The following is a 42,836-nucleotide window of genomic DNA, read 5'->3' as shown; positions in this document are numbered from 1 at the left end:
CGCGGGGCCGGCGGGCAGGTCCAGCTCGGAGGCCGCGGCGGCGGCCTCGACGGCCTCCGCGGTATCGGCCGTGGACGTCGTCGTGGCCGGCAGCCTGGTGGCCTTGGCGACCGCGGGCTTCACCGGCGCCTTGCGGGCAGCGGGGGTGCGCGTCACCGTGACGCGCGCCGGCGCCGTTGCGGGTTCGGCGGCGGCCGGGGACACGGGCGTCGTCGTCGGTACCGACACGTCCTCCGCCAGCGCGGCGGCGGCCGGCTTCTTCTTGGCCGGAGCGCGGGGCGTCGACGTGGCTCGCGGAGTCGCAGGGGTGCGCGGTGCGCGGGTCGAGCTGCGCGCAGGCTTCACCGGGGTTGTCGAGCCGTCGGCGGTTGCTGTGTCGGCTGAAACCGATGTGTCGGCGTCGGATGCGGCGGGCGCGTTCGACGCCCCACCGGCCGAGGACGTCGTGGTTCGGGGGGTGCGGCGCACCGGAGGCTTGCGGGGCGGCAGCGCGCCGGTGGTCGGTGCTGTCGTTGAAAGGGAATCGGGCTCAGGGGCTCGGTTCGCAGGGGCGTTGTGTTCGATGGCACTACCCTCGCGTTCCGGCTCCGTATCGGGAACGGGCAAGACCGGAGTCCGCTCGTCAGGCTCGGAGTTCGGAGGCACTGGAGTCACCTCGCTAACTTACCAAGGACCGTCTGACCTCGCTGGGGCTGGCGGCGGTCGCAGGCGGATTCTCACCAAAACTCGCGCCGGAATCGCAGGTCACAGGGCCGCACGAATCGTCACGATCAGGACACGCCTCTGACCGTCTCTTCCCCCAGAACGGGGTCGTCGGGTAGTCTGAAGGTGGCATAACGGTGTGTCTATACGTGAACTTAGGGGTGAACCGCAGGCAAACTCGGCGAAAACGTCCGACCGCTGCGGGGCCACCCAGATCTTTCTTAGGAGATATTCGTGACCACCCAGGTAGTAATACTTGCAGCAGGAATGGGCAGCCGCCTCGGCCGCTCCCTTCCTAAACCGCTGACCGAACTCAACGACGGCCGCACGATCATGCAGCAGCAGTTCGACAACATCGAGCACGCCTTCGGTAAGAAGACCAAGGTCACCATCGTTGTCGGCTACAAGCTCGAGCACATCATCGAGGCTTTCCCGCAGGCATCCTTCGTCTACAACGAGCAGTACGACGTGACCAACACGTCGAAGAGCCTGTTGCGCGCCCTCCGCGCGTCCGCCAGCGGCGGCGTGCTGTGGATGAACGGCGACGTCGTATTCGATCCCGCTATCCTCGATCGCGCTGCCGCGATGATGAAGCGCGACCAGTCCTTCGTCACGGTCAACACGTCGAAGGTGTCTGACGAGGAAGTCAAGTACACGACGAGCGCCGAGGGCTACATCAAGGAGCTGTCGAAGACCGTGAAGAACGGGCTCGGCGAGGCTGTCGGCATCAACTACGTGTCTGCCGCTGACAAGCCCATGCTCATCCACCACCTCAGCAAGGTCGGCGACCAGGACTACTTCGAGCGCGGCATCGAGCTCGCGATCGAGAAGAACCGCATGCTCGTGGAGCCCGTCGACATTTCCGACTTCTACGCCGTCGAGGTCGACTTCGCCGAAGACCTCGAGCGCGCCAACCTCTTCGTCTGATCAGCCTGGAGCCGTGGGGCGGTCGCGTCGATGGCGCGGCGCCCCGATCCGCTCCCATACGATAGAGCGCGTGAGTAGTTACGCTCAGGTGCGTCCTGAACAGCGCACCCCGTTTGCGCGGTACCGTCATTCCCTCTGGCTGTTGACCCAGCGGGACCTGCGGGTGCGGTACTCCACCTCCGTGCTCGGCTACTTCTGGTCGATCCTCGACCCGCTGGTGATGGCCGGCATCTACTGGTTTGTTTTCACCCAGGTCTTCCAGCGCACCGTCGGCAACGAACCGTACATCGTCTTTTTGCTCGCCGCACTGCTGCCGTGGATGTGGTTCAACGGGGCCGTCTCCGACTGCACCCGGGCATTCCTGCGTGAGGCAAAACTCATCAGGTCCACCCGGATCCCCCGCACCATCTGGGTCAACCGGCTCGTGCTGTCCAAAGGCATCGAGTTCATCGCCGCCATTCCGGTCCTGATCGTCTTTGCGATCTGGTCCGGCGCCGAGGTCAACGTTGATGCGATTTTCTTCCCGCTGGCCATCCTCATCCAAGCCGTGCTCACGGCCGGAGTCGGCCTCATCGTTGCCCCACTGGTCGTGTTCTTCCGCGACCTCGAGCGAGCCGTCAAACTCATCCTGCGCTTTCTGTTCTACGCGTCGCCGATCATCTACGGCACCAGTGACCTGCCGGAGCAGCTGCACTTCTGGGCGGCGTTCAACCCGCTCAGCGGCATCTTCAGCCTCTACAGGGCCGCGTTCTTCCCCGGCGAGCTGGACTGGTTCGTCGTGGCCGTCAGCGCAGCCATGTCGGTGGCATTCCTCGGAATCGGCCTGCTGGTCTTCTCCCGCACCGAGCGTGCCGTGCTGAAGGAGATCTGATGACCGAGACCGTCATCTCCCTGAACGACGTCGGAATCAGGTTCCGCCGGAATCGGCGCAGCCGCCGCAGCTTCAAGGACCTCTTCGCCGGCACCCGCCGCCGCACCAGGTCCGGTGAGTTCTGGGCGCTGCAGAACGTGTCGTTCACCGTTCAACGCGGTGAGGCGATCGGGGTCGTCGGCCGCAACGGCCAGGGCAAGTCCACCCTGCTCAAGCTCGTCACGGGTGTTGTGCTGCCCGACGAGGGCACCGTGAACGTCATCGAGGGTGTCGCCCCGCTGATCGAGATCACCGGCGGCTTCGTCGACGACCTCACCGTGCGCGACAACGTGTACCTCACGGCGGGTCTGCACGGCATGACCCGCAAGCAGATCGATTCCCGCTTCGACGACATCATCGAGTTCGCCGAGATCGCCGACTTCATCGATACCCCGTACAAGCACCTGTCCAGCGGCATGAAGGTGCGTATCGCGTTCGCCGTGATCTCCAGGCTCGAGGAGCCGATCATCCTCGTCGACGAGGTGCTGGCGGTCGGCGACAAGGCGTTCCGCGAGAAGTGCTACCGACGCATCGAAGAGCTGCTGGCCGGCGGACGCACCCTGTTCTTCGTGTCGCACAACGAGCGCGACCTGCGCCGGTTCTGTGCCAGGGGCCTCTACCTCGACAAGGGTGAGCTGGTCCTCGACGCCCCGATCAACGACGTCCTCGACCGGTACAACGCCGAGTACGGCATCAAGAAGGCCTGAGACGTCGCCCGACCGCGATTCGTCACGGCCAACGCGCATCAATCTGGCTGGGAATTACCTCGACGATGCTCAGTTTCGAACCGTAAACTCGTGCTTCTGCACCCGAGGAGGACCGCACCATGGCTAAGAAACCCACACCACTGCTGTCGCCCACCGGCGGGCTGCCGCAGGGCGGCCAGCTGCCATCCGGCGTCGCCACCGGTTTCGACAGGGTCATGGCGATTCATCGCCCCGCTGTGCTCGCCCACATCCGCAGCATTCGCCACCGTCACCCCGATGCCTCGCCGGAACAGCTTGTGCGCATTCTGGAGCGGCGTTATCTCGCCGCTGTCACCAGCGGCGGCGCCGCGGTCGGCGCGACGGCCGTGATCCCCGGCGTCGGCACCGGTATCACGCTCGCTCTGTCCGGCGTCGAGACGGCCGGGTTTCTTGAGGCGACCGCTCTTTTCTCCCAGTCCGTCAGCGAGGTGCACGGGATCACGGTGAGTGATCCTGAGCGCGCGAGGGCGCTCGTGATGACCATGATGCTCGGCCACGAGGGCTCCGACCTGGTGCGTCAGCTGGCCGGTCAGGTCACCGGCGGAGGAGTGGCCCGTACTGCCTACTGGGGAGAGTTGGTAACCACCAGCCTGCCCCGCGCCATCATGGGGCCGCTGACAGACCGCCTCAAGCGCACCTTCATCCGGCAGTTCGCTGCCAAGGGCGGAGCCAGCCTGATCGGCAAGGCCGTGCCGTTCGGCATCGGCGCCGTGATCGGCGGAATGGGCAACCACATTCTCGGCAAGCGGGTCATCGGTTCGTCCAGGCTCGCGTTCGGTCAGGCGCCCGCCGCCTTCCGCCCGGAGCTCGACCCGCGGGCGCACACCATCACCCTGCGCGACGGCGCCGTGATTCCCGGCAACCGGCTCACTCAGCTGGGCCACGGCGCACTCCGGGCACTCCCCCGGCCGCTCCGCCGCCGGCCGACCGGCGGGGACCCGGTCAAGCCGGATGCAGCCGCACCGGCGGAACCCCTCTAAGCAGAGCCCGACCGGCCTGACCCTGCCCGCCTCACCCGATCACTCAGACGTCTTCGGTCTCGCTGACTTCCTCGACGAACTCGGCGAGGCCGTCGTCGTCGCCGGCGTGCACCTGGGCGAACCGGTCCCATTCGGTCATCAGATGTTCGATCGCGGCATGGAACCGCGCCGTCGGCGCACCGGGCGTGGGATCGCCGAAGTACTGCTCGACCCAGACGCGCAGACGTTGGTCGGCGCCGTCGTCGTTCACAAGCTCGTCGAGGGTCTCGACGATACCGGCGGTCTCGCCCGCGTCAAGCCACTCGCAGTCGGACAGGTACCCGCTGGTGTCGATGGCGGCGAGAGGGTTCAGCGGCCGCGTCACCATGAGCGGTTTGCCCGATGCAAGGCGGTCGTAGACCATCGCCGAGATGTCGACGATCGCAACGTCGGCGGCGGAGAGCTGCCAGCCAAGCTCCGCGCCGGTGTCGATGATGTGCTGGGCGCTGGCATCACGGCTGTTCGCCGTGTTCATCGCGGCCATGATCTGCTTGTTCGCCAGACCGTATTCGTGGTCGACCACACCTGATCGCGGATGCGGGCGGTACACCAACCGGTGCCGGGGGCTGCGCAACAGGGCAGTGACCAGGGCCACGCCGTGCGTGGCGATGGAGCCGTACGCGGCGGCGGCGCGGTCGCCCTCCCAGGTGGGCGCGTAGAGCACAACGGTGCGCTCGTCGGGCATGAACGGCAACCGGCCCGAGTAGTGGTCGGCCTGGGGCCGACCGATGGTGATGGCCCGCTTGTCGAAGTCGTAGTCCCAGAGCACCTTGCCGAGCCTGGCGACGGCGGCCTGACCGGCCACGAACGAGTAGTCGTAGGCCTTGAACTGGTTCGTGGTCATGTACATCTTGTCGCTCTCACCATGGTTGATGAAAACGTGCCAGCGGCGCCCGTAGCGCATCATCTGGAAGTTGCGGGAGTTCTGATTGACGTACAGGACGATGCGGATGTCCTGCTCGGCGATCACTCGTTCGAGGTCGGACACCTTGCGCACGTAGGCGACCGGGATCGGGCTCTCTTCGATCAGCTTCATCGTGCCGCCGGCGGTGCGGCTCAGGACGACCACGGGCCAGGTCTCGGCCAGCTTCGCGAGTGGCTTGTACCACTGGCGCATCTGGTAAAGGTTCACCGGGCCATCCGCGAAGTACACGGCGATCTTGAAAGTATTGGCGGGCAGCGGGCCGCGTACGGCGAGGCGCTCGGTGAGTAGGCGCTGAGCCTTGCGGGAACCGAGCACATCCTTCACCAGCTTTGCTGCGAGTCGGACGTCTTTGCTGCTTACCACTGCTCCAGCCTACCCACCGGGCCGGGACCTAGGGCCTACCGCCCCCCGGAAGGGGCGCACCGGTAGCCAATCGTTAGGCCCGCTCAGATGACGGGGGGCCGGCCCGCGCGGGTCATCCGCCAGATGGTGCGGGTCGCCAGCGGACGGCGTTCGCCGGGGTCGGTGACCCACCCCTCCCACCAGCCACGGAACCAGGCCTTGAGGGCAGCCGGGTTGCGGGCTCCGCGGAGCACCTGGATCGCCGTCCAGGACCCCACGTAGAGCGGTATCAGCGGCAGTGGCAGGTTGCGCCGGGCGATCCAGACGCGGTTGCGGGCGTTGAGCCGGTAAAAATCGGCGTGCCGGGTGGGCAGGATCACCGGGTGGTTTGCCACCAGGTTGCCCGCGTACCAGGTGCGCAGGCCCTGGTCCCAGACCCGCCAGGCCAGCTCGATGCCCTCGTGGGCGTAGAAGAACGGTTCGGCCCAGCCGCCGGTGGCGTCGAAGACGGGTCTGGGCAGAAGCACAGCACCCTCCCACACCGAGAACACCGCGCTGGAGTGTGCGGCGTCGCCCTTGCGGATGCGTGGAATCCAGCGGCGTGGCGCGGTGAGGCCGGCCGGGTCGACGACCTGAGGCTGCAGCAGACCGATGCTGGGGTCGGCGCGCAGCACCCCTACGGCGTCGATCAGGAACCGGGGATCCGGCAAGCTGGCGTCGTCATCGAGGAAGAAAAGGTAGTCGCCGCCCACGTGCTCCACGCCGCGATTGCGGCCGGCGGGGATGCCCAGGTTCTCGGGCAGGGCGAGCGCGGCGACGACACTGGGCAGGCCTGTGGGCTGCCAGCCGTTGCCCACGCAGATGATGTCCAGCTGCACGTCTTCCTGGGCGAGCAGGCTGCGAATGCCGCGCTCGAGGTCGTCCGGGCGGCGGCCCTGGGTGAGCAGGACCACACCGATGGTGACGGGCACGCTGTCGCCTGACTTCAGGACCGCACTCGCTTCGAGGCCATGATCGCCAGGAAGTGGCCGATCAGCGCTAGGAAAGCGAGGGGAACGAGGACGGCGAGGAAGACCCGGTCGGTGATCGGCTGACCGAGGACGAGGCCGATGACGGCGGCGACGAAGATCACCATCGTCATTTCCACCGAGTGGTACAGGCGGTGGAAGGGCAGGAACCGGGCCAGGCGGCGCAGGGTCGCGATCAGGCCGGCCTGCGGCACCTTCTCACCCTTGTTGTCGGCCAGCTTGGGCAGGCCGGCGTTGGCGCGGGCAACGTGCACCATGTCGTTGAGGGCCTTGTTGAGCACGATCAGCAGTGCCAGGGCCAGGCCCAGCGTGGTGAACAGGAAGTCGGCGGGTGCTTCGAACGGGTAGGCGGCGGCGCGGATGCCCAGCGCGATGGGGATCAGGGCCTCGGTCGAGTAGTGCCCGACCTTGTCGAGGAACACCCCGGCCGGTGACGACGTCCTACGCCAACGGGCGACCTCGCCGTCGCAGCAGTCGACGAGCATCTGCAGCTGGCCGAGCACCAGGGCCAGCAGGGCACCCCAGATGCCGGGAATGAGCAGCGCCGCGGCCGTGGACCAGCCGACGAGGATCATCAGGCCGGTGACGCCGTTGGCCGAGATGCGCGTCTTCAGCAGCAGCCAGGTGAGGTACGGCGACAGGTCACGCAGGTACAGCGACGCCGTCCAGTGCTCGGCGTTGGCGCGCATCCGCACCTCGGGAGGTTGCGCGACGGCACGAAGCTCGGCGATCGAAGAGGGCCGAGCCGTGTTGGGCGAACCAGACGTCATTGATGTCTTCCCGTGTGTGCCGAGATGTTGGTGGTGAGCTTGAGGTAACCGAGCAGGAAGCCGATACCCCAGCAGAAGTGAATGCACGGCAAGACTACGAGAAACCAGAGCGCGACACGAACGCCGTCGGACCGGGTCGACGCAACGGTGGCCGCCACGACGATGAGCAGGTAGGCCAGCGGGGCCAGGAAACCCAGCAGCAGCCAGCCCGGTCCGCCCAGCAGGACCTGCACCAGGCCGGCGAGGCCGAGCAGGATGCCGATGGTGACGCCGAGCACCATCACGGGCGGGGCGAAGTAGCGCAGGCCGTTGGATTCGGGGAACCGGCGGGCCAGTTCGCCGCGCCACAGTCCGGTGGAGACCATCTGGCGGGCCAGGCGGGACAGGCTGGGCCGCGGCCGGTAGATGACCTTCAGCGCCGGGGTGAACCAGACCGAGCCACCGTGCTCGCGCAGGCGGCGGTTGAGTTCCCAGTCCTGGCCGCGCTTGATGCCCTCGTCGAACATGCCCACCCGCAGCAGGCTGTCACGGCGGAAGCAGCCGAGGTACACGGTCTCGGCTTCGCCCTCGGGGCCGCCGACGTGCAACGGAGTGCCGCCCAGGCCGATGCGGGTGCCGTAGGCGCGGGCGACGGCTTGCTGGAACGGGGCGGTGCCCTGGGCATCCATGATGCCGCCGACGTTGTCGGCGCCGGTGCGTTGAAGCGTCTCGACGGCGATGCGGGCGTAGTCGCGCGGAAGCACCGAGTGGGCGTCGACGCGGATCACGACAGGAAAGGTGGAGGCGCGAATGGCGATATTGAGGCCGGCCGGCGTCGACCCGACTTCATTGGCGACGACGCGGATGCGCGGATCCACCGCGGCCATCTCTTCGACGAGTTCGGTGGTGCCGTCGATGCTCGGCCCCAGGGCCAGGGTGACCTCGAACGGGCCGTCGTAGTCCTGCTCGAGCAGGCTCTGGACCGCCGCTCGTACATGGCTGGCCTCGTTGAGCACGGGCATGATGTACGAGACGCCGATCAGCACTGTGTCTGCGCTCTCGTGCACTGGGCTGGCCATCTTTCCACTCATTCGGGCAATCGCCTGAGCCTAGCAGCCGAGTCTTTTCACTCGGTCCGCGTTACCTGTGGCACGCCTCCGAGCCGGCGGCCGCGGCCCCGGACACAACTGCGCCGCCGGTGCAGGACCGGCGGCGCAGGAAGAAGGAAGGAGCTGATCCGGGCTAGCTGGTGAGCTCGCCGACGGTGACCGACACCGTCACCGATTCGCCTTCACGCACGTAGGTGAGGTCGGCGGTGGCACCGGCTGCGAGGGTACGCACCTGGGCGGTGAGGTCGGTCGCGTCGGTGATGGGAACACCGTTGAAATTGGTGACGACGTCACCGGCCTTCAGGCCGGCCTTCTGGGCGGCTCCGCCGGACGACACCTCGCTGATGAGGGCGCCGACGGTGTCGCTGTCGGTGCTGGTGGCGCCGGTGACGCTGGCGCCGAGCAGGCCGTGCGTGGCAGATCCGGTGTCGATGATCTCATCCGACACCCGCTTGGCCAGGTTGGCCGGGATCGAGAAGCCGACACCGATGCTCCCGGCGGTGGTGGCGGTCGAGCTGCCACCGGCGTTGGCGATGGCGACGTTGATGCCGATCAGTTCGCCCTTGCTGTTGAGCAGGGCTCCGCCGGAGTTGCCGGGGTTGATCGCGGCATCCGTCTGGATCACCGCGAGCGAGATGCTGCTCTGGGCGGCCTGGGTGTCCGGGGTGTCGGGGGTCGAACCGTCCCGGTTGGGCAGGTCGTAGTTGAAGAAGTTGCCGTCACCCTCGTCTGGCGTGGTCTCGTCGGGCGTGGTGGGTGCGGCGGAGGACGCCACGGTGATGCTGCGGTTCAGGGCGCTCACGATGCCGTTGGTGACGGTGCCGGACAGGCCGAGTGGCGCGCCGATTGCGATGGCGGTGTCGCCGACGTTGAGATCACTCGAGTCCGCCCAGGTGATGGGCGTGAGGTCTGACGCGTCGGTGAGCTTGATCACGGCGAGGTCGGAAACCGGGTCGGTGCCGATCAGGGTGGCCGCGTACAGCTTGCCGTCGCTGGCCTTCACCTGGATGGTCGCGTCTGCGGCGGCGCCGTCGAGGGTGACGACGTGGGTGTTGGTCAGGACGTAACCGTCTTCGCTGAGGATGACGCCGGAGCCGGAGCCGCCGGAGTCGCCCGCGGCGACCTCGATGGTGACGACACTGGGCGACGCCTTGGCGGCGACTGCGGTGATCTCGTTCACGCTGTCGGTGTTGTTGACGACCACCGTGCTCGGGCCCTGGGCCTCGCTGGCCGGGGTGCCGTTGCTCTGGCTCGAGTAGACGACAGCGGAAACACCGGCTGCGGAGACCCCGCCGACCAGGGCGGCGATGGCGAGCGCGGCGACGAAGGCCACGTTGCCTTTGCGGCGGTTGGGGTCCTTGGGCGCCTTCGGTGCACCCGACGGTTGCGCGGGGTAGCCGTTCGCGTTGGCGTAGGCCTGCTGCTGCGCCGGGGTGGGGGCGTAAATCGGGGTGGACCCGTCCGGGCCCGGAATCGGGCGGCCGAAGGCATCCGTGGGGTAGGCGGGGGGCGCCTGGGTGTACGGGTGCGTCGGCTGAGCTGCCTGAGCGTGCTGAGCTGCGGCCTGGTGCGCTGCTGCCTGCTGCGCGGCGGCCTGGTGCTCAGCTGCCGTGGGCGCCGGGGCAGCGACCGTGGCGTCTTCCGAACCGAGCACCTCGGTGGGCTGGTTGTCGGCGGCGCGTGGAACTGCGGGCTGTGCTGCGCTGGGCTGTGCTGCGGTGGGTTGTGCTGCGGTGGGTTGTGCTGCGGCTTCACCCGACGAGTTGACCTCGAACGGTGCGTTGTCCTGAGGCTGGTCGGGGGTGGTGCCCGGGTCCTGAGTGTTGTCGGTCATGGTGTGCTCCTTCCAAGCGAAGCTAGCTTCTCGCCTAAAGCTGAACGTTTGATATGCGCAGACTGGGAGCAATCAATGATGAAGCCGTGACCTTGCCCGGCTCGCGGAACGACGTGGTCCTGCAGCGGCCCGATGCCTCTCAGCAGCCGGGGCCGCCGGGGTTGCCGAGGCAGGACTCGGCCACAAGAACCGTGCCGGCGCGGTCGGCGATCGCGGTGATCGGGCGGGTCGGCACCAGCACCAGACCCTGCACGTCGCGCCATTCGGCACCGGCAAAGCGATACTCGGCCGAATATGACACGATCAGCCCGATCGACAGCGTGCCGGTGCTCTCGAACACGTGACTAGTTGAGGTTTCTGAGAACTCGGGAAGGTTCAGGGCCGCCCAGGTCGCCCCGCCCGAAGCCGACGTTCGCGACGTTCCGTCGCCGTAATCCCACCGGAATCCCACCGGGGTGAACCGCACCTCGGCCGAGGCGCCGAGGAGGGTCCCTGACCGGACATGGGCCGACGCCGTGGCGAAGAAATTGGCCGGGACTCCGACGACGAGCCAACCGTTGGGTTCCATCCCCTGAGTGGGCGCGTCGGCCGGGATACTGACCAGGTCACTGACACGCACGACCAGATCCGGATCGCACGGCGTCTGAGGCTGGCACACCGGCACCGCGGGGTCGGCCGGCGCCACTATCGGTTGGCGCCTCGGACCAGTCCCCAGTCCGCCGGATGCGTCGCCCCGGTCGACGGGGACTCCCCCTGGAACCAGGCTGACGCCGTCAGGGAGCCCATCCCACTCGCCGCCTCCCGAGCCGCCACCGCCATCGCCGTCGCGGCCGTTGCCGGAACCAGACCCCTGACGTCCAGGCGTGTTGACCTCCCGGTCTGCGCTGAGGTCGACCCCGCCGTCGCCGACAGATGCGCCAGGGCAGACGCCCGTCTGAGTCGTCAATCGATTGCAGCCTCCGCTGTCGGCCGTCGCAGCGGCGGGAGCTACCAACAAGAACAGGGTCATCACCGTGAGAGTCACCGCCAGGCACCTCATCCGCAGACTCCGTCGCCCTTCCACACCGCGGCGCTGGCCACTACAAGTCGTGGAGTGCTGTTCTCTGTTAGATCAAAAGTAATCTCAAACGGAGTCCTGTCTGGACGGTCGGCCGAAACTACCGACTCGCCGGCTTCGTTGAGTACATCCACGACAGAGACGTCAGAACACACGTACGCCGTCACCACGTCCTTGGTTCCCGGCCCAGGTTCAACTGACTGAATGGTGAAATTCGAGAATGCACTGCCTCCAGTGCTGCGAAGGTTCTGCGCCTGAGCTTCACGATAACCACCGATTTCTGACTTCGCCAGCTCCGTTGAAGTGAATTCTCGTATCCTCTCGGGGTTTTGTCCGCCATCCATGAGGATCTCGTCTGACGCTCTGAGGTATTTCGCGTAGGCCTCGGTGGCCGCGGCGAGCGCCTCCTCGTCGGAAGCGAAGATGGGGGTGATCGTGGGCGTGGGCGACGGAGGCGCGGGCTTCGGCGCCGCCGTACAGCCCGCCGCACCCAACAGCAGACCACCCACACAGGCAGCACTAGCCATCCGTCCGACACCTCGTCGCCCACCACCCACGATCACCATCCCGCCACCGTATGACAGCAGCCCTCCCCCGCGTGCAAGTTATCCACAACCCCGAACCCTGCCGTGGACCTGCATAACTCCGGCAACCCGTCGCTGGTCGCGCATCCGCACCGGTGTTCGCGGGGTGCGGTCTGACACGGAATCAGGAAGAGGAGGAGTTGCGCACACCCGCGGGGAATCTGGCTAGACGGGCGGGTGCGTGAGTTGGGCCGGCGGGATGTCGTAAATTTGGGGTATGCAGCAGGTCACCACATGACGATCGGCGGCGCCTGGCGTCGCACCGCCAGAGGCGCCGGGCTCCTCGCCGCCGACGGCACCGTCTCGGCCAGTATTTTCGCGGAAATGAGCGCGCTCGCCATGCGCACCGGCGCCATCAACCTGGGTCAGGGTTTTCCCGACGAGGACGGTCCTGCCGTCGTGCTCGAAGCCGCTCGTCAGGCCATCCGCGACGGCGTCAACCAGTACCCGCCCGGGCGGGGAGCACCGGTGCTGCTCGAGGCGATTGCGCGCCACCAGCAGCGCTTCTACGGGTTGACCGTCGACCCCGGCACCGAGGTTCTCGTCACCGCCGGCGCCACCGAGGCGCTCTCCGCCACCCTGCTGGCGCTGCTCGAACCGGGCGACGAAGTGGTGACCTTCGAGCCGTTCTACGACGCTTACGGCGGCCTGATCGCCCTGGCCGGCGGCGTGCATCAAACGGTGCGGCTGCACTCCCCCGATTTTCAGCCCGACCTGGATGAGCTGGCGGCTGTCGTGACCGACCGCACCCGGATCATCCTGATCAACAACCCGCACAACCCCACCGGCACGGTCTTCACCCGCGAGACCCTCGAACTGATCGTGGCGCTCGCGCATAAGCACGACGCCCTCATCGTGACCGACGAGGTCTACGAGCACCTCACCTTCGGCGTCGCCCACCTGCCGGTCGCGACCCTGCCCGGTGCCCGTGAGCGCACCGTCACGATCTCATCCGCCGGCAAGACCTTCAGCACGACGGGTTGGAAGATCGGCTGGTTGAGCGCCCCGGCGGCCATCGTCACGGCGATCCTCGCCGTCAAGCAGTTCCTCACCTATGTCAACGGCGCCCCGTTCCAGCCGGCCACGGCGATCGGACTCGATCTGCCCGACGCCTACTACTCCGGCATCGCCTCCGACCTGCAGGCCAAGCGCGATGTGCTGGCCGGCGGGCTCGGCGCGGCTGGGTTCACCCTCGCGGTGCCGCAGGGTTCGTATTTCATCGTGGCGGATGCCGCGCCCCTCGGCCATCCCGACGCCGTCGAGTTCTGCCGCGCGCTGCCCGATCTGGCCGGGGTGGTCGGGATCCCGATCTCGGCGTTCTGCCTGCCCGAGCACAAGGCGCAGTACGCGTCGCTCGTCCGGTTCGCGTTCTGCAAGCGCGTCGACGTGCTCGAGGGCGCCGCCGCGCGTCTCGCCCACCTGTAGTCACCTCTCGGCGCACAAAACGGCCCCCTGCAGCAGGGGGCCGTTCGGTCTCAGCGCGCGGGCGCGCCGCGGGAGAGGCTAGCTCGCGTAGGCCGGGTAATCGGTGTACCCGACGGCATCCGGGCCGTAGAACGTGGCCGGGTTGGGCTCGTTGACCGGCAGGTTCTCCAGCCAGCGGCGCACGAGGTCGGGGTTGGCGATCACGGCACGACCGACGACGACACCGTCGCCGAGACCGTCGTCGAGCAGGGCGATGGCCTCCTCGCGGGTGGTCACGGCGCTGAAACCGGTGTTGACCAGCAGCGGGCCGCCGAACCGGCTGCGCAGCGTGCGCACCAGCTCGCCCGCGGGGTCGCGGTTCAGAACGCTGAGGTAGGCCAGTCCCAGCGGCGCCAGGCCGTCGACCAGCGCACCGTAGGTGGCCAGGACGTCGGCGTCGTCGGTCTCGACGGCATCCTGGATGTTGTGCTGGGGCGAAATGCGGATGCCCACCCTGTCGGCGCCGATCGCCGCGGCGACGGCCGTCACGACCTCGATCACGAACCGGGCCCGGTTCTCGGCGGAGCCGCCATAGATGTCATCGCGCTGATTGGAGGCCGGCGAGAGGAATTCGTGCAGCAGGTACCCGTTGGCGGAGTGGATTTCGACTCCGTCGAGGCCGGCCGCGACAGCGTTGCGGGACGCCTGCACGAAGCCGTCGATGATGCCGGGCAGGTCCTCGCCGGTCAGTGCGCGCGGCACCGGGTAGGGCAGCTTGCCCTTGTAGGTGTGGCTCTCGCCCTGGATGGCGATGGCGCTGGGGGCGACGATCTGGAGCCCTCCGGTGATCTCGGGATGGGAAACCCGACCGGCGTGCATGACCTGGGCCACGATGCGGCCACCGGAGGCGTGCACGGCGTCGGCGACCTTGGCCCAGCCGGCGATCTGTTCCGTGGTGACCAGGCCCGGCTGGCCTGGGAAGCCCTGGCCGGCCTTATCGGGGTAGACACCCTCGGACACGATCAAGCCGAGGGTGGCCCGCTGGCGATAGTGCTCGATGTTGAGCGCACCCGGGATGCCGTCAACCCCTGACCGCATCCGGGTCAACGGTGCCATGACCATTCGGTTGGGCAGTTCGAGGGCGCCGAGGTTCAGCGGGGTGAAAAGACTCACGTGGTGCTCCTTATATCTGTGGGATGGGGACGCAGTGGATGCGGCTGTGCCGCCGTTGTCGAACACGCGTCCCGTTCAGCAAACTCTGCGACCGGGCAGGGTATTCCGGCCGCGGCAAATGATCAGCCGGAACTCAGGCTTGGCCGGCCGCCAATCCGGGTCGCCGGCCGTACCGAACCCCTGTTATGAGCACCGCCACCGCCGTCCCGGCAGGTTTCGACACCGACCTGGGCTACTGCCCGTTTGCGCTGTCACACGACTCCGGCCGGCTGGGCCTGAGCACGAGCCTGATCGACACACCCCTCGGTCCGGTCGCGGTGCGGCATGGTCGGCGAACAGCGACGGGCTCCACCGGCACCGCGACGATCCTGCTGCACGGTGCGGCCGGATCGTGGACCACCTGGACGCCGCTGATCCGCGCTGCGGACCGGTTGCCCGCGCCCCCGCTCGAGAACCTGATCATCCCGGACCTGCCCGGCTGGGGCGACACTCCCCTGGCAATCGACGAAGACGCTGAGACCATTGAGTCCCTCGCCGCGGTCGTAGCCGAGATCGCGCGCGCCCTGGGGTATCGGCGTTGGCGGGTAATCGGGCACTCGCTGGGCGGGTTCGTCGCCCTCGAGCTCGCGGCGAGCAGACCCGGGCAGACGACCTTTGTCGGGCTGGTGTCCGCGACGACGTTCGGTGTCATCGACAGCGTGCGGCATCCGTTGTCCCGGTTCGCCGTGCTGCCCGGCTTCACGGCCCTGCTCGGCGTGATGAGGGTTCTCTCGGCGTGCGGCGCGGCCGGCCGCGGTCTGGCAGCCGGGCTGAATCGGCTGGGCTTGCTGCGCCCCGCGGTGGCTCCGTTGTTCAGCAACGTCCGCCGGGTCGACCGGAGCGTGCTGTCCGCTTTGGCCGCCGAGACGCGGCCACGCTCGTTCACCCTGGCCGCCGGCCGGGCCGGTCGTTACAACGCCGAGGCGTCCTGGGCCCGCATCGAGTGCCCGGTGCGGTCGGTGCACGGCGACCGTGATGTCTTCGTCGGAGACGACGACGACCGGCGCCTGGCCCGAGTGATCGCCGACCTCGAGGTCACGGTACTCACCGGCACCGGCCACTTCGGCCACGTCGAACGTCCGGTCGACACGCTCACGGCTCTGCATTCGCCCGAATTCCTTGCGCTTTGCCGGGCAGCAGAGGAGAGTTGAGGGATCCTCCGGTTCTTCTGTCAGTGCCCCATCATCGCTTTCACCCGTTCCCGGCACCGAGCGTGGCCAATCTGGAAGTGAACGTGAAAACTCATGGGCACCCTGTCCTACGACCGGGTCGTCGTTGAATTCGACGACAGGATCCTGACACATCTGCAAGTCGTGATCGTGCAGAAACTCCGCCGCGGCGAGAGCTTCCTTTTCTCCTGGCGCAACGCCATCGAGGTCGGCGACGGACGCAGTTCGGCATGGATGAATCCGGCGATACCGCTGTACTTCAAGTTCACCGGCGGCCACACCCCGACTCTCAACCCGGAGTGGATCGCACAGTTGACGCGCTCGGCCAACAGCTCGCAAGGGCTGATCGCCACCAGCGAAGAACGCGCCATCGATTCCAATCACGCGGGTGGGATGGATGTGTCGTTCGCGGTGAAGTCGGCCTCCGCGTTGCCGAAGTCGTCGGTGGCCGCGCCGGAATGAGCGCTTAGAGCGGCACCGTGCCGAAACGGCGCAGGGCAACGGCGGGGTTGACCCGTCGCACCTCGGCAAGCCGGGCAGGGGAGATCCAGCCGACGGCCACATCCGTCGTTTCCCCGATCGTGACCAGCTCAACACCCATCGGGTCGACCACCATGCTCGCGCCGACGCCGCTTGGCGGCGCATGGTCGGCCGCCGCGAGATAGACGGTGTTCTCGAGTGCGCGCGCCGTGACCAGAGTGCGCCAGTGCTGCTCCTTGAGCGGTCCGCGCACCCACTCCGCGGGGACGAGCACAAGGTCGGCGCCGGCATCGACAAGACGGCGGGTGACCTCGGGGAATCTGATGTCGTAGCAGGTCTGCAGGCCCACCGTGAGACCGGCAACGACGAAGGTCTCCGGCGCTTCGATGACACCGGCAAGCACCCTGTCGGATTCCCGTGACCCGAACGCGTCGTAGAGGTGCAGCTTGCGGTACCGCGCCACGACCAGCCCGGCGGGGTCGACGGCGACGAGAGTGTTCTGCACCCGGTGGGGGTCGTCGGTGCGCTCGAGCATGCCGGCCACGATGTGCACGCCCAGATCGGCGGCCAGGTGACCTAGCGCGGTCACAAACGGTCCGTCGAGCGCTTCGGCGGCGGCAACGGATGCGTCACCCAACCGGCTCTCGAAAAACGACGAATACTCGGGGAACACCACGATGCCCGCCCCGCGCGCCACGGCGGTACCGGCCAGCGAGCGCATCGCGGCCAGATTCGCCGCCTGATCAGCGCCGGGCGCGAACTGCGCCACGGCCACCCCGAGTTCGTCGCTCGCGCGCGCATCCACCATGTCGTCAGCCTAGCGGCGGCTTCCCAGCTTGCCGTCGGCAGGTCGCGAGCGAAGCGTCACGCAACGTGCCAGCATGAGACCCTGGTGCGAGCGAAGGGTGACGGATGAAGATCTTGGTCGTGGAGGACGATGACCAGATGGGTGCCCTCATCGAACGCGGACTGCAGGCCGAGGGGTACGAGACGGTGCGGGTCTCCACCGGGGTCGACGCACTCATCGCCCTCAATGGGGACGGCTTCGGCCTGGCCGCCATCGATGTGATGCTGCCCCAGATGTCGGGTTTTGAGATCTGCCGCCGCATCCGCGAGTCGGGCAACACCATGCCCGTGCTGCTGCTGACCGCACGCGACACCGTCGACGACAGGGTTTTCGGCCTGGACAGCGGAGCCGACGATTACCTCACCAAGCCGTTTGCGTTCGCCGAGCTCTCCGCCAGGGTGCGTGCCCTGCTGCGCCGCCGGTCGATGGGCGCCCCGACCACGGTGGAGATCGGCAACATAGTGCTGGACTCCCGCGACCTGCGGGTGACCGTGGCCGGGCGTGCGGTGTCGATGAGCCCCAAAGAGGTGGCGTTGCTTCGACTGCTCTGCAGCAGGGCCGGCACCACGGTCGACCGCACCACCATTCTCGAAGAGATCTGGAACGGCACGAACCACATCGACCCCAACATCGTCGACCAGTACATCAGCTATCTGCGCCGCAAGATCGATACCGATGCCGCGGGCGTGCGCATCGTCACCGTGCGAGGCACCGGTTACGCCGTGGAGCTCGCCGGATGAGGCGGCCCTCCCGGTGAGTGGCCCCCGGGGCATCTGGTTGCCCGCGCTGTCGATCCGCGCGCGGATCACCTTGGGAAGCCTCCTCGTCGCGACCCTGTTGTTCAGCACCGCCGCATTCTTCGTCCGCCTCGAGGTGCAATCGATTCTCACCGATTCGAACGAGACCATGCTGCGCAACGACGCCGAGTCCCTGCTGGGTCAGCTCGCGACGAACCCCGCCGAGGCCATCCAGAGCCCGAGCGAGGGCCAGCTGCTGGCCATCGTCGACCCGACCGGGACGGTACGGAAGTCGTCGCTGCCGCGCAGCCTGGACCGGCAGCTCGACGCCCTGATCGAATTGGGCGCCGAACCGCAGACCGTGACCACCCCCGCCGCCACCTACCTGGTCTCGGCGACGCCGGTGAGCTCGGATTCGGGCGACTGGCTCGTCATAGCCGCCCGCAGCCAGCAGGCCCCCACCCTGCTGCTCGATGAGCTCACCGGGGTGCTCGTGCTGGGCACGGTGATCCTCACCGCCGGGTTCGGACTGGCCTCCTGGCTGCTCACCGGCGCGGCGCTTCGCCCGGTGACCCGCCTGCGTGAGGAAGCCGAGAGTCTGAGCACGACGGGCTCCTCGGCGCAGCTGCGGGTTCCAGCCGGCAAGGACGAGGTGAGCGAGCTCGCCCGAACCCTCAACGACTTCATCAAGCGGCTCCGGCGCGGCGTGGACCGCGAAAAACAGATCGTGTCGGATGCGAGTCACGAACTGCGCACCCCGCTCGCGGTACTTCAGGCGCAGCTCGAGCTGGCCCACCTCGACTCCGGCGATGCCCCTGCTCTCGAGCGCGACATCCGAGACGCATCGGCAACAGCCGGACGCCTGAGCCGGCTGGCAACCAATCTGCTCGAGCTGAGCAAGCTGGAGAGTGTGCAGTCGCCGCCCGAGACGGACTGGACCGGTCTGGTCGACGAGATCACGGCGTCGGTCGACCGGGCGCGGGTGGTGCGGGACGGCCACGAACTCGAGGTCGTCTACCGCATCGACGATGACGACCCGGAGGGTCGCTACGGCGTCTCGGCCACGAATATGGGCCAGCTCCTCGACAACCTCATCTCGAACGCCGTCACGGCGATGGCGGGCCACGGCGGCGTCACCGTGTCACTCTCCCGCTCAGGCTCCGGCGCGCTGATCACCGTGATCGACACCGGCCCCGGCCTGCCGGAGGATTTCATTCCGCTGGCGTTCGACAGATTCTCCAGGCCGGACAACGCCCGGTCAAGCAGCTCCGGCGGATCGGGCCTGGGTCTGGCCATTGTGCACGCCATCGTCGAGCGCGCCAACGGCACGGTCCTGCTGCGCAACACCGGCAGCGGACTCGCAGTCGAGATCCGGCTGCCGCGGCACGTTCCCTAGCGGCACTTTGGGAACCTTCCAGGTCACCGAGGCCCCTCGTCGGTAAACGTTGGAGGGTTCTAGGGTCTGGAGGTGACGACTGTTCTCGCCTCTCCGCTCGTCGAGGCCCCGGAGCCGACGAGACACGGTCGGCGCGGCTTCGCCGCTACCGCGGCCCTGCTCGGCCTGGTCGGCTTCCTGGTGTCGGTGGCCGGGTCCTGGCAGCCGTCCTACTGGGGTGACGAGGCAGCCAGCGTGCTCTCCGCCGAGCGGTCGCTTCAGTCGCTGTTTCGGATGCTCGGCACGGTCGATGCCGTGCACGGTGTCTACTATCTGCTTCTGCACGGCTGGATCGACGTGTTCGGGGCGTCGGAGTTCGCTACCCGACTACTCAGCGCCCTGTCCATCGGCGCCGCGACGGCCGGCACCGCCGTCTTGGCCCGGATGCTCGTCAACCCGCGCGTCGCCCTGTTCGCCGCCCTCGTCTTCGCTGTGCTCCCCCGAGTGACGTATATGGGCGCTGAGGCCCGGTCCACGGCCCTGGCCACCATGATCGCGGTGTGGTGCACAGTGCTCCTCGTGCACATCGTGCAGTCCAGGCCCACCACCGCCACACTGACCCTGGCGCTCTGGGCCGGCTACGCGGTGCTGCTCGCCGCGGGCATCGCCGTGTTCGTTTACATCGCGCTGCTGGTGCCGGTGCACGGGCTCGTGGTGACTCTGCTGACCCGGCACAGCCCACGCGTCACCGTGCTGACGTGGGCCGGCGGGGTGGGCGCCGCGCTGGCGGTGGCCTCACCGATCATCATCCTGGCCCACACCCAGCGTGAACAGATCGCCTTCCTGGCCCGACGCGCACAGGCCAGCCCGCTCGACGCCGCCGTCCAGCAGTGGTTCGACACTCCGGCCCTGGCCGCCCTCGCCTGGCTGTTGATCGCGGTCGGCTGCCTGACCGCGTACGTCCCCCGGTTCCAGGGCGTCGGCGTGAACGCCGGGCCCGGGCGGGTGCCGCGGGCCGAACTGGTCGTCCTGCTGGCCTGGCTGGTCGTGCCGAGTACCACCCTGCTGATCGGCACCCACCTGATCACGCCGATGTACGCCTATCGCTACCTTTCGATCTGCGCGCCGGCGGCCGCCATCCTGATGGCCGTGGGCATCGTGGGGCTTCGGCCGTTCTGGGCTCGGGCGATTGCCCTGCTGCTCGTGGTGACCCTCGCGGCGCCCGGCTATCTCGCGCAACGCTCGGACTTCGCGAAGGACCACGGCAGCGACTGGCGCCAGACGGCCGACATCCTGCGCGCAGAGGCCCGACCACGCGATGCCGTCGTCTTTGACGAGAGCACCAGGCCATCGCGGCGCCCGCGCCTGGCCGGGCACCTCTATCCGGCGGCGTTCGTCGGGCTGAACGACATCGCCCGCGACGAGTCGTTCGAGAACACCGACGGGCTGTGGGACCGCACACTCCCGCTCGAGGTGGCCGCCTTCCGGCTGGCTGCAACCGACAGAGTCTGGCTCCTGCAGAATGTCGGGAGCCGGGGAACGGCGGCCGGAACCGACCTTGCCGTGCTCCGCGAGGCGGGTTTCTCCATCGTGTCGTCCCGCACGATCAACCGCACCATCCTCATCGAAATGACGAGGTTGACGATGCCGTGAGCCCGGGGTGTGACTTCTGGTCACGATGACTATATGATGGACCTCACGTTAGAGTCATATTGACCTTTACTCGAGGGATGCCCGATGACCGATCTACACCCGCCTGTGCTTGCGGTTTCGACGGTCATTTTCGCGCTCCGGCCCGACGTCGAGTCCGGCTTCATGACGCTCTGGCTTCCCCTGGTCCGTCGCACCAGGGACCCGTACCTGGGCCTGTGGGCGCTGCCGGGTGGCTGGCTGCCGCCCGAGGAGGAGCTCTCCACCGCCGCGGCCAGCACCCTGCGGGAAACCACCGGACTCTCCCCCAAGTACCTCGAGCAGCTGTACACCTTCGGCGATCTCAGCCGTTCCCCGGGCAGCCGCGTCGTCTCGATCGTGTACTGGGCTCTGGTGCAGTCCACCGAGGCCGACCTCGCCGCCGTCGATGAGAACGTGCAGTGGTTCCCGGCCGACCGGCTGCCCGAGCTCGCGTTCGACCACAACCACATCGTCGAGTACGCGCTATGGCGTCTGCGCACCAAGGTGGAATACTCCCGCATCGCGCACGCCTTCCTCGGCGAGACATTCACCCTGGCCCAGCTGCGCGACGTACACGAGGCGGTCCTGCGCCGGGCACTCGACCCGGCGAACTTCCGCCGCATGATCGAGTCGACGGGGACCGTCGTCGACACCGGGCTCCGCCTGGCCGGGGTACCGCACCGGCCGCCGCGGCTCTACCGCTACAACGACTCCCACTCCATCGCCGAGGGGCCCCTGGGCTCCACGGTCGGCTGGCCCGAAACTCCCCTCCAAACCACCCCGCACTCCCCGAGGAGCACGACATGACCATCGCATCGGTCGACCGCACCATCCGTCTGATCAGCACGGGCAAGAGCACGGGCAGCACCTGCACCCCCGACCTCGCCGTCGACCCGTGGTACTTCGACGACAAGGCCCCCGGCTACGGGCCCGGCTCCTCGATGGGCGACGTCATCCCCACCGGATCCCCCCGCCAGGGCGAGCTGCCCGCGCGCTACCGCACGGCATCCAACGGCGAACTGAGCGACTGGATCCGCGCCGCCAAGGCCACCCTGGGTGACCGTGTTGTGGTGCTCGGCCACTTCTACCAGCGCGAAGAGGTGCTGCAGCACGCCGACTTCATCGGCGACTCCTTCCAGCTCGCCGTGGCCACCCAGAGCCGGCCGGATGCCGAAGCCATCGTCTTCTGCGGCGTGCACTTCATGGCCGAGACCGCCGACCTGCTCTCCCGCCCCGAGCAGGCCGTGATCCTGCCCAACCTCGCCGCCGGCTGCTCGATGGCCGACATGGCCGACATCGACTCCGTCACCGAGTGCTGGGAACAGCTCGAAGAGCTCTACGGCACCGAACCGGATGCCGACGGGCGCGTCCCGGTGATCCCGGTCACCTACATGAACTCCTCCGCGGCGCTCAAGGGCTTCTGCGGCGAGCACGGCGGTATTGTCTGCACCTCCTCGAACGCCGAGACCGTGCTGAAGTGGGCCTTCGAGCGCGGCCAGCGGGTGCTGTTCTTCCCCGACCAGCACTTGGGCCGCAATACCGCCAAGGCCATGGGCGTTCCCCTCGAGCGGATGCCGATGTGGAACCCGCGCAAGGCCCTCGGCGGCAACACCGAGGCCGAACTCGAGAACTCGCAGGTGATCCTCTGGCACGGCTTCTGCAGCGTGCACCGCCGCTTCACCGTCGAGCAGATCGAGACTGCCCGCGTTGAGCACCCGGGCGTGCGCGTGATCGTGCACCCCGAGTGCCCGATGGCGGTCGTGGATGCGGCAGATGAATACGGTTCCACCGACTACATCGCCAAGGCCATCGCGGCCGCACCGGCCGGGTCGACGTTCGCGATCGGCACCGAGATCAACCTCGTGCAGCGCCTCGCCGCCCAGTACCCGCAGCACACCATCTTCTGCCTCGACCCTGTCGTCTGCCCGTGCTCCACCATGTACCGCATCCACTCCGGCTACCTGGCCTGGGTACTCGAGGCTCTCGTGGGCGGCGACGGCGTGCCGGCGGAGGTGCTCAACCGCATCACGGTCGCCGACGACGTCGCCGGGCACGCCAGGGTGGCGCTCGAACGGATGCTCGCCGCCAAGCCGCCCGCCGCCGGTCCCGTCGCCCCCGTCGTGACCGGAGCCTGACCATGACGCGCGTGCTGGTCGTCGGCAGCGGCCTCGCCGGGCTGATCGCCGCGGTGCGGGCAACCGATGCCGGCCACCGGGTGACCCTGGTGACCAAGGCCGCCCTTTCCGACAGCAACACCCGCTACGCCCAAGGCGGCATCGCCGCGGCGTTGTTCCCCGACGACTCCACCGACGCGCACATCCTCGACACCCTGCGCGCCGGCGCCGGACTCTGCGACCCCGCTGCCGTGCGGGTGCTCTGCGAGGAAGGCCCGGCCCGGGTGCGCGACCTGATCCGGTTCGGCGTCGATTTCGACCGCGACGAATCGGGCATCACCCGTGGGCTCGAGGCCGCGCACTCCAGGTCCAGGGTGTTGCACGCCGGCGGCGACGCCACCGGCGCCGCCATCGAGACCGCCCTGGTGGCCACGGTGCAGGAGCGGGCCAAGCGCGCCCACGCCCTCGGCGGCGACCAGATCACCATCCACGAACACACCATGCTCGTCGACCTGATCGTGACCGACGGCCCCGGCACGGTCCGGGTGACCGGCGCGATGCTGCTCGGGCCGGACGGCACCCAGCACGCGGTCGCCGCCGACGCCGTGATCCTCGCCACCGGAGGTGCGGGAGCGTTGTACCGGCACACGACCAACCCGGCCATCGCTACCGGCGACGGTGTCGCCGCCGCCTGGCGGGCCGGCGCTGCCGTCGCCGACGTCGAGTTCTACCAGTTCCACCCGACCGCGCTCGCGGTGCCCGGCACCCCGCTGGTGTCGGAGGCCGTTCGCGGCGAGGGCGCCGTGCTGCTCACCAGCACCGGTGAACGGTTCATGCCGGCCATCCACCCGGATGCTGAGCTCGCGCCCCGCGACATCGTGGCGCGCAGCATCGCCGCCCAGATGAAAAAGCAGGGCGACGCCCCGGTGCTGCTGGACGCCACCGGGCTCGGCCGTGACCTGCTCGAGAGCCGGTTCCCCACCATCACGGCCGCCTGCCGCGCCGCCGGGCTGGACTGGGCGGTGCAACCGATTCCGGTCGCTCCGGCCGCGCACTACTGGATGGGCGGAGTCGCCACCGACGGCTGGGGCCGCACCTCGCTGGCCGGCCTCTACGCGGTGGGTGAGGTGGCCCGCACCGGAGCGCACGGCGCGAACCGGCTGGCATCCAACTCGTTGCTCGAAGCCGCTGTCTTCGCCGATCGGGCCGTGCGCGCGCTCGACGCTGAGGAGCAGCTACCGCCGCTGTTCGACGACCTCGAGGCAGTTGCCGAACTCGGCAGCGACCCGGATGAGGCCGGCACGCTCGTCGAGCGCAGCACCCTGCAGGAGCTGCTCTGGGAGGCCGCCGGAGTGCACAGGTCCGGCTCTGGCCTGACCCGGGCCGCCGTGACCCTGGCCGGGTGGCGGGCCGTCGACCGGGGCCGGGCCACTGTCGCCGAGCTCGAGACGGGCAACCTGCTCGACCTCGGCCGCCTGATCGTGGCCGCAGCCCTGGCCCGCGAGGAATCCCGCGGCGCCCACCACCGCGCTGACTTCCCAGACAGCCGCCCGGAACTCGCCCGGCCGCGCTTCACCCGGCACCCGGCGTCAACCCGCCCTCTTCTCACAGTTCCATCGCAGCCTTCGGAGGCCATCGCATGCTGACCACACACGCCATCGACGCCGTCGTGCGGGCCGCCCTCGACGAGGACGCCCCGTGGGGCGACCTCACCAGCGAGATGCTGATCCCCGCCGACGCCGTCGCCACCGCCCAGCTGGTGGCCAGGGAAGCCGGCGTGTTCAGCGGCGGGGCCGTGTTCGCTGCGGCGTTCCGACTGGTCGACCCACGCATCGCGGTGCACCTCCACGTCACCGACGGCGCCGCCTTCGCTGCGGGCGACCTGCTCGCCGAGGCGTCCGGCCCGGCCCGCGGCATCCTGCAGGCCGAACGGATCGGACTGAACTTCGTGCAGCGGATGAGCGGCATCGCCGCCCTCACCGCCCAGTACGTGGCCGAGACCGCCGGCACCGCGGCCCGCATCGTCGACACCCGCAAAACCACACCCGGCCTGCGCGCGTTCGAACGCCAGGCCGTGCGCGACGGTGGCGGCCACAACCACCGGTTCAGCCTCTCCGACGCCGTGATGGCCAAGGACAACCACCTTGCTGTGCTGAGCGCCGGCGGCATCGGCCTCACCGAGGCGCTGCTGGCCGTACGCGCCAAGCTCTCGCACACCACCCACTTCGAGGTCGAGGTGGACACCCTCGAGCAGATCGAACCCGTGCTCGCGGCCGGCATCGATACCATCATGCTCGACAATTTCGACGCCGACAGCCTCCGCGAGGGCGTGCGCCTGGTCGCCGGCCGGGCCATCGTGGAGGCCAGCGGCGGCGTCTCGCTCGACACCGTCAGACGCATCGCGGAGTCCGGCGTCGACGTCATCTCGGTCGGCGCCCTCACCCACAGCGTTCGCTCGCTCGACCTGGGCTTGGACGTGGTGATCCTCACCGAGGATTGACCACCCCTTCCCCGAACCCGGAGCAGCCATGATCTACCTGGACAACGCCGCGACGACGCCGCTGCGCCGCGAGGTCGCCGAAGCCATCTGGCCGGTCATGACCCGCGGCTTCGGCAACCCGTCCAGCCACCACCGGGTGGGTGAGGCCGCGGCCGCCACGCTGAAGGCCGCCCGCGCCCGCATCGCCGGGGTGCTCGGCTGCCGGCCCGGCGAGATCACCCTCACCGGCGGCGGCACCGAGGCCGCCAACCTCGCGGTGAAGGGCCTCGCCCTGGGCTCCCCGCGCGGCCGGCACATCGTTAGCACCGCCCTCGAGCACGAGGCCGTGCTCGAGTCCTGCGACTATCTGCGCCGGCTGCACGGCTTCGAGATCACCCTGCTGACCACGGATACCTCCGGCCGGGTCGATCCCGCCGAGCTCGCCAGGGTTCTTCGGCCCGACTCCACCCTCGTCACCGTGCACTACGCCAACAACGAGATCGGCACCGTGCAGCCCATCCGGGAACTCGCCGCCATCGCCCGCGCGGCCGGTGTACCGTTCCACACCGACGCCGTGCAGGCCGCCGGCTGGCTGGAGCTGAACGTCGTCGACCTCGGCGTCGACGCGCTGAGCATCTCCGGACACAAGCTCGGCGCGCCCCAGGGCGTCGGCGCGCTGTACCTGCGCGGTCGCCTGCAGGTCGAACCGGTGCTGCACGGCGGCGGCCAGGAGCGCGGCCGGCGCAGCGGCACCGAGAACGTGGCCGGGGCCGTGGGGCTCGCCGTGGCCCTCGACCTGGCCGAGGCCGAACGGCGGGAGCTCGCGCCCGCCCTGACCGTGCTCCGCGACGGTTTCGTCGCGGCGGTCCTGGAGAGCACCCCCGGCGCGGCGCTGACCGGGGACCCGCTGCACCGGCTGCCCGGCCATGCTTCGTTCACCTTCGCAGGCACCGGCGGCGAGGCCGTGCTGCTCGAGCTCGAACGCCACGATATCGTCTGCTCGAGCGGGTCGGCCTGTGCCGCCGGCAGCGACGAGGCGTCACACGTGCTCACGGCCCTGGGCATTCCCGCCGATCTCGCCCAGACCGCTGTGCGGTTCACCCTGTCGGCCACCACCACCGCCGCGGAGCTGACCGAGGCAGCCACCCGGGTGCGCGAGGCCGTCGCCGCCGTGCGCGGCCTGGCCGGCTGACCAGCGCCCCGGCCGCCCCCTCGCTCGCAACTGTTCCCGAACCGGACAACTGCGTCCGGCGCACCGGGCGCAATTGTCCGAACGGGGCACAGTTGCGGTGCAGGGCGAACGGATGCTGAACGGGCGCCGAAAGGCAGTGCACGTGGGACCTTTGGCCCGTGTTTTGGGCGTTCCGGCAGCCTATGTTTGAACCAGAGACAAAGATCCCAGATCGGGTTGTCCAGGAGGAAAACTATGACGATCACAGACCAACCAGTCGCCACTCCCATAGCTACGAAGATCGACACCCTGGTTGCCGCCGGCAACGTCGCGCTGAAGGACTACGCGGACTTCACCCAGGAACAGATCGACTACATCGTCAAGAAGGCCTCCGTCGCCGCGCTTTCCCAGCACGCCACGCTCGCCGTGCACGCCGTCGCTGAGACCGGCCGTGGAGTCTTCGAAGACAAGGCCGTGAAGAACCTCTTCGCGTGCGAGCACGTCACCAACAGCATGCAGAACCTCAAGACCGTGGGCATCATCAGCCGCGACGAGCTCACCGGCATCACCGAGATCGCCGAGCCCGTCGGCGTCATCTGTGGCATCACCCCGGTCACGAACTGTACGTCCACCGCGATCTTCAAGTCGCTCATCGCGCTCAAGACCCGCAACCCCATCATCTTCGGCTTCCACCCCGCCGCGCAGGAGTCCTCCGCAGCCGCCGCCCGCGTCGTCCGCGACGCCGCCATCGCAGCAGGCGCACCCGCCAACTGCATCCAGTGGATCGAACAGCCGTCCCTCGAGGCCTCCACCCTGCTGATGAACCACCCCGGTGTGGCACTCATCCTCGCGACCGGTGGAAACGCCATGGTCCGCGCCGCGTACTCCTGCGGCAAGCCCGCCCTGGGCGTCGGCGCCGGCAACGTGCCCGCCTTCATCGAGAAGAGCGCCAAGCTCAAGCGTGCCGTCAACGACGTCGTGCTCTCGAAGGCCTTCGACTACGGCATGATCTGCGCTTCCGAGCAGGCCGTCATCATCGAAGAGCCCCTCTACAACGAGGCCATGGCCGAGTTCAAGATCCTGCACGCCTACCGCACCAACGCAGAAGAGAAGGCCCTCCTCGAAGAGTTCATCTTCGGCGTGCAGGCCAACTCGGAGAACTGCGCCGGCGCCAAGCTGAACCCGAACGTCGTCGGCAAGTCGCCGGTGTGGATCGCACAGCAGGCCGGCTTCAGCGTCCCCGAAGAAACGTCGATCATCCTGGTCGAGGTGTCCGGAGTCGGACCGCACGAGCCGATGACCCGCGAAAAGCTGGCACCGGTGCTCGCCGTCATGCACGCCAAGGACGCCGAAGAGGGCATCTCGCTCTCCGAGCAGATGGTGGAATTCGACGGACTGGGCCACTCGGGCTCGATCCACAGCGAAAACCCCGCGATCATCGAAGAATTCGGCAAGCGCGTCAAGGCTGTCCGCATCATCACCAACGCCCCCAGCTCGCTCGGTGGCATCGGTGACATTTACAACGCGTTCATCCCCTCGCTCACGCTCGGCTGTGGTTCGTACGGACACAACTCCGTCTCGAACAACGTCTCGGCGATCAACCTGATCAACATCAAGCGCATCGGCCGGAGGAACAACAACTTGCAGTGGTTCAAGATCCCCGCGAAGACCTACTTCGAGCCGAACGCCATCCGTTACCTGGCCGACATGCGCGACGTCACCCGGGTCACCATCGTCACCGACTCGACCATGACCCGCCTGGGCTTCGTCGACAAGATCCTCGACGTGCTCAACCGCCGTGAGGGCCGCGTTGCCCTGCAGATCATCGACAACGTGCTCCCCGAGCCCACCGTTGCCGCCGTCGAGAAGGGCGCAGAGGAAATGCGCGCCTTCAAGCCGGACACCATCATCGCCCTCGGTGGCGGTTCGCCGATGGACGCCGCCAAGGTCATGTGGCTGCTGTACGAACACCCCGAAATCGACTTCGCCGACATGAAGGAAAAGTTCTTCGACGTGCGCAAGCGCGCGTTCAAGTTCCCCGACCTCGGTGAGCTCGCCAAGCTGGTCTGCATCCCGACCACCTCGGGCACCGGTAGCGAGATGACCCCGTTCGCCGTCATCACCGACGACGTCACCGGCGTCAAGTACCCGCTGGCCGACTACGCGCTGATCCCGTCCGTCGCGATCATCGACCCCGTGCTCACGGCCATGATGCCGTCGTTCCTCGCCGCAGACTCCGGCTTCGACGCCCTGACCCACGCCACTGAGGCGTATGTCTCGGTGTACGCGAACGACTTCACCGACGGCCTCTGCCTGCACGCGATCAAGCTGATCTTCGAGAACATCGAGACCAGCGTCAAGGGCACCATCGGCAGCACCGATGACGCCGTGATCAAGGCTCGCGAGAAGATGCACAACGCCGCATCGATCTCCGGTATGGCATTCGGTAACGCCTTCCTGGGCATAGTCCACGCCATGGCTCACGTCACCGGCGCGCAGCTGCACCTGATCCACGGCCGGGTCAACGCGACCTACCTGCCGCACGTGATCCGGTACAACGGCACCGTACCGACCAAGCTGACCAGCTGGCCCAAGTACGAGCACTACATCGCCCCGGAGCGCTTCCAGGAAATCGCGAAGCACCTCGGCCTCCCGGCCTCCACCCCGGCCGAGGGCGTCGAGTCCTACGCCAAGGCCGTCGAGAAGCTGCGCGACCAGGTCGGCATCAAGCCGTCCTTCCAGGCACAGGGTGTGCCGGAAGAGGACTTCATCAGCCGCCTCGACTCGCTCGCCATGGGCGCCTACGGCGACCAGTGCGCACCCGCCAACCCGCGGATGCCGATGCTCGAGGACATGAAGACCCTCATGGAAGCCGCGTACTACGGCACGTCGTTCGCCGAGGTTCGCGCCGGACGCGCAGCCGTGGTTGACGCCGCGCACGAGACCGGTGCAGTGGTTGCCGCTCCGACCGAGGACGCCAAGAAGCCCGCCCGCAAGGCCGGCAAGTAGGCTCCACGCGTCACAGCAACAACCGTTCGACCTGCACCACCACAACGGCCCCGCACTCTCGTGCGGGGCCGTTCTGTGTTGCGAGAACGGTGCCGGCGGTCGCGGTCGCCCGTCGCTCCTCACCACCCATTGGTGTTAGATGGACACTGTGGGCAACCCAACTGACACTCCGCACGGCAACGCTGACGCTGCTGGACCCGATTCAGCCCGCATCCCTCAGGACGATCAGGACGAGCAGGACGAGGCTCGAACCTCCAGCCAAGCCGCCCAGGATCAGAAGATCGAAAAGATCCTGGTGGACGCACACCGACGGGACGATGAGGCCGACATCCGCGATGTCGAGTCTGACAAGCGTGCCGAAGCCGCCGACCTCGAGGCCTTTTTGGACACCAGCGAAATATATTCAGGCCACGGAGAACGGCGAGCAGCAGCGCTGGACCGCTCCCACGCCAAGAGCGATCGTCAGTCCTCCGCCGACGATCGAGCCGAACTCACGAAGCACAAAGACACCCCGAACGCGGACTAGCCGAATTCCTGGCGCCACGACGAGGCGGCTGTGCTGCGAGCCGGGTCTGATCAGGCCGGGAGGGAGTGGGGTTCCACACCGACACTGGTCAGCAGCGTGACGACGTGGGCGCGGATGTCGTCCCGGATGTCCCGCACGGCTTCCAGCGATTGTCCGGCCGGGTCGGCCAGCTCCCAGTCCTGGTAGCGCTTGCCCGGGTAGACCGGGCAGGCGTCGCCGCAACCCATGGTCACCACGACGTCGGCGGCCTGCACCACGTCGTCGGTGAGGGGCTTGGGAAACTCTTCGCCCAGGTCCAGGCCGATTTCAGCCATGGCGGCGATCACGGTGGCGTGGATCTCACCGGAGGGCATCGAGCCGGCGCTGCGTACGTGAACGCGCCCGCCGGAGAGGTGCGCGGTGAGTACGGCGGCCATCTGGGACCGGCCCGCATTCTGCTCGCAGACGAAGAGCACCTCGGGGACGTCCCGGGCAATCGCGCCCTTGGCCTGGGCGAGCGCGGTGAGCCGGTCCGTGGCGAACCGAACCGTGCGAGCGGCGACGTGTGCGCGCACCGTCGATCCGCGCAGGAGGCTGGTGTACGACTCGAGCACGTATCGTTCCACGGTCTCGAGGCCGAAGATACCGGAGAACTTGAGCGAGAGCTCGTCGGAAAGACGGTGCAGGTACGCCTCCGGGAAGGTGAGACCGGGAAGGGGGCGACGGTCCGAAACATCCATTTTCTTCACCTTGTCGAGTGTCGGGTGGTCAGGCGGTGACGGGAAGGATCTCGGCGAGCAGCTTCTCGATGCGAGCCTTGATGTCGTCACGGATCGGGCGCACCGATTCGATGCCCTGACCGGCCGGGTCGGCCAGCTCCCAGTCCTCATAGCGCTTGCCGGGGAAGATCGGGCAGGCATCGCCGCAGCCCATGGTGATCACGACGTCGGAGTCTTTGACGGCCTCGGTCGTGAGAATTTTGGGCACGTTGTGTGCAATGTCGATGCCGTCTTCAGCCATGGCCTCGATGGCGACGGGGTTGATCTGGTCCTTCGGCTCGGAACCGGCCGAGAGCACCTCGACGCGACCTCCGGAGAGCGCCGTCAGGTATCCGGCGGCCATCTGCGACCGGCCGGCATTGTGCACGCAGACGAACAGAACTGTGGGCTTGGCGGCGGACGTACCTGCGCTGAGGTCAGACATGGGGATTCCTTCGGCTGGTGATTGATCGACATCTGTCAATATAGACGATTCACGCCGGCTGCGGCACCAGTGCAGAAATTGTCTTGAGCCGCTCACGCGCCATTCACCTCCCGTTCACCCACTCCCGGCGCCGGTCGGCAATGGTGTAAATCGATGCACGTCGATATGCTGGGATGGCCGGATGCGCTCGACACCGTGTCGCATCGCCCGGCGGATACCGAGGCCTCCCATGACGTCCATCCAGATCTTCGAACCCGGCCTGTGCTGCGGCACCGGCATTTGTGGTGTCGACGTCGACCAGCAGCTCGTGACGGTGTCGGCCGACATCGACTGGGCGACCTCGGCCGGCGGCAGCGTGCGCCGGTTCAACCTCGCCCAGGAGCCCCTGGCGTTCGCCGAGAACGAGACCATGCGCAGTTTCCTGCACACGGTTGGCCAGGAAGGTCTTCCCGTCACGATGGTCGACGGCGCCACCGTGCTCACCGGCCGGTACCCGTCCCGCCCCGAGTTGGCCAAGTGGGCCGGCCTGGGCGCCCCCGCGGCCGAAGACCGGCCGTCGCTGCTCAGTGACGCCCAGCCCGCCGCCTCCGCTGACGGCTGCTGCGGCGGCGGCGGCGGCGGCGGCGGCGGCGGCGGCGAAGGCTGCTGCTGATGACCGTCGGCACCGACATCCTTCTCGACACCGGCACCCGCAGCTCCACCGCCTTCCTGGCGGATGCCCCGCGGTTCCTGTTCTTCACCGGCAAGGGCGGCGTCGGCAAGACCTCGATCGCCTGCGCAAGCGCGATCCGGCTGGCCGAGGGCGGCGCATCCGTGCTGCTGGTCAGCACCGACCCGGCCTCGAACGTGGGCCAGGTGTTCGGCGTCAGCATCGGCAACACCGTGACTCAGATCGACGCCGTGCCCGGGCTTGCCGCGCTGGAGATCGACCCGGAGCAGGCCGTTCAGCAGTACCGCGAACGCATTGTGGGCCCGGTGCGTGGCCTGCTGCCCGCCGCGGAGGTCGCCTCGATCGAGGAGCAGCTCTCCGGCGCCTGCACCACCGAGATCGCCTCGTTCAACGAGTTCACCGACCTGCTCACGGATGCCGCCTGGACCGCCGCGTACGACCACATCGTCTTCGACACCGCACCGACCGGGCACACCATCCGGCTGCTGCAGCTGCCCGGCGACTGGACCGAGTTCCTCACCGCGGGCAAGGGCGACCCGTCGTGTCTGGGCCCGCTGTCCGGCCTGGAGAAGCAACGCGCGGTATACGCGCAGGCCGTGGCGGCACTCGGCGACCCCGAGCGCACCCGTCTGGTGCTCGTCTCCCGCGCCCAGCAGTCCACCCTGGCCGAGGCCGCCCGCACCCACACCGAGCTGGCCGCGATCGGCATGGACCGGCAGTACCTGGTGATCAACGGTGTGCTACCGGGCCCGGATGCCGAGCTGCCCTCACCCGCAACGGGGCCCCCCGCGGCGGTTGACGACCCACTGGCGGCCGCCATCCGCCTGCGGGAACAGCGGGCGCTCAACGCCCGCGACCCCGTGCTGGTCGCGCTGCCCACCGACTACCTGCCGCTGATGGCCACGAACATGGTGGGCCTGCCCGCCCTCCGCGGCCTCCTCCCCCACGACGGCAGCTCTGTGAGCCCCGAGCCCGCCGCCGAGCTGCCCACGTCCGGACAAGTTGCCCCCGCACACCTGGGCAGTTCGTCCGGTGCGGGGCAACTCGGGGATGCCGGCCTTGAGGTTCTGGTGGACCAGATCGCCGCCGACGGCCACGGGCTGGTGATGCTGATGGGCAAGGGCGGCGTGGGAAAGACCACTATGGCGGCTGCCGTCGCCGTCGCCCTGGTCGAACGCGGCTTCGCCGTGCACCTCACCACAACAGACCCCGCCGCGCACCTGACCGACACCCTCGCCGGCGAACTCACCAACCTCGAGGTCTCCCGCATCGACCCGGCCGTGGAGATCGAGCGCTACACCGAGCACGTCCTGACCACCAAGGGCAGCCGCCTCGACGAACAGGGCCTGGCCATGCTGCGCGAAGACCTGCGATCGCCGTGCACCGAAGAGATCGCTGTTTTCCAGGCCTTCTCCAAGGTGACCCGGGAGGCCAAGAACAAATTCGTGGTGCTCGACACCGCCCCGACCGGGCACACCCTGCTACTGCTGGACGCGGCGGGGTCCTATCACCGGGAGATCGCCCGCCAGATGGGCACCTCGATGCAGTTCGTCACCCCGATGATGAAGCTGCAGGATCCGGCCCAGACCAAGGTACTGCTGGTGACCCTGGCCGAGACCACTCCGGTGCTCGAGGCCGCCGGCTTGCAGGAGGACCTGAGGCGTGCCGGCATCGAACCGTGGGCGTGGATCGTGAACAACTCGATCGCGGCGGCGTCACCGACCTCGGCGCTGCTGAAGCGCCGGGCGGCCAACGAGCTGCCCGAGATCGACGCGGTCCGCACCCGGTACGCCGCCCGCACCGCTATCGTGCCGCTTCTGGCGGTGGAGCCGATCGGCATTCCGGCGCTGGCCGGCCTGTCAGGGGGTTAACGCAAAAGTCCCGGTCTCTTTCGAGACCGGGACTTTTGTTTTAGTTGCGGGGGCAGGATTTGAACCTACGACCTCTGGGTTATGAGCCCAGCGAGCTACCGAACTGCTCCACCCCGCGCTACAAGAACTAAGTTACCACAGTTACCCAAGGCCCTCGAATCGGGGACGCCGCCCGGGCGCGTCGCACCCGGCACAGACAAAACGCGGGTGGTGCGACCGGGTTTCCCCGGCGCACCACCCGCGCATGGATGAGGCGGCCAACTACACGCTACTGCTGGTCGAGCAGCACCAGCAGCTCGGCGACCGCATCATTCAGCTTCTTGTCGGCAACCCCATAAGCGGAGAAGTCACCCGACGTCAGGGCCGCCTGCTTCTCGGTCACGGCCAGCTTGGCTTCCGCGAGGAGCGACCTGATCTGAGCATCCGTCGCCGGGTCACCGGTCGTCGTCGACGGGGCTGTGCCTCCGTCGACGGGAGCCTCGCCCGGGGCGGGCGTTTCCACGGCCGGCACGTCGGTGTCGCCGGCGTTGGCCCCGGACTCACCGCCGAAGAGCACGTTGAGTGCGTTATCGAGTGTGTCCTCGAAGGCGATCTGGTCACCGAAGGCCACCAGGACCTTCTGCAGCAGCGGGTAGCTGGTCTCACCGGTGGACTGCACGTAGACGGGCTGCACGTAGAGCAGACCGCCACCGACGGGCAGCGTCAACAGGTTTCCGTTGAGCACGCTGGACTGGCCCTGCTTGAGCAGGTTGAGCTCGGCGGAGATCGTGGGATCACCGTTGAACTTGGCCTGCACCTGGCCGGGACCGGGCACCGTGATGTCGTTCGGCAAGGTCAACAGGCGCAGCTTGCCGTAACCCTCCGCCCGTTCCCCGTCGGTGGCACCCGCATCCGCGTCGGCGGCAAGGTACCCCGTCAGGACGTTCCGGCTGGTTTCACCGGACGCGTTGGGGATGAAGGTCGAGTACAGCGAGTACGACGGCGCATCCTGGCCGGGCATCTGCATCGTCAGGTAGTACGGCGGCTGCAGGGTGGTGTTGGTGCTCGGCGACACGGGGTCGTTCGGTGTGGTCCAGGCATCGTCTTCGGAGTAGAACGAACCGGGGTCGGTCACGTGGTACTTGCCCAGGACCGCGCGCTGCACCTTGAACATGTCGGCCGGGTAACGCACGTGGCTCATCATGTCGCCGGTCATCTCGCTCATCGGCTCGACAGTCGACGGGAAGATCTTCTGCCAGGTCTGCAGCAGCGGGTCTTCTTCATCCCAGGCGTACAGGGTCACGGAGCCGTCGTAGGCATCCACGGTCGCCTTGACGGAGTTGCGCATGTAGTTGATGTTGTCCAGCGCGAACGGCTGTTCGGGCGTCTCGGTGTCGGCGATGGCGTCGCTCAGGCTGACCGCGGTGGAGTACGGGTAGCTGGCCGAGGTCGTGTACGCGTCCACAACCCACTTGATGCGTCCGTCGACGACGGTCGGGTACGGGTCGGAGTCGAGCGTGAGGTACGGGGCGACCTTCTGCACGCGGGTGATCGGGTCGCGGTCGTAGAGGATCTGGGACTCGTCGTTGACGGCGTTGGCCAGGAAGATCTGCTCGGACTGGAACTTGAGTGCGTAGATCAGCTTGTTGAACGGGCCGTTCAGGCTGGGACCGCCGTCACCGGTGAAGGTGGTGTAGGTCTGCTGGGCGCCGTCCTCGCCGGACGGATAGTCCAGTTCGATGGGGTCGGTGCCCTCAGGGGCGCCGACGATCGAGTAGGTCGGTGAGGTCTCGCCGAAGTACACCCGCGGCTCGAACTCGCCGAGCGCTCCCGACGTGGGGATGCCGTTCTCCAGGAACACCGGCTGGCCGTCGGCCGAACGCTGGTTGCCGTAGGCGGCGACGACGCCGTAGCCGTGCGTGTAGACGACCGATGAGTTGACCCAGGTCTCGCTGCTCAGGCCGTTGAGGTTGAGGTCACGAACCGACACCACGGTGTCCTGGGACTTGCCGTCGATCGTGTAGCGGTCCACGTCGAGCTTGGACGGGAACTGGTAGTACTGCTTGAACTGCTCGAGCTGGGCGAACGCGTCGCTGACCAGGGCGGGGTCGAGGATGCGAATGTTGGCAGTGGTCTCCGCGTCCTCGCGCAGGGCGCCTGGCGTGGCCTCGGTGGTGGCGGTGTACGGGATCTCTTCCACATCGGCGACGCCGTAGGCATCGCGGGTGAGGTCGATGTTGCGCTGGATATACGGCGCTTCGAGGGTCTTCGCGCTCGGGTCCACCTGGAAGCGCTGCACGACCCAGGGGTAGAGCGAACCGATCAGCAGGCTGCTCACGATCAGCAACGCGGTGCCGATCACCGGCAGGCGCCAACGACCGATGAAGGCCGTGACGATGAAGAGGATGGCCACGAAGACCGCGATGCCGGCCAGGATTGCACGCCCGGGAATGGTGGCGCTGACGTCGGTGTAACCGGCGCCGGTGATCAGGTCGTTCGACTGGGTGAGGGTGGAGTACTGGTCCAGCCAGATGCTGACACCCTGCAGCAGTAGGTAGACCGCGGCGGTGATGGCGATCTGCACGCGGGCGGCCTTGGCCACGAAGACCTCACGGCCGGTGACGCGGATGGCGCCGTACAGGTAGGAGGTGGCGAGAGCGACCAGCGCGGAGATGAGCACGACGGCGGAGCTGAAGGCCAGCAGCGACTGGTAGAACGGCAGGTCGAAGAGGTAGAACGACACGTCGAAGCCGAACTGCGGGTCGGTGGTGCCCGCCTCGGTGCGGTTGAGCCACATCAGGATCGTCTGCCAGTGGGTCGCGGCGGCGACACCGGCGAAGAGGCCGAGCAGGGCGGGGATGCCGTACATCGCGAGCCGGCGCAGCGGCTCGATGACCTGCTGGTAACGATCGACCTGCGAGTTCAGCTTGGCGTAGACCGGGCGCAGCCTGTAGGCGAGCTGAATGCTCACCCAGACCGGCACGGCCATGCCGAGGAACCCGATGACGAACAGAACCGCGCTGGCGATCCATTGCGTGGTCAGCACGCTGAGGAAGCCGAGCTGGTCGAACCACAACACGTCGGCATAGAGCCCGGCGAAGATGAAGAACAAGATCACCAGCCCCGCAATGATCGCTGCCGTGATGGCGAGCGGGGCACGGCTCCGGCGTGGAGCGCTTCCAGCGGATGATGTGGTCACGAATTGGCCTCTTGCTCTGATAGATCGGGGGTCAGACCCTCATTCTATGCAGCCGCCCTCAGGGCAAACCCCGAGTTCGCTGAGGGCTCACCCAGAAGTGCCCGTGCTATCGGGTTGCCGGACAGGTCGGCAGGTCGCCGGTGTCGGCTCCGGTGCCGATGGCATCCAGCGCAGCGAGGGACTCGTCGAGGGTGCTCACGGCCAGGACCGTCAAGCCATCCGGGATGTGACCGGAGACCTCGTCGCAGTTGGCGGCGGGCGCCAGGAACCACTCGGCACCGGCTTCTTTGGCTCCGAAGAGCTTTTGGCGGATCCCGCCGATGGGGCCGACACTGCCGGACTGGTCGATGGTTCCGGTGCCGGCGACATCCGCCCCACCATGGATGGACCCCGGGGTGAGCTTGTCGATGATGCCCAACGCGAACATCATGCCGGCGCTGGGCCCGCCGACCTTGTCGAGCTGGATGTTGACGTCGAACGGGAACTTGTACTCCGACTTGACGTTGATTCCCAGAACCACGTTGCCGTCGACGTCGACGGGGGTGACCTCGACGCTCTGCTCGGCGCCGTCGCGGGTCAGCCCGATGGTGGCCGGGGCGTCGGCGCCGCTGGCGGTGAGTGCCGCCCGCAGCGCGGTGATGTCGGCCACGGCTTCCCCGTTGACGGTCTCGATCAGGTCGCCGGCCTCGATCAGGCCGGTCGCCGGCGCCTCGTCGGCCAGTGACACCACGCTCAGTTCGGTCGGGTAGTCGTAGCCGAGGTTGGTCAACGCCGCGGCGATGGCGTCCCGCTGGGAGTTCACCATGGCCGCCTGGTTCTGCTCGTCACGCTGTTCGGTGCTGACGTCGGCCGGGAAGACCGACTCCATCGGCACCACCGCCTGGCTCGGGTCGAGCCAGGCCGACGCGACCGTCAACCAGTTCAGGCGGTTGTCCGGGTTGCCGAGCACCGAGACCGTGAGCAGGTCCAGCGTGCCCTCCGTCGGGTACACGGTCTCGTCCGGGATCGAGATGAGGTCGGTTTTCTCCCCGTCATATTCGGCGGATCCGAGCGTGTTGTACACGGGCCCGGGCTTCTCCACGACATACGGTGACGGCACGATCGCCAGGGTGAGCCCGGTGACCAGTGCGATACCCAGCACCACCCACCCCGTGCGCGAACCCTTGCGGGGTCGGTCGGAGCCTGAATGCGGGTCAGCGGTGAAGAGGGCCACCAGGCTCCTTAGAAGGATGAAGGGGAAGTGCGCAAGCTGTTCGCTACGGGCGACAAGGCAAGAACCCAGCGTAGGTCATTTCCCAGTTCTAGCCGGGGTTCTCGGGCTAGCGTAGAGGGACGCAACTGAGAGGTGCCTGAAGTGGCCGATGACTCCCGACCCGACGAAGGTCAGAACCCAGAAGACGAATTCCGGGACATGCTCCGAGACATCCTGTCGGGCAAGTCGTCCATCGACCCCGGCCAATTAGCCGGCGCGGCCGGACTCCCGAACGATCCCGCCAGTGTGGCGGCGCTGATGAGCCAGCTGCAGGGCGCCCTGAAGGGCGGCGGCGACGGCGGCATCAACTGGGGCATCGCCCTGCAGCAGGGCCAGGAACGCGCGGCCACCGGGCAGCTCAGCACGACCGACGCCCAGCGCGCCGAGTTCGAGCAGGCCTTCCACATCGCGGCGCTCTGGCTGGATGACGTGATCAACGTCGCCGAGCTCACAGTTGTCCCGCGCCTGATGACCCGCAAAGAGTGGGTGACCGCCACCATGCCGCTGTGGAGCCAGCTTTCCGAGCCCGTCGCGACGAGCATTTCGGATTCGCTCACCAACGTGCTCACCGAACAGGCCCCAGAGGAGCTCAAGGGCATGCTCGCCGGTGCCAGCCAGATGATGCGTAGCCTCGGCGGCACCCTGTTCGCCATGCAGCTGGGTCAGGTTGTCGGCCAGCTCGCCAGCGAGGTCGTCTCCGGCGGCGACATCGGCATCCCCCTGTTCAGCGACCAGCAGGCCGCCCTGCTCCCCCAGAACGTCGCCGAGTTCGGCGAGGGCCTTGACGTGCCCATCGACCAGGTGCAGATCTATCTCGCCGTGCGTGAGCTCGCCCACGCCCGCCTGTTCCGGCACTCCCGCTGGTTGCGTCTGCACATGATCAGCTCGATCACCGATTTCGCCCACGGCATCAGCATCGACACCGAACGGCTGGAGTCCCTCGCCGAGGGCTTCGACCCGTCGAACCCCGAGGAACTGCGGGACGCCATGGTGAACGGCTCCCTGATCCCGCCCAAGTCCGACGCCCAGCTGGCCGCCCTCGGCCGGCTCGAGACCATGCTCGCCCTGGTGGAGGGCTGGGTCGACGTGGTCACCGTGGAGGCCACCAGCCGGCTGCCGCGCGCCGACGCGATCAACGAGACCGTCAAGCGGCGCCGGGCATCCGGCGGCCCCGCAGAGTCGGCCTTCGCCACCCTGGTGGGCCTGGAGCTGCGCCCCCGCCGCCTGCGTGAGGCCGCCGCAATGTGGCAGGCCGTCACCGACGCCGTGGGCAACGAGGCCAGGGACGCCCTGTGGGCGCACCCCGACATTCTGCCGACGTCCGCGGACCTCGACGACCCGCAGGCCCTGGTCGCTCGGCTGACCTCCACCGCCAAGGGCGAGCCCCCGGTCCTGGACGACATCGACCAGGCCCTGGCCGACCTCCTCCGAGACGACAACCCCGACCGTCCCCACGAGGCGTAACGAAGGGGTCAGGCGGCTCCGATCAGCGCCTGGGCGGTGTCTTCGTCGGTGATCAGGACCGTGCACAGGCCGCTGAGGACGACGGAGCGGGCGATGGCGTGCTTGCGCGGGCCGCCGATCACGGCGACTGAAGTTTTCGCTCGGCGTAATTGCTCGAGCGGGATACCGAAGGTGCGCTCGTCCAGCGCCGGGTCGACGATTTGGCCCGCACTGTCGATGAACCGGCCGACCACATCGCCGACGGCTCCCTTGCGCACCAGTTCGTCGACCTGGTCCGGGGTGAGGTAACCGCTGTCGACGTGGGCGGAGCCGGCGTCGGCCTGGCCCGCACTGAACAGATAGGCGGATGCCGCGGCGCCCATCTCGAGCACCGCCGCGACCGAGCGGTCGGAGGCGATGGCCAACTTGGTCTCGACCCGTTCCAGGATCGCGGGGCTGGGCAACAAGGTGAACTGGCCCCCGCCCTTCTGGGCGATGCTGACGGCGGTGGCCGCAGCGGTTCCCGGCCGGGCGTTCAGGCTTACGCCGCCGTTGATTTGCACGACGTTGACGCCGTTCGCCCAACCGGGCTTGAGCTGTTCCGAGATGTCGTGCAGGGTGCGCCCCCAGCTGATACCGAGCGTGCGCGGCACCGGGCGCAGGGCGCTGAGGTAGTCAGCGGCCGCCTGCGCGGTGCGTTTCTGCAGGTCGAGTTCGTCGACGACACCGGCAGTGGACACCACGATTGCATCGACGAGGCCGGTGGCTCTGCGCAGCTGTCGTTCGAGGCCGAGCCGGCGGGCGCGGGGATGCACGATTTCGATGCGGATGAATCCGTTCGCCTTGGCCTGGGCCAACAGCCTGCCGACCTTCCAACGAGTGATCCGGAGGATCGTGCCGATCTCGTCCTGGGTCTTGTCCTCTTCGTAGTACAGCTCGGCCGCCCGAATAGACAGCAGCTCGTCGATGTCGGTCATTCGTTGACGCCTTCCTCAGTGGCCCCAGCGTAAGTGGAGCTGACCGGCCGGTACAACATGCGTTGCAGATCTTGCTCATATGAGCAGCGGATTACGAGCGGTGCCGGCGCTCCAGGTCGTCCTCGAGCAGGTGCGGGCGCGCGACAACCGCGCCGGCCACGGTGATCGCGAGCGCCGTGCCGATCAGGAACAGCAGCGGGGCCGTCCACGCCCCGGTGATCTCGTGCAGCAGCGCCACGCACAGCGGGCCGAGCGCACCGAGGGTGTAGCCGACGCTCTGCACAAAACCGCTCAGTGCCACCGACCCGGCGTGGGTGCGGGTGCGCAGGTTGATCAGAACCAGCGTGAGCGGGAAGAACAGCGGACCGAGACCGGCCAGCACCACCCAGAGCCAGGTGAGCGTGCCTGGCGCCAGAAGCAGGCCGAGATCGCCGATCAGGAAAGCGGCGACCCCCAGGTAGACCAGGATGGCCACGTTTTTCATTCGGGAGGTCAGCCACGGAATCAGCAGCGCGCAGGGGATGCCCATGGCGGCGTAGACCGAGAGCAGAGTGCCGGCCTGGGCCGGGGTCACGCCCGCGGTGTCGATGAGCAGCTGCGGTAGCCAGGCGAACATCGCGTAGGCGTTCAGCGACGACGCCGCGAACACCACGGCCAGTGCCCAGGCGATCGAGGAACGCCAGATCCGACCGAGCAGCGCCGGCTCCGCTTCCTCGACGAGGGCCCCCGGGCTGGCTTGCACCCGGTGTCGCACGAACATCGTCAGCCAGGGCACGAGGGCGAACACCACGGGCAGCACCCAGAGCCCGAGGGAGACCCGCCAGCCGGCGGCATCCGCGACCGGCACGGCGATCAGCGGCGGGATCAGGGTGCTCAGTGACACCACGGTGACGTAGAGGGAGGTGATCAGGCCGACCCTGTCGGGGAAGTACTTCTTCACCAGCGGCGGCAGCAGCACGTTGCCGACCCCGAGCCCGGCGAAGGTGATCACGCTGCCGATCATCAAGGCGGTGAGGGATCCCGCCCCGCCGCGGGTGAGGTGCCCGATGAGCATCGCGGTGAGGGCGAGCACCAGCACGTTCTCCAGGCCCAACCGGCGGGTGAAGACCGGGGTGAAGATGCCGAAGACGGCGAAGCAGACCGGCGGCAGCATACCGAGGAGCCCGATGGACGTTGCGGTCAGCGGGATGTCCGTGGAGATCTGGCTGACGATGGGCGAGAGTGCCGCGACGGCAGTGCGCAGGTTGGCGGCGACCAGGACGATGCCCAGCAGTGCCAGGGTTCGCCCGGTCCAGAGGGGGCGGGGCGAAAATTCTGACACCGGGCAAGTCTAGGCTGGACGGCATGGCAGAATTTGCGCGACTCCTCCCCCTCAGCCTGCGGAGTGTCGGCAACGAATCCGGCGTGAATGCGCGCTGGTCGGGGCACCTCGCGGCCACCGTCACGGCCATCGCCGACCTGCTCGCCGGGCTGACGCCCGAGCAGTGGGAGGCGCAGAGCCTGTGCACAGGCTGGCGGGTGCGCGATGTCGCCGGACACCTGGTCTGGCGGCTTGGCAGCACAAAGCGTGAACTCCTCGGCAGCGCCGCCCGCGCGTACCTCGGTCACTTTGTGCGCCCGGGGCGCGCCATCGACGCCGTGAGCCGGGCCGCGGCCGCCGCCGAGCCGGCACAGCTGGTGGCGCGGCTGCGGGAGATCGCCGCAGCCAGGGCAGCCTCGGGCCGCGGTGGCATCACCGAGCTGACCGAGGCCGTGGTGCACGGCCTCGACGTGGCGCATCCGCTCGGCCTGACCCTGCCGATTCACGCGACCGCCGGTGGCGCGGTTGCGCTGCGGCGCAGTCTGATCGCCCCCACCGAGATCAAGGCCGTTCTGCGCACACGCCGGTTGCTGGCGACGGATGCCGATTGGAGCGTCGGCCACGGCACGCCGCTGCGGGCACCGGCGTCGGAGCTGATTCTGTTCCTGTTCGGCCGCGGGCCGCTGCCCGCGGACACCCCACCCGTTCAGGCACCGCCGGAGCAGCCGGCCGGCTAGTTGTACTGCCCAGGGACGTTGGTTGATGTGTGACGTCTTGAAATGACGAAGACCTCCGGTGGAGGGTGGAGCTGTCTAGTTCCCCAACCCGTCCGGAGGT

36 protein-coding genes, 1 tRNA gene and 1 pseudogene are annotated in these 42,836 nt (G+C 68.1%); 21 read left to right on the top strand and 17 right to left on the bottom strand.

Features of this window, described 5'->3' with window-relative positions; translation table 11 throughout:
• Window positions 1-468: pseudogene (locus tag E3O57_RS05355) on the bottom strand (hypothetical protein); the annotation flags it as partial.
• A 468-nt stretch (window positions 469-936) separates the two neighbouring features.
• Between E3O57_RS05355 and E3O57_RS05350 the strand changes: the two are divergent.
• The 4 genes from E3O57_RS05350 to E3O57_RS05335 all read left to right on the top strand — a co-directional run bounded on the left by E3O57_RS05350 (window position 937) and on the right by E3O57_RS05335 (window position 4,265).
• A complete protein-coding gene (locus tag E3O57_RS05350; protein WP_088455544.1) occupies window positions 937-1,629 on the top strand; it encodes an NTP transferase domain-containing protein in 693 nt (230 codons plus the stop codon).
• A gap of 70 nt (window positions 1,630-1,699) precedes the next feature.
• Window positions 1,700-2,500 carry an ABC transporter permease gene (locus tag E3O57_RS05345; protein WP_240632398.1) on the top strand — a complete coding sequence of 267 codons (801 nt, stop codon included), beginning with the start codon at window positions 1,700-1,702 and terminating at the stop codon, window positions 2,498-2,500.
• Entirely contained in the window at window positions 2,500-3,246 is a 747-nt protein-coding gene (locus E3O57_RS05340) for an ABC transporter ATP-binding protein (RefSeq protein ID WP_088455542.1), read from the top strand. The genes E3O57_RS05345 and E3O57_RS05340 overlap by 1 nt, the downstream gene beginning before the upstream one ends.
• Before the next feature lie 119 nt (window positions 3,247-3,365).
• Window positions 3,366-4,265 (top strand): hypothetical protein, encoded by a 900-nt coding sequence (locus E3O57_RS05335; protein WP_240632397.1) that lies wholly within the window; start codon window positions 3,366-3,368, stop codon window positions 4,263-4,265.
• 43 nt (window positions 4,266-4,308) lie between these two features.
• Here the strand turns inward: E3O57_RS05335 and E3O57_RS05330 are convergent, their stop codons facing one another.
• The 7 genes from E3O57_RS05330 to E3O57_RS05300 all read right to left on the bottom strand — a co-directional run bounded on the left by E3O57_RS05330 (window position 4,309) and on the right by E3O57_RS05300 (window position 11,914).
• A complete protein-coding gene (locus tag E3O57_RS05330; protein WP_103480172.1) occupies window positions 4,309-5,592 on the bottom strand; it encodes a hypothetical protein in 1,284 nt (427 codons plus the stop codon).
• Window positions 5,593-5,675: 83 nt separating this feature from the next.
• The gene (locus E3O57_RS05325) at window positions 5,676-6,542 is read right to left on the bottom strand and encodes a glycosyltransferase family 2 protein (protein WP_103480173.1); all 867 of its coding nucleotides are present in this window, start codon (window positions 6,540-6,542) and stop codon (window positions 5,676-5,678) included.
• A 14-nt stretch (window positions 6,543-6,556) separates the two neighbouring features.
• Window positions 6,557-7,369: a CDP-alcohol phosphatidyltransferase family protein gene (locus E3O57_RS05320; protein WP_088455539.1), complete on the bottom strand. Its 813-nt coding sequence runs from the start codon at window positions 7,367-7,369 to the stop codon at window positions 6,557-6,559.
• Window positions 7,366-8,427, bottom strand: coding sequence for a glycosyltransferase family 2 protein (locus tag E3O57_RS05315; protein WP_240632396.1), 1,062 nt, complete (start codon window positions 8,425-8,427; stop codon window positions 7,366-7,368). The genes E3O57_RS05320 and E3O57_RS05315 overlap by 4 nt, the downstream gene beginning before the upstream one ends.
• Window positions 8,428-8,590: 163 nt before the next feature.
• Window positions 8,591-10,291 carry a S1C family serine protease gene (locus tag E3O57_RS05310; protein ID WP_103480174.1) on the bottom strand — a complete coding sequence of 567 codons (1,701 nt, stop codon included), beginning with the start codon at window positions 10,289-10,291 and terminating at the stop codon, window positions 8,591-8,593.
• A gap of 139 nt (window positions 10,292-10,430) precedes the next feature.
• Entirely contained in the window at window positions 10,431-10,976 is a 546-nt protein-coding gene (locus E3O57_RS05305; protein ID WP_133159860.1) for a hypothetical protein, read from the bottom strand.
• Between the two features lie 350 nt (window positions 10,977-11,326).
• A complete protein-coding gene (locus E3O57_RS05300) occupies window positions 11,327-11,914 on the bottom strand; it encodes a hypothetical protein (RefSeq protein WP_165788010.1) in 588 nt (195 codons plus the stop codon).
• A gap of 252 nt (window positions 11,915-12,166) precedes the next feature.
• Here E3O57_RS05300 and E3O57_RS05295 point away from each other — a divergent pair, with 252 nt between their 5' ends.
• Window positions 12,167-13,357: an aminotransferase class I/II-fold pyridoxal phosphate-dependent enzyme gene (locus tag E3O57_RS05295; RefSeq protein WP_103480177.1), complete on the top strand. Its 1,191-nt coding sequence runs from the start codon at window positions 12,167-12,169 to the stop codon at window positions 13,355-13,357.
• Window positions 13,358-13,435: 78 nt separating this feature from the next.
• On the opposite strand, the gene E3O57_RS05290 is transcribed toward E3O57_RS05295, so the two are convergent.
• Entirely contained in the window at window positions 13,436-14,509 is a 1,074-nt protein-coding gene (locus E3O57_RS05290; RefSeq protein WP_103459576.1) for an alkene reductase, read from the bottom strand.
• 185 nt (window positions 14,510-14,694) lie between these two features.
• On the opposite strand from E3O57_RS05290, the gene E3O57_RS05285 reads away from it, so the two are divergent.
• The gene (locus tag E3O57_RS05285; RefSeq protein WP_088455533.1) at window positions 14,695-15,699 is read left to right on the top strand and encodes an alpha/beta fold hydrolase; all 1,005 of its coding nucleotides are present in this window, start codon (window positions 14,695-14,697) and stop codon (window positions 15,697-15,699) included.
• A 93-nt stretch (window positions 15,700-15,792) separates the two neighbouring features.
• A complete protein-coding gene (locus E3O57_RS05280) occupies window positions 15,793-16,179 on the top strand; it encodes an ATP-dependent DNA ligase (RefSeq protein ID WP_240632395.1) in 387 nt (128 codons plus the stop codon).
• A gap of 4 nt (window positions 16,180-16,183) precedes the next feature.
• Here the strand turns inward: E3O57_RS05280 and E3O57_RS05275 are convergent, their stop codons facing one another.
• Window positions 16,184-17,005 carry a carbon-nitrogen hydrolase family protein gene (locus E3O57_RS05275; RefSeq protein WP_088455532.1) on the bottom strand — a complete coding sequence of 274 codons (822 nt, stop codon included), beginning with the start codon at window positions 17,003-17,005 and terminating at the stop codon, window positions 16,184-16,186.
• Window positions 17,006-17,109: 104 nt separating this feature from the next.
• On the opposite strand from E3O57_RS05275, the gene E3O57_RS05270 reads away from it, so the two are divergent.
• From E3O57_RS05270 to E3O57_RS05225, 10 genes are all read left to right on the top strand, one after another.
• A complete protein-coding gene (locus E3O57_RS05270; RefSeq protein WP_088455531.1) occupies window positions 17,110-17,784 on the top strand; it encodes a response regulator transcription factor in 675 nt (224 codons plus the stop codon).
• 13 nt (window positions 17,785-17,797) lie between these two features.
• Complete coding sequence (locus E3O57_RS05265) at window positions 17,798-19,177, top strand: HAMP domain-containing sensor histidine kinase (RefSeq protein WP_165788011.1); 1,380 nt, start codon at window positions 17,798-17,800, stop codon at window positions 19,175-19,177.
• A gap of 72 nt (window positions 19,178-19,249) precedes the next feature.
• On the top strand, window positions 19,250-20,809 hold the full coding sequence (locus E3O57_RS05260) for a glycosyltransferase family 39 protein (RefSeq protein ID WP_103480178.1): 1,560 nt from the start codon (window positions 19,250-19,252) through the stop codon (window positions 20,807-20,809).
• A gap of 84 nt (window positions 20,810-20,893) precedes the next feature.
• Window positions 20,894-21,634, top strand: a complete 741-nt coding sequence (locus E3O57_RS05255; RefSeq protein WP_088455528.1) for an NUDIX domain-containing protein — start codon at window positions 20,894-20,896, stop codon at window positions 21,632-21,634.
• Complete coding sequence (nadA, locus tag E3O57_RS05250) at window positions 21,631-22,962, top strand: quinolinate synthase NadA (protein ID WP_103480179.1); 1,332 nt, start codon at window positions 21,631-21,633, stop codon at window positions 22,960-22,962. Before E3O57_RS05255 ends, nadA begins: the two co-directional genes overlap by 4 nt.
• 2 nt (window positions 22,963-22,964) lie before the next feature.
• Complete coding sequence (nadB, locus tag E3O57_RS05245) at window positions 22,965-24,587, top strand: L-aspartate oxidase (protein ID WP_103480180.1); 1,623 nt, start codon at window positions 22,965-22,967, stop codon at window positions 24,585-24,587.
• Complete coding sequence (gene nadC, locus E3O57_RS05240; RefSeq protein ID WP_103480181.1) at window positions 24,581-25,441, top strand: carboxylating nicotinate-nucleotide diphosphorylase; 861 nt, start codon at window positions 24,581-24,583, stop codon at window positions 25,439-25,441. Before nadB ends, nadC begins: the two co-directional genes overlap by 7 nt.
• A gap of 28 nt (window positions 25,442-25,469) precedes the next feature.
• Window positions 25,470-26,612 carry a cysteine desulfurase family protein gene (locus E3O57_RS05235; RefSeq protein ID WP_103480182.1) on the top strand — a complete coding sequence of 381 codons (1,143 nt, stop codon included), beginning with the start codon at window positions 25,470-25,472 and terminating at the stop codon, window positions 26,610-26,612.
• Between the two features lie 234 nt (window positions 26,613-26,846).
• Window positions 26,847-29,600 carry a bifunctional acetaldehyde-CoA/alcohol dehydrogenase gene (gene adhE, locus E3O57_RS05230; RefSeq protein ID WP_174776223.1) on the top strand — a complete coding sequence of 918 codons (2,754 nt, stop codon included), beginning with the start codon at window positions 26,847-26,849 and terminating at the stop codon, window positions 29,598-29,600.
• 148 nt (window positions 29,601-29,748) lie between these two features.
• Window positions 29,749-30,126, top strand: a complete 378-nt coding sequence (locus E3O57_RS05225; RefSeq protein WP_133159861.1) for a hypothetical protein — start codon at window positions 29,749-29,751, stop codon at window positions 30,124-30,126.
• A gap of 50 nt (window positions 30,127-30,176) precedes the next feature.
• On the opposite strand, the gene E3O57_RS05220 is transcribed toward E3O57_RS05225, so the two are convergent.
• Both E3O57_RS05220 and E3O57_RS05215 read right to left on the bottom strand, forming a co-directional pair.
• The gene (locus E3O57_RS05220; protein WP_088455522.1) at window positions 30,177-30,845 is read right to left on the bottom strand and encodes a phosphatase; all 669 of its coding nucleotides are present in this window, start codon (window positions 30,843-30,845) and stop codon (window positions 30,177-30,179) included.
• Between the two features lie 28 nt (window positions 30,846-30,873).
• Window positions 30,874-31,308 carry an arsenate reductase ArsC gene (locus E3O57_RS05215; RefSeq protein WP_088455521.1) on the bottom strand — a complete coding sequence of 145 codons (435 nt, stop codon included), beginning with the start codon at window positions 31,306-31,308 and terminating at the stop codon, window positions 30,874-30,876.
• Window positions 31,309-31,537: 229 nt separating this feature from the next.
• On the opposite strand from E3O57_RS05215, the gene arsD reads away from it, so the two are divergent.
• On the top strand, window positions 31,538-31,960 hold the full coding sequence (gene arsD / locus E3O57_RS05210; RefSeq protein ID WP_103480184.1) for an arsenite efflux transporter metallochaperone ArsD: 423 nt from the start codon (window positions 31,538-31,540) through the stop codon (window positions 31,958-31,960).
• Window positions 31,960-33,849, top strand: coding sequence for an arsenical pump-driving ATPase (arsA, locus tag E3O57_RS05205; protein ID WP_103480185.1), 1,890 nt, complete (start codon window positions 31,960-31,962; stop codon window positions 33,847-33,849). Before arsD ends, arsA begins: the two co-directional genes overlap by 1 nt.
• A 44-nt stretch (window positions 33,850-33,893) precedes the next feature.
• Here the strand turns inward: arsA and E3O57_RS05200 are convergent.
• The 3 genes from E3O57_RS05200 to E3O57_RS05190 all read right to left on the bottom strand — a co-directional run bounded on the left by E3O57_RS05200 (window position 33,894) and on the right by E3O57_RS05190 (window position 38,240).
• Window positions 33,894-33,967: transfer RNA gene (locus E3O57_RS05200), tRNA-Met, on the bottom strand.
• Between the two features lie 150 nt (window positions 33,968-34,117).
• Window positions 34,118-37,027 (bottom strand): UPF0182 family protein, encoded by a 2,910-nt coding sequence (locus E3O57_RS05195; RefSeq protein WP_174776310.1) that lies wholly within the window; start codon window positions 37,025-37,027, stop codon window positions 34,118-34,120.
• A 106-nt stretch (window positions 37,028-37,133) separates the two neighbouring features.
• Window positions 37,134-38,240, bottom strand: coding sequence for a PDZ domain-containing protein (locus E3O57_RS05190; RefSeq protein WP_103480186.1), 1,107 nt, complete (start codon window positions 38,238-38,240; stop codon window positions 37,134-37,136).
• Between the two features lie 141 nt (window positions 38,241-38,381).
• Between E3O57_RS05190 and E3O57_RS05185 the strand changes: the two genes are divergently transcribed.
• A complete protein-coding gene (locus E3O57_RS05185; protein ID WP_370028227.1) occupies window positions 38,382-39,743 on the top strand; it encodes a zinc-dependent metalloprotease in 1,362 nt (453 codons plus the stop codon).
• An 8-nt stretch (window positions 39,744-39,751) separates the two neighbouring features.
• On the opposite strand, the gene E3O57_RS05180 is transcribed toward E3O57_RS05185, so the two are convergent.
• On the bottom strand, window positions 39,752-40,699 hold the full coding sequence (locus tag E3O57_RS05180) for a sugar-binding transcriptional regulator (protein ID WP_088455518.1): 948 nt from the start codon (window positions 40,697-40,699) through the stop codon (window positions 39,752-39,754).
• Window positions 40,700-40,790: 91 nt separating this feature from the next.
• Window positions 40,791-42,020 (bottom strand): MFS transporter, encoded by a 1,230-nt coding sequence (locus tag E3O57_RS05175; protein ID WP_088455517.1) that lies wholly within the window; start codon window positions 42,018-42,020, stop codon window positions 40,791-40,793.
• A gap of 23 nt (window positions 42,021-42,043) precedes the next feature.
• On the opposite strand from E3O57_RS05175, the gene E3O57_RS05170 reads away from it, so the two are divergent.
• On the top strand, window positions 42,044-42,736 hold the full coding sequence (locus E3O57_RS05170) for a maleylpyruvate isomerase family mycothiol-dependent enzyme (RefSeq protein ID WP_103480187.1): 693 nt from the start codon (window positions 42,044-42,046) through the stop codon (window positions 42,734-42,736).
• Window positions 42,737-42,836 lie beyond the last annotated feature (100 nt).

This window comes from Cryobacterium sp. TMN-39-2, from assembly GCF_004402745.1.
Taxonomy (GTDB): Bacteria; Actinomycetota; Actinomycetes; order Actinomycetales; family Microbacteriaceae; genus Cryobacterium; species Cryobacterium zongtaii.
This window is presented reverse-complemented; position numbering and strand designations above follow the sequence as displayed.

Coding starts and splice junctions, on each gene's coding strand:
- nadA (WP_103480179.1), top strand. CDS start 21,631: ATGACCATCGCATCGGTCGACCGCACCATCCGTCTGATCAGCACGGGC.
- E3O57_RS05335 (WP_240632397.1), top strand. CDS start 3,366: ATGGCTAAGAAACCCACACCACTGCTGTCGCCCACCGGCGGGCTGCCG.
- E3O57_RS05300 (WP_165788010.1), bottom strand. CDS start 11,914: ATGGTGATCGTGGGTGGTGGGCGACGAGGTGTCGGACGGATGGCTAGT.
- E3O57_RS05315 (WP_240632396.1), bottom strand. CDS start 8,427: ATGGCCAGCCCAGTGCACGAGAGCGCAGACACAGTGCTGATCGGCGTC.
- E3O57_RS05270 (WP_088455531.1), top strand. CDS start 17,110: ATGAAGATCTTGGTCGTGGAGGACGATGACCAGATGGGTGCCCTCATC.
- E3O57_RS05285 (WP_088455533.1), top strand. CDS start 14,695: ATGAGCACCGCCACCGCCGTCCCGGCAGGTTTCGACACCGACCTGGGC.
- E3O57_RS05280 (WP_240632395.1), top strand. CDS start 15,793: ATGGGCACCCTGTCCTACGACCGGGTCGTCGTTGAATTCGACGACAGG.
- E3O57_RS05255 (WP_088455528.1), top strand. CDS start 20,894: ATGACCGATCTACACCCGCCTGTGCTTGCGGTTTCGACGGTCATTTTC.
- E3O57_RS05320 (WP_088455539.1), bottom strand. CDS start 7,369: ATGACGTCTGGTTCGCCCAACACGGCTCGGCCCTCTTCGATCGCCGAG.
- nadB (WP_103480180.1), top strand. CDS start 22,965: ATGACGCGCGTGCTGGTCGTCGGCAGCGGCCTCGCCGGGCTGATCGCC.
- adhE (WP_174776223.1), top strand. CDS start 26,847: ATGACGATCACAGACCAACCAGTCGCCACTCCCATAGCTACGAAGATC.
- E3O57_RS05340 (WP_088455542.1), top strand. CDS start 2,500: ATGACCGAGACCGTCATCTCCCTGAACGACGTCGGAATCAGGTTCCGC.
- E3O57_RS05180 (WP_088455518.1), bottom strand. CDS start 40,699: ATGACCGACATCGACGAGCTGCTGTCTATTCGGGCGGCCGAGCTGTAC.
- E3O57_RS05295 (WP_103480177.1), top strand. CDS start 12,167: ATGACGATCGGCGGCGCCTGGCGTCGCACCGCCAGAGGCGCCGGGCTC.
- nadC (WP_103480181.1), top strand. CDS start 24,581: ATGCTGACCACACACGCCATCGACGCCGTCGTGCGGGCCGCCCTCGAC.
- E3O57_RS05170 (WP_103480187.1), top strand. CDS start 42,044: ATGGCAGAATTTGCGCGACTCCTCCCCCTCAGCCTGCGGAGTGTCGGC.
- E3O57_RS05235 (WP_103480182.1), top strand. CDS start 25,470: ATGATCTACCTGGACAACGCCGCGACGACGCCGCTGCGCCGCGAGGTC.
- arsD (WP_103480184.1), top strand. CDS start 31,538: ATGACGTCCATCCAGATCTTCGAACCCGGCCTGTGCTGCGGCACCGGC.
- arsA (WP_103480185.1), top strand. CDS start 31,960: ATGACCGTCGGCACCGACATCCTTCTCGACACCGGCACCCGCAGCTCC.
- E3O57_RS05220 (WP_088455522.1), bottom strand. CDS start 30,845: ATGGATGTTTCGGACCGTCGCCCCCTTCCCGGTCTCACCTTCCCGGAG.
- E3O57_RS05215 (WP_088455521.1), bottom strand. CDS start 31,308: ATGTCTGACCTCAGCGCAGGTACGTCCGCCGCCAAGCCCACAGTTCTG.
- E3O57_RS05310 (WP_103480174.1), bottom strand. CDS start 10,291: ATGACCGACAACACTCAGGACCCGGGCACCACCCCCGACCAGCCTCAG.
- E3O57_RS05275 (WP_088455532.1), bottom strand. CDS start 17,005: ATGGTGGATGCGCGCGCGAGCGACGAACTCGGGGTGGCCGTGGCGCAG.